Source organism: Amycolatopsis azurea DSM 43854, assembly GCF_001995215.1.
Classification (GTDB): Bacteria; Actinomycetota; Actinomycetes; order Mycobacteriales; family Pseudonocardiaceae; genus Amycolatopsis; species Amycolatopsis azurea.
The window spans coordinates 288,358-346,028 of record NZ_MUXN01000025.1 but is presented as its reverse complement, the minus strand read 5'-3'; the positions used below and the strand labels follow the sequence as shown (position 1 = coordinate 346,028).

Genomic DNA, 57,671 nt, shown 5'->3' with positions numbered 1-57,671 from the left:
GCTGATCGACGTCCTGATGCCGATCGAAGGCCGGGAACCGGCGTCGCGCCGGGACGAAGAGTGGCATGAGGACGAAGCCGTCCCCGGACCCGGCGAAAACGGCGAGCAAGCGGAGCTCCTGATCGAGGACAAGACTCCGCCGACGTTCTACAACATGCGACCGGATCGGTTGCGGCTCACCGAGGTCGAACGCGATTTCGTCCACGTGCTGCGGAAAAGGCTGAACACACCGCGCGAGATCCGGAAGCTGGTCAATCTGTACCGGCTTGTGCGCATCGGCATTCCCGACGCGGATCTGGCGCGCTTCGTCGGCGGCCCGTACCGGGCGGTGCTCGTCCTGCTGACACTCCTGGTCGCCGATCCGGACTCCGCGCGGTCCACCTTCATCGCGCTTTCCGGCGGCGAGCCGGTGCGGGAGGCCTTTCCACCTGAATGGCGGCTAGACGCCGAATCCTTCGATGATCTATCGGTCTATCGGAATTGGGTGGGTACCTTGGCCCGCTTCAGTTTCGAAACCTACGATCTGGTGGCGGAGGAAACAGAACCGGGAACCACGTCGTAGCTACACTTGCCCCTTACGACGTCGAGGGGGCGCGCATGCGGAGATCAGGCTGGCTTTCGCTCGTCTTCGGCGCGCTCGTCGGGACGCTCGTGATCGTGCTGCTCTCGACCACGGTCACCGCGCCTTCGAACGCCGCGAGGACCGACTGCGTCCGGCTGATCACCAGTTCCTCCACGGAGAAGGGCGACCTGATCGCCGAACTGGCCGCGCGATACAACGACACCGGCCGGACGTTCGACGGCGGCCGGTGCGCGAAGGTCGAGGCGTTCAAGAAGACCTCGGGCGCCGCGCTCGACCTCATCGCCGACGGCTGGAACGACCTCGACGGGCACCAGCTCGAACCGCAGGTCTGGCTGCCGAGTTCGTCGCTCTGGCTGGATCTGCTGAGCCAGCGCGGGAAGGGCGACCGGATCAGGACCGGGCCGAAGACCTCGCTCGCGACCAGCCCGATGGTGATGGCGATGCCGGAACCGATGGCCGCCGCGATGGGCTGGCCTGGCAAGGACATCGGCTGGGGTGACGTGCTGGAGGTGAACCAGAACGGCGGCTGGGCCTCGAAAGGCGCGGCGAACGCCCAGTGGGGGAACTTCACGCTGGGCAAGGACAACCCGCGGCGGTCGACGTCCGGGCTCGCCGCCACCATCGCGACCTACTTCGCCGCGACGGGCGGGGACTACGCCAAGATCGGGACGCCGGACGCCGTCCGGTTCGTCCGCGGCATCGAGGCGTCGGTCGCCTACTACAGCGACGATTCGGTGGCCTTCCTGAAGACACTGTACGAAGAGGACCGCAAGAAGCCCACGCCCTACATCAGCGCGATGGCGATGCAGGAGCAGATGGTCTACCTGTACAACCGCGGCGTGCCGACCGGGGATCCCGCGCAGCTGAACGGGAACCCCGTCGCGCCGGTCCGCCCGCTGGTCGCCGTGCACCCGAAGGAAGGGACGATGCTGATCGACCATCCCTTCCTGATCACCGCGAAAGCGTCGCCGGAGCAGCAGGCGGCGGCGAAGGATTTCTACGACTTCCTGCGGGAACCGGACCAGCAGAACCGCTTCCGGGACCTGGGGTTCCGTGACCCCGATGGGAACGGGAACCCGGACCTGGCCAAGGTCGTGCGCACCCAGCAGACCCGGGAGACCCCGAAGATCGGTGTCCCGACCGGAGAGCAGATCCAGCAGATGCTGGACGGCTGGGAGTACACGCAACGGCGTGGCCGGATCCTGCTGGTACTGGATCTTTCCGGCTCGATGAACGAACCGTTCGACAAGAACCGCAAGGACAAGCCGTACTCCGAGCGCCGGATCGACCTGCTGAAACCCGCGATCAAGAAACAACTCGAGTACCTGCATCCCGAGGACGAGGTCGGGCTGTGGACGTTCTCGACGGACGGACCGGTGGAGAAGATGCCGATCGGCAAGGTGAAGAACGTGCGCGGCCCGATGATCGACCTGGTCGACAACCTGACCCCGAAAGGGGATACCGCGCTGTACAAGACCGTCGTGGACGCCAACGACAAGATGCGGCGCGAGTTCGACCCGAACCTCATCAACGCCGTCGTCTTCCTGACCGACGGTGAGAACACCGAGGCCGGGGTCAGCAAGGAGCAGATGCTCCAGGCCGTCGACGCCGAGCGGCTCGACAACTCCGTCCGGATCTTCACCATGGCCTACGGCGCGCAGGCGGACGGCCGCGTCCTCGACGAGATCGCGCGGAAGTCCAAGGCCCGTGGCTACCAGGCCGTCGACCCGCAGGGCATCGACAAGATGTTCGTCAACGTCTTCAGCAACTTCTGACATGGCCGAGTACGACAACCGCCCGTTCCACGTCGTCGCCGTGGTGCTCAGCCTGATCGCCGGGCTGATCGGCCGCGCGGTGACCTACCCGCATCCGCAGGCCTGGCTTTTCGGCGGCGCCGCCGCTCTCGCCGTACTGATCCCGGCCCAGACCGCGTTCTTCGTGCTGAACGGCAGGCGGCCGAGGCCGGTCAGGGAAAAGCGTGCGCCGGAACCCGACGGCTACGACCACTACAGCCTGCTCGGGCGTGCGCTGACGGCCATCGAAACGCTGCAGCCGGGCGAAAGTGAGCTTTCGGGGGTGCTCCGGAACGCGGTGACGAGACTCGAAAATCTTCGGGGCCGGACCGCGCCCGAGGTCGTCGAACTGCAGGTGACGGTGAAGCAGACCACCGAGAAGCTGGAACGACACGCGCGGGACGCGAATCCGGATCAGGTGATGCTCGTCCAGCGAATGAGGGTGTACAGGGAAACGCTCGAAGACGCCATCGGGGCGGTCGAACCGGGGTGAGTGTTCGGTGCCGAACAGACTACGGCCGTGCGTCATGCTGATCTGACAGTATGCCGTTGATCGGGCGCCGGGTTGTCGAGGGCGTGGAACATGTGGTCGTGCCGGTGGAGCACCGGTTCAGCCTGGAGGAAGCCGTGCTGGCGGTGATGGCCGCCAAAAGCACCGTGCGGCCTGCTCCAGGAATCAAGGTCGCTCCGCTGAAGGTGTCGGAGGTACGGTCAGCGCTGCTCTATGCGGCGAAGCACGCCGATAGGCGACACCAGATCGTGGACAGCTATTTCGTCGAGGCCGAAGACGGACCGTTGCACCGGTTGGCCGAGTGGATCAGATTGGAACTGGTCCGGCTGGGCATCTTCACCACCCACGACGGTTCCGCCGCCGGATCGGGTGGCCGATTCGGTTACTCTCCGCGATAGGTGTTCACGACTGCCTGGGAGGGTGTTTCGTGGGTTTGGGCCCGGAGGGCGCCGAAGAGAGAGAACGTCCGTTCCTGGAGCGGCTGGACGAACCCGTCCGTGCCCGCTTGCTGGAGATGGGTACCCCGCAGACCTACGACAGCAGACAGGCACTGATGCGGGCGGGCGAACCCGGCGACTTCGTCATGCTGCTGCGGCACGGTTATGTGAAGGTGACCAGCGCCGACCGGATGGGCGCGACGGTCATCCTCGACGTCGGCGTGCCCGGCGATCTGCACGGTGAGATCGCGGTGATCGCGGGCGGTATCCGGATGGCCGACGTCGTCGCCATCGAGGAGGTCCACGTCCGGCGGATCGCGGCGAGCGAGTTCAACCGGTTCCTGCTGGACCATCCGGCGGCGATGCGGGAGGTGCTCGTCAGTGTCGCCCGCCGGTTCGTGCTCGCCCAGCGGCAGCGGACGCAGTCCTGGAAACCGCAGGCGGTGGCCAGGGTCGCGACCCGGCTGGACTACCTCGTCGACGTCTGTGGCATCCGGACACCCGCCGGCTGGCGGATCGGGATCCCGTTGAGCCAGGACGAACTCGCGCAGTTCATCCCGATGGGGCGGACCATGGTCGCCCAGGCGCTGGACAAGCTCCGGAAGGCGGGAGTTGTGGCCAGTTCGCGCCGTGCGATCACCGTTGTCGATCGCGAGGCACTGCGGGTGATCACGGAAAAAGGTGTGACTTAGCTCACTGGCGTTGACCAGCGCGGGGTCAGGTTTTGTTCGGTTCCGAACAGAACTTCCGGTGAGGAGTGGGAACACTGCTTCCTGCCGCCAGTTTTCACCGATCAGGGGAGGGGTCGCAGAGATGCAGGTGCTGACCTCAGGCCAATACAACGCGCACACCCACGCCGTGCTTTCCGTCGACATCGTCGGTTCGTCCAAGGCCAGTGACGACCTGCTGGACCCGATGAAGAGTGAGATGGAAACGCTGGTTTCCCGCTCCTTCAACGCGGTGGGACTCGCTCCGGGGGAAGCGCGTCACTTCCGGGAGACCGGGGACGGGCTGATGGTCGCTTATCCGGACCACGCCGTCGGGCAGCTCTGCGAGGTCGTGTTCCACCTGGACCATCTGCTCCGGACCCGCAACCGCTACGCCCGCGTCCCGATGCGGGCGCGGGTGGCGGTCCACATGGGACCGATGGCGGACAACCACCGGTACCACCGCACGTACATCACGCTGACCCGGTTGCTGTGCGCGTCGACCTTCAACGACGCCGTCGGCTACTGGTGCCGTTCCGATCCGACGGGCGACAAGTTCGGCGCCGGGATGATCGTCTCGCAATCCGTGTGGCGCAACGTGGTCGAGCCGTTCGGGGTCGCGCTGGTCCCGCCCGCGCGCTGCGCCCGGATCAGCGTCACGACCCCGGACTTCGCGGACAGCGCGTGGATCCACTTGCCGGGCCTGGACGCCGAAGCGGTCCTCGCCGAGCTGAACCCCGCCGTCGCGGTGCCGCTCGTGTTCGACCGGGTGAGCCGGTTGTCGACGACGGCCTGACCCCCAAGGACCGGGCGGTCCGGTTTCCAGGGAGGGAAAACCGTATCGCTCGCCGGTCTCTGGCCCGGTACCCCTACGCCGGGCCAGAGATCGGACCCCCGGCGTGGGGGTGGGGGCGCGGGTCATCCCCACCGCGCCCCCACACAACGCTTCCGCCTGCTACCGGCAGCGCTTACCGCTGTTGACGCACTTCACCAGCTGGTTCATCAGCCGCTGCGACATGACGTTCGCGAAGTCGTCATGGTCGGAGCGCGGGTTGTGTTTCTCCTGCGCGAACGCGTCGACCGCGTACTGCCCGGCCGCCTGGACGTCCGGCGGGATGTCGTACACCAGCGTGATCCGCAGCTGTGGCACGTTCTTGAAGCCGCGCGGGCAGTTCCCGTTGCGGTCGGAGAACACGATGTGCGTGCGGTGGTTGGCGCTGTCGGTGTTCTTCCCGTCCCAGCAGTTCGGGAACGAGTGGATCCGGGTGACCTTGCTGCCCTGCGGGCAGATCGGGTACAGCTCGGTGAGCCGGTCCTCGAAGCCGGAGCAGGTCCAGCTGGGCCGGGCGTTGGCCGGACCGTTGGTGCTCTGCTTGGCGTCGCCGTAGAGCACGCGCAGGAACTTCGGCATCGCGACGACGCGCCGGGCACCGCCGCTGGTGAAGGTCAGATCGACCTTCTGGGGGCGCTGGATCTCGCCCTCGTTGTTCCCGATCTCGTTGTTGCCGTCGACGCCGGGCAGGTCGGCCGCCTTGCCGTCGGACTTCTTCTTCTCGGCGTCACCCGCGGCGTTGACGTTGCTGTTGTCGCCGCCGTTGTCGAGGCCGCCCTCGCCGTTCTGCTTCACCGCGCAGGCGGCGAGCTGGTCTTCGTTCTTCGCGACCTGTTTGCCCGCCTGCCGCATGGTGTCGCTGATCTTCTTGATCGACGGCTTCCGCTTGTTCTTCAGCTCGTCGAGCACTTGAGCGGCTTGTTTTCCTTGCGCCAGCTGGTTGTTCGCGTTGTCGGAATCCTGGTCGAGTTTGTCGAGGCTCTCGTCGACCGCGGGCGCGGCCTGGTCGGGGACCTCGCTGAGTTCACTGAGTTCGCTGGCGACGTCGGGGCAGTCGACCTGGGCGCCTGCCTCGTCCTTGGCCGCGTCCACGCGGTCGGCGGCGAGCTTCTCCTCGTTCGCCGCCTCGTTCTCTTCCTCTTCCTCGGTGTTGATCCGGATGACCGGCCAGAAGTAGGCCGACTTGTCGCCGTTCTTGCAGGTGGTGCCCGCGCGCAGCAGGCTCTTGTTGTTCGAATCCGCGTTGGTCGAGAGGTTCCCGACGTAGTCGTGGAGGTGCTCGGCTCCATTGCGGACGCCGGGCTGGGCGATGAAGTTGTCGCCGTTGAAGTGGCCGTTCTCGTTGCGGCCGCAGTCCACGGTGAACGTCCCTCGGGCGCCTCGTTTCGCGAGGTCGAGGTTGACGTTGTTGCCGCGGGGAACCTTCTTGATGTCGATGAAGAACGACTTGTCCGCGCCGTCGGCCCTGGCCGCGTCGGGGGTTCCCGTCGTGTTGACCACGACGATCCCGCCGACGGCGAGGGAGAGCGCGATGGCTCCCGTCGCGACCTTGGTCCGGCGTGCCATGCGGTGGCGTCCGGCGGTTCTTTGGTTACGGGGCATGAACTTGTTCACCTCGTTCGGTGTCGTTGCCCGGAGTCCGGGGGAGGCGGCGCCGGCAGCGCCGGTGTCACTGACTCCGTGTTGGCTGAAACGGCTCCGAACGAAGGTCGGTTCAAAAAGCGATCTCGCCGTTATCTTTTCGTTATCTTCGGTGGAGGTGTGTTCTCCTTCCGAAGAGAGAAAAGGCCCGGCCTCGGGGCAGTCGAGGCCGGGCCGGATTCCCACTGGTCAGGCGTCCACCTTGTCCTTGGGCTCCGCCTCGGAGGCGGTGGGACGGGCAGGCAGGAAGCGCTTGATCAACGGGAAGAACAGGATCACCAGGATGATCACGTAGACCACGATCGCGAACGGGGTGTTGAACAATCCGGTCAGGCTGCCGTCGCTCAGTTGCAGCGCGCGCCGCATCTGCTGTTCGGCGGCCGGGCCGAGGATCACGCCGATGATCGCCGGCAGCACCGGCAGTCCGTAGCGGCGCATCGCGAACCCGATCAGGCCGATCACGAACATCACCAGCAGGTCGAAGATGTCCGCGTTGACCGCGTACGCGCCGACGCTGGCGAAGAACAGGATGCCCGCGTAGAGGTACGGCCGCGGGATCCGCAGCAGCTTCGCCCACAGCGGCGCCAGCGGCAGGTTCAGCACCAGCAGCAGCGTCAGGCCGACGAACAGCGAGGCGATCAGGCCCCACACCAGCGACGACTCCCGCTCGAACAGCAGCGGTCCCGGCTGGATGCCGTACTGCTGGAACGCCGCGAGCATCACGGCCGCGACCGCGGTGGTCGGCAGGCCGAGCGTCAGCATCGAGACCAGCGTCCCGGCGGCGGAGGCCGACGCCGTCGCTTCCGGACCGGCGACGCCTTCGATGGCACCCTTGCCGAACTCGTCCTTGTGCTTCGAGAGCCGCTTTTCCGTGACGTACGAGAGGAATGTCGGGATCTCGGCGCCACCGGCGGGCACCGCGCCGAACGGGAACCCGATGAGCGGCCCGCGCAGCCACGGCTTCCAGGTCCGCTTCAGATCGGCGCGGGAGAGCCACGGCCTGCCGACCGGGATCGGCTTGAACGCGTTGCGCCGCAGGTGTGCGGCGACCCACAGCGACTCGCCGACCGCGAACAGCGCGACCGCCACGATGACCACGTCGATGCCGTCGGCCAGGTGCAGTGAGCCGAAGGTCAGCCGCTGCTGGCCGGTCATCTCGTCGAGGCCGACCAGGCCGATGGTGAGGCCGATCAGCAGTGACGCCACGCCGCGGATCCGGGAACTGCCGAGCACCGAGGTGACCGCGATGAACGCCAGCACCATGATCGCGAACAGGTCCGGCGCGCCGATGTCGACGGCGTGCTTCGCGATCACCGGGGCCAGCACGACCAGCGCGATCGTGCCGAGGATGCCGCCGACGAAATGCCCGATCGCGGCCGCCGCAAGCGCTTGCGCGCCACGACCCTTGCGGGCCATCGGGTTTCCGTCGATGGCCGCGACCACCGCCGCGCTCTCCCCCGGCGTGTTCAGCAGGATCGACGTCGTCGAGCCGCCGAACATCCCGCCGTAGTAGATGCCGGCGAACATGATGAACGCGCCGGTGGGCTCCAGCCCGTAGGTCACCGGGAGCAGCAGCGCCACCGCCATGGCCGGGCCGATGCCCGGCAGCACGCCGATCGCGGTGCCGAGCAGGACCCCGATCGCCGCCATCGCGATATGGGTCGGGGTCAGCGCGGTACCGAAGCCGTCGATGAGTTGCTGGAACATCAGAACACCTCCATCAACGGGCCACCGGGGAGCGGGACACCGAGCAGGTTGTTGAAGACCAGGAAGGTCACGACGGACATGCCCGCCGCGATCAGCGGGTCACGCACCAGGTTGCGGCTGCCGAGCGCGTACGCCGCGCCCCAGAACAGGATCGCGCCCGAGATCGGGAACCCGACCAGGCCGATCAGCGCCGCGTTGGCGAGGAACGCGCCGCACAGCAACAGGACCGTGCGCAGGTCGGCGGGCTCGCTGAGGTCGACGTCCTCGCCGCCCTCGGCCTCGCCCTTGCCGCCGCGCAGCACGTCGCGCGCCAGCAGCACGGCGACGAGCAGCAGCAGGGAACCGACCAGGATCGGCACCGCCTTCGGTCCCACCGGCCCGCGCTGGGCGAAGTCGGTGGGAATGCTCAGCGCGTCGGTGAGCACCAGCACGCCGAGCGCCAGGAGTCCCACGCTCACCCCGAGTTCGGAGCGCTCCTTCAGCCACGTGGTCGTCATGCCAGACCCAGCTCTTTCAGCACCGTTGCCACTCGCGTGTTCTCCTCTTTGAGAAACGAACCGAACTGCTCCCCGGGAGCGAACGCCCCGGTCCATCCGTTGCGCTGCAAGGCTTCCTGCCACTGCGGCGTCTTCTGCAGCCGATCGAACAGGCTGACCAGCTTCGCCCGGTCCGAGTCGGTGATGCCGGGCGGCGCGACGATGCCGCGCCAGTTGGTGAACTTGACGTCCACCCCGGACTCCGACAGCGTCGGCGCGTCGATCCCGGGGATCCGCTTCTCGCTGGTCACCGCCAGCACCCGGAGCGTGCCGGCCGCGATCTGGTCGCGGTACTCGCCGACGCCCGAGACACCGAAGGCGACCTTGCCGCCGAGGACCGACGCGAGCAGTTCGCCACCGCCGTCGAACTGGACGTAGTTGACCGCCTTGGGGGCGAGCCCGACCGCCTTCGCCATGAGCATCGGCGCCAGATGGTCCGGGCCGCCGGGCGACGAACCGCCGCCGACCTGGACCGCGCCCGGATCGGCCTTCCAGGCCGCGATGAGCTGGCCGATCGTCTTGTACGGCGAGTCCTTGCCGACCACGACGATGTCCGACTCTTCGATCAGCTTCGCCACCGGCGTGGTGTCGAGCAGCGAAGACGGCGACTTGTTCGTGAACACGCTGCCGACGACACCGAGGCCCATCGACATGACGAGTTTGCCGTTGCCGCGTTCGGCCACCGTGCGGCCGAGGCCGACCGTGCCGCCGGCGCCGGGGAGGTTGAACACCTCCGCGTTGCCGAGCAGGTCGGCGTCCTCCATCGCCTTGGTCGCCGTGCGGGCCGTGATGTCGTAACCGCCCCCGGGCGCGTTGGGCACGAGCACCCGCATCGACCGGATCTGCGAGCCCTCGTCGGCCTCGCTGCCCGGTGTGAGCAACGGTGGCACCAGCAAGACGGCGACGAGCGCCGCCGCGATGGCCAACCAGCTACTGGGCTTCACTGTGATCCCCGCCTCTCTGCCGCGTGGTTGGACATGTTGCACTCGTGTAAACAGAGATGTCCCGCTTGCGGGCCCAATGGTTGTTGTGGTCGTTTTGGTCACGCGGAGGTGGCGATGGGTGCTCGGGGTTCCTTGGCCCGTCAGCTGCTCGCGTGGCAACTGGTAGTCGTCACCTGCCTACTGTGCGCGGTGGGCGTCCTGGCCGTCACTCAGGCGGGGAACAACTTCCGCACCACCGAGGGGCGCCGGGTGCTCTCGGTCGCGGAGAGTGTCGCCGCGCAGGACATCGTGGGCGATCTCGAAAAAGGACCGTTCGAGCTCACCGCGCCCGCGGAGACCGCGCGAAGCCTCTCCGGGGTGGACTTCGTCGTCATCGCGGACTCCCAGCGCTATGTGCTCGCTTCGCCGTATCCGGATCAGCTCCGGAGCACGCTCGACATCGGCGACAGCACCGTCCTTTCCGGACGGTCGTGGGTCGGTGAGCTCGACGGTTCGATCGTCGCGCACGTCCCGGTGCTCGACGACAAGGGCGGCACGGTGGTCCGCATGGTCGCGGCCGGCTCGAAGTCGCCCGGGTTCTTCGCCGGTTTCCTCGACTCGCCGGACAACGCCCTGCGGGTGCTGGGGGTCGCGCTGGTGATCGGGGTGAGCGGTTCGCTGCTGCTGGCGCGCCGGGTGAAGAACCAGACGCTCGGCCTGGAGCCGCACGAGATCACCGCACTGGTGGAGAACCGGGAGGCGCTCCTGCACGGCATCAAGGAGGGCGTCGTCGGCCTGGACCCGCAGCACCGGATCACCCTGGTGAACGACCACGCCCGCGAACTGCTGGCCCTGCCCGACGACGCCGTCGGCCGGTCGGTCGAGGACCTCGACCTCAACGAGCGGATCCGCGATCTGCTCACCGGCCGCGCGACCGGCGCCGACCAGATCGTGCTGCGGCAAGGGAAGGTGCTGACGCTGAACCGGATGCCGATCGACCTGCGGGGCGCCGTCGTCACCCTGCGGGACCGCACCGATCTGATGACCCTGCGGGACGAACTCGACGCCAGCAGGCACGCCACCGACACCTTGCGGGCGCAGGCGCACGAGTTCAGCAACCGGCTGCACACCATCTCCGGGCTGCTGGAACTCGGGGAGTACGAAGAGGTCCGCGGTTACGTCAGCCGGATCAGCTCGGCGCAGGGGGAGTGGCGCGCGGAGGTCGGCTCCCGCGTCGGCGACCCGGCGGTGGCGGCACTGCTGATCGCGAAGGCGTCGCTCGCGGCCGAACGCGGGGTCGGCTTGAGGATGGCCCCGGACAGCGAACTGGACCGCGTCGAGGACGGGCTTTCCACGGATTTGGTGACGGTGCTGGGAAATCTCGTCGACAACGCCCTCGACGCGCTGGGGTCGACCAAACAGGGCGGCGAGCAGGGCTGGATCGAGGTCGGCGTGTGGCAGGAGGAGAGCGAAGTGCGGGTGGAGGTCCGTGATTCCGGGCCGGGTGTCGCGCCGGAGATCGCGGAGGAAGTGTTCGAGCACGGCTTCACCACGAAGGCCGCCGCACACGGCCAGCGCGGACTCGGGCTCGCGCTGATCCGGCAGGCGTGCGTCCGGCGGGGCGGTTCGGTCGAGGTGCACAACTCCGGCGGCGCGGTGTTCACGGCGAGGTTGCCGCGATGATCCGGGTACTCGTGGTCGACGACGATTTCATGGTCGCGAAAGTCCACAGTGGATACGTCGCGCGCACGGAGGGCTTCGCCGTCGTCGGCGTCGCGCACACCGGCGCCGAGGCGATCCGCCTGGCGCGGGAGCTGAAGCCGGACCTGGTGCTGCTGGACGTCTATCTCCCGGATGTCGACGGGCTTTCCGTGCTGCGGGAACTGCGCGCCACCGAAGACGTCGACGTCATCCTGATCACCGCCGCGACCGACGTCGAAACCGTGCGGCAGGCGATGCGGGGCGGGGTCCTGCACTATCTGATCAAGCCGTTCGAGTACGCGTCGCTGCGCGATCAGCTCACCCATTTCGCGTCGCTGCACCAGCGGCTGGACCGGCTGGCCGAGGCCGGGCAGGCCGACGTCGACCAGGTCTTCGGCTCGCGGCCGAGCGCGAAACCCGTGCTGCCCAAGGGACTCACCGTCCAGACCGCGCGGCTGGTGGAAACCGCGCTGCGCGGCGCGTCCGGCGGGATGTCCGCGAGCGAATGCGCCGAGGCGACCGGCGTCGCCCGGGTGAGCGCGCGCCGGTACCTGGAACATTTCGTGGCGACCGGGAAGGCCGAGGTGACCCTGAAGTACGGCGGTACGGGGCGGCCCGAACGACGCTACCTCTGGTCCTGACACCCCCCCACCGCAAGGAGGCCTTCACGGACCGGTGTTCGGTGGCGATCAGCGTGGTGAAGGGGACTTTCCCCTCGTCGCACGAGCGGAAAGTCCCCTTCACCCCGGGTCATCCGTCCTCGTGGGCGGCGGAGTCCCCGAAGCGTTGCGAAAGCCACTTTCGCAACCTTCAACGTCGCGGAACTTGCCACTCACGGCCCGCTGGACCGACCGCCCACCACCGCATTCAGAGGACTAAACGCGTGGGGTCAGGAGGGCGTTCAGGGCGCCGTAGTCGAAGGACTCCTCCAAGCGCGAGTACGTGCCGGTCGAGAAGAGTTCCCGCGCGCTTTCCCGCACGAGGGCGTACGCGGACTGGCTGATCCCGGAACCGACGCTCACCCGCGCGACCCCGAGCCCGGCCAGTTCCTTGACGCTCGGCGCGCCCGGATGGGCCATCACGTTCACCGGCGCGTCGATGCCCTCGACGAGCGCGGTGATCACGGAGGGATCGACGGCGCCGGGTACGAAGATGCCGTCGGCGCCCGCGGCCAGGTAGGCGGCCGCGCGCTCCAGCGTCTCCGGCACGCCGCCGAGCCCGCGGAGGAAGGTGTCGATCCGGGCGTTGACGAACACCTCGTCGCTCGCCGCGCGGGCCGCCGCGATCCGCGGGATCACCTCTTCGGGCGGCCGCGGGCCGTCTTCGATGTTGATCCCGACCGCGCCCGCGGCGACCACCGCGGCGACGGTTTCGGTGACGCCGCCGGGCGTGTCCGCGTGGCCGCCTTCGATGTCGGCGGTCACCGGAACCGTTGTCACACGGGCGATCCTGGCGATCAGGTCCACCGCGAGGTCACGGCCGATCAGGTCGCCGTCGGGCGTGCCGAGGCTCCACGCCACCCCGGCGCTGGTGGTCGCGATCGCCGCGGCGCCCGCGTCTTCGACGATCCGGGCGCTCGCGACGTCCCACGCGTTGGCCAGCACCAGCGGGCTCGACGGGACGTGCAGGGAACGGAAAAGCCGGGCTTTCTCGCTTGTCATGGCGTCAGTCCAGCAGGTTTGCGACATTCAGGTCTGGCGGGTTTGCGACATCGACGTCGGCGCGGAGCCCGGCGATCAGGCGGGCGAGGCCGTACTCGAAGGAAGCGGCCGGATCCTCGGCACGATCGCTCTCGACGTGCTGCTGTTCGTCGATCGCGCAGCCGAGGGTGTACCGGCTGATGGCGAGGATCGCGTACGTCGCGTCCTCCTCGTCGAAACCTGCCGCCAGCAACGGTTTGATCAGCGGCGTCATCGCCGCCCGCTCGGTCGGGCGGGTGCCCGCGTGCAGGCGGGCGCCGTCCCGGTAGGACAGCAGCGTGCGGCGGATGGTGCGGGCGCGCCGGGCCAGCCACTCGGCCCAGTCGGCCATCGCGGTGGGATCGTCCAGCGGGGCGAGCTGATCGTCCAGCATCGTTTCGGCCATCTGATCGAGCAACGCCTGCTTGCTCTTGAAGTGCGTGTAGAGCGCGGGACCCCGCACACCGAGCTTTTCCCCGAGCTTGCGCAGGCTCAATCCGTCGAGCCCGACCTCGTCGAGGAGTTCGAGCGCGGCTCGAACATAGCCATCCCGTCTCACGACCATGGGCACACCTTCGCCCGTCCCCATCGGACTTGACAACTCGGGTTGATCTTATCACTGTTAAGTTCTTAACGGTGATAAGATTGGCAGGTAGGATGATCGGAAGTGCCGACGACACACGCATAACCCCGGCTTTGTGGGGGATGGCGTCGATCTTGACGATCGGCGGATTCCTGTCGATGTTCACCTCGACCGTCGTCAACGTCGCGCTCGGCACGATCGCCGCCGGATTCCGGGCATCGCTCGGTACCGCTCAGTGGATCGCGACCGGCTATCTGCTCGCGCTCGCCGCGATGGTGCCGGTGAGCGGGTGGGCGAGCCGCCGCTTCGGGACGACCAGGCTCTGGCTGGTGTGCGTCGGCCTGTTCGCGTCGCTCTCCGCGCTCTGCGCGACGGCGACGTCGATCGAGACGCTGATCGTTTTCCGTGTCCTGCAAGGCGCCGCGGGCGGACTGCTGGTCCCGGCCGGACAGATCCTGTTCGCGACGACGGCGGGACCGAAGCGGCTCGGCCGGATGATGGCCGTGCTGAGCATCCCCATCTACCTCGCGCCGGTGCTCGGGACCCTCTGCGGCAGCGTGCTCACCGAGCGGTTCGGCGTGCCGTGGCTGTTCCTGGTGAACGTGCCGCTGTCGGTGCTCAGCCTGCTGCTGGGCCTGAAGTGGCTGCCGCGAGAAAGTGCCGCCGACCCCCAGCCGCTGGACCGGCGCGGCGTGCTCCTCACCGTGACCGGTCTGCCGTTGCTCGTGTACGGCTTCGCCGAAGCCGCCCCGATCGCGGCGGTCGCCGGCGCGATCCTGCTCGTCGTCTTCGCGGTCGGCGCGCTGCGGTCGCCCGCGCCACTGCTCGATCTCCGGCTGTTCCGCGACCGCGCGTTCTCCTCGGCGGCCGCCGTCATCTTCGGGATGGGGGTCGCGCTGTTCGGCGCGATGATCGTCCTGCCGCTGTACTACCTCGACGTCCGGCACGAAAGCCTCGTCGCCACCGGGTTCCTGACCGCGCCACTGGCACTCGGCACGGTGCTGGCGCTGCCGCTCGCGGGCAGGCTGACCGACCGGATCGGCGGCGCGCGGGTGATCTTCGCCGGGCTGATCGTCACGATCGTCGGGACGGTGCCGCTCGCGCTGCTCACCGGGTCCGACGACTACTGGTGGTTGTCTGCCGTGCAGTTCGTGCGCGGCTGCGGCATCGGGCTGACCACCACTCCGGCGCTCGCCGCCGGACTGAGGTCGGTGGCCAAAGCGAGAATTTCCCACGCGATGCCGCTCTTCGCCATGCTGCAACGGATCGGCGGATCGTTCGGGACGTCGATCCTGACCGTGATCGTCTCCGCGCGGCTCGCCGCCGCTCCGGGGGCCGCGGCGGCCGTCGCGGGCACGCACTGGTGGATCACCGGGATCACCGCGATCGTGCTGATCCCCTCCTGGCTCCTCGTCCGCGCCGAATCGTCCACAGTGGACTGATGGGTCCGGTGGGTTTGTTCCCGCCCGGGGGTTCGGGCAGGTTTCGAATCCCGTTGGCGAGTCTCCGCCGTGGCATTCGGGACACTCGGTGGGCAACGCCGTAGGCTCGGGGGAATGAGCACGGCACCCACCACGGAGCATCCGATGGTCGAAACCCGGCACCAGACCCAGTTGCTCACCCTGCTGCGCGACGAGGGACCGATGTCCCGGGTCGAGCTGGGGGAGCGGCTGGAGTTGCCGCGTGCCCGGGTGGGCGCCGAGGTCGCGCGCCTCGCCGAGGTCGGCCTCGTCGAAACCGCGGGCCCGTCGGCGAGCCGGGGCGGCAGGCGGTCCACGCTGGTGCGGCTGGCGGGAGACCTGCGCGTGCTCTCCGTCGACGTCGGCGCGACGTCGGTCGGGGTCGCCCTCACCGACGCCTCGTGCGAGGTGCTGGTGCACACCGTCGAGGACTGCGACGTCCGGCAGGGGCCGCACGCCGTCCTCAAACGCGTGACCGCCCTCGCGGAGAAGATCCGCGAAGACGCGCCGGGCAAGCTGATCGCCGCCGGGATCGGCCTCCCGGGGCCGGTGAGTTTCGCCGAAGGCATGGCGGTCGCGCCGCCGATAATGCCCGGCTGGGACCGGTTCTCCGTGCGCGACCATCTCGGCGGGCTGCTGCGCTGCCCGATCACCGTCGACAACGACGTGAACTCGATGGCGCTCGGGGAACGGCACGCCGGGGTCGCCCGCTCGATCGACGACCTGGTGTTCGTCAAGATCGGTACCGGTATCGGCTGCGGGATCGTGCTGGGCGGCAAGGTGTACCGCGGCGTCGCGGGCACCGCGGGCGACATCGGGCACATCCGCCTCGACGACTACGGGCCGACCTGCGCCTGCGGTGAGACCGGCTGCCTCGAGGCGTACTTCGGCGGCGCCGCGCTGGCCCGTGACGGTCTGACGCTGGCCCGCAGCGGCCGGTCGACCTACCTCGCCGACGTCGTCGCGGCCCGCGGCGCGATCACCGCCCAGGACGTCGGCCGCGCGGCGGCGTCGGGCGACTTCGGCGCGGTCAACCTGATCCGCGACGGCGGACGGCGGCTCGGGCAGGTGGTCGCCTCGCTGGTGAGTTTCGTGAACCCGGGCATGGTGGTGATCGGCGGCGGTGTCGCGCAGCTCGGGCATCAGCTGCTCGCCGAAATCCGCAGCTCCGTCTACCGGCGGTCGCTGCCGCTCGCGACCGGGAACCTGCCGATCGTGCTCTCCGAGCTGGGCGACACCGCCGGCGTCATCGGGGCCGCCTGGTCCGCCACGGATCGGGCCTTCACGCTGAGCAGCTGACCGCGGGCTCGACCTGCTCGACGACCGCCCGGCGGCACGTTGGGCATCCACGCGATTCCGATTAGTAACGTCAAGATCGTACAGACTTTTGCTTGAAAAGTACGAAAGTCTGTGTCGATCCGGACGGCTATTCGGGTGATGGCGGGCTTTGGTCGACATTTCTGTCCTGTTGTCACCTTGACGGGTGACACGCACCACCCTACTTTCGCTGGCTAAGTAACAAAGTTTGTTACGGCCGATTCGTAAGTGAGGGATGTGTGGTGGTGACGGAACCCGGGCAGCTCGACCCGGTCAGCCCACGCACTGCGAACCTCGCCGCGCTCTTGCGGGCGTTGCGGGCGGGGCCGCTCTCGCGTACCCAGCTCGCGGCGCGCTGCGGGCTCACGAAGGCGGCCGTCTCCGGGTTGATCACCGAGCTGACCGAGCGCGGCCTCGTCCGCTCCGCCGGACTCCAAGGCGGCGGCAACGGCAGGCCCAGCCAGCTGGTCGAGCTGAACGGTGCCAGCGCCCACGGGCTCGCGCTCAGTGTCGAGGCCGACCGTTTCGCCGCCGTCGTCACGAATCTCGACGGCAGCGTGATCGCCGAACGCACCGAGACCGCCGACGTCGCCGCGCTCGGCCTGCACCGGAGCATGGACGAACTCGCCTTCCTCGCCGGGCAGGTGCTGGGCGACGAGCGGCCGGTCGGGGTCACGGTGTCCGTTCCCGGGCTGGTCGATTCGGTCGCCGCCGTGCTGCGGTTCGCGCCGACTCTGCGCTGGCGCGACGCCGAGATCGCCGACCTCCTCGCCGCCCGCCTCGGCCTGTCGGCCGACGCCATCACGGTCGACAACGAGGCCAACCTCGGCGCGGTCGGCGAGGCCGTCGCCGGGGTCGGCCGCGGCGTGCGGGAGCTCTTCTACCTCAGCGGCGGGACGGGCGTCGGCGGCGGACTCGTGTCCGGCGGCGCGATCCTGCGCGGTGCCAGGGGTTTCGCCGGCGAGGTCGGGCACATCGCCGTCGACCCGTCGGGCGAGCAGTGCCACTGCGGCCGGGTCGGCTGCCTGGAGACCAAGGCCGGGCTCAACGCCGTCCTGCGTGGCGCGGCCTCGCCCGGCGACCCGCTGCACGATCCCGCGCTCGGCGTCGACGGCCGGGTCGGGCTGCTCAAGCACCGCGTGCGGCGCGGTGACCAGCGCGCGGTCGGCGCGGTCTCGGAACTCGGGGTCGCGCTCGGCATCGCGGTGTCCACTGTGGTCGACGTCCTCGACCCGGACGTCGTCGTGCTCGGCGGCTACTTCGCCGAACTGGGCGAATGGCTGGTCGAGCCGGTGCGCCGCGAACTGTCCGCGCGTCCGCTCGGGCACGAGCCCGCCTGTCGCGTCGAGCCGTCACCGCTGGGCACCACCGCCCCGTTGCGCGGCGCCGCACACCTCGCCACCGAACGGCTTTTCGCTGATCCGACGCTTGTCCCGTTCGTCACCCAGGAGGCTCCGGCATGACCCTGCTATCCGTCCGGGGGATCGTGAAGACGTTCCCGGGGGTGCGCGCGCTCGACGGAGTCGACTTCGACGTCGAACCCGGCGAGGTGCACTGTCTGCTCGGCCAGAACGGCGCGGGCAAGTCCACGCTGATCAAGACGCTCGCCGGGGCACACCGTCCCGACGGCGGCGAGATCTTCTGGCAGGGCGAGCCGGTCACGCTGCCGTCGCCGGTCGCCGCGCTGAAGATCGGCATCGCGACCATGTACCAGGAACTCGACCTGGTGCCCGGGCTTTCCGTGGCGGACAACATCTTCCTCGGCCGCGAGCGCGCGAGGTTCGGGTTCACGCGGATCAGCGAGTCCCGCGGCAAGGCGGCCAAGCTGATGGCCCGGCTCGGGCATCCGGAGATCACGCCGTCGACCGAGGTCGGCAAGCTGTCCGCGGCCGGACAGCAACTGGTCTCGATGGCGCGGGCGCTCGCGTACGACGCGAAGCTGCTGGTGATGGACGAGCCCACCGCGGCGCTGGCGGGGGAAGAGGTCGACAACCTGTTCCGCATCGTCGGTGAACTCACCGCCGAGGGTGTCGCGATCATCTACATCTCCCACCGGCTCGAAGAACTGCGCCGGATCGGGCACCGCGTCACCGTGCTCAAGGACGGCAAGACCGTCTCCACCGGCCTCGACGCCAAGGAGACGCCTACCTCCGACCTCGTCGCGCTGATGGCGGGCCGCAAGGTCGAGACCGTGTTCGGCCCGCGTCACCAGGAACACGTGGACACCACCACCGAGGTCCTCAAGGTGGAGAACCTGACCACCGTCGGCGAGTTCGAGAACGTGAACTTCACCGTGCACGCCGGTGAGGTCGTCGGGATCGCGGGCCTCGTCGGCTCGGGACGCAGCGAACTGCTGGAGACGATCTTCGGCGCCCGCAAGCAGGACGCGGGTTCGGTGTCGGTCGACGGCGAACCGGTGCGGCCGGGCAGCGTGTCCGCGGCGGTCAAGGCCGGGATCGGCCTGGCGCCGGAGGAACGCAAGAGCCAGGGGCTCCTGCTGGACCTGCCCGTCGTGCACAACGTGACCCTGGCGAGCCTGAGCAAGTACGCGACGTTCGGGTTCACCGAGCGGGGCAAGGAACTCGACGACGCCGGGGAAAGCCTGCGGCGCCTCGATCTCCGGCCCGCCGACCCGCACCGCGTCATCCGCACGCTGTCCGGCGGCAACCAGCAGAAGGCGGTGCTCGCCCGCTGGCTGGTCCGCGGCTGCCGGGTCCTGCTGCTGGACGAGCCGACCCGCGGGGTCGACGTCGGCGCGCGGGCCGAGCTGTACCGGCTGATCGAGGAACTGGCCGCGACCGGGGTCGCGATCGTGCTGGTCAGCAGCGAGATCCCCGAAGTACTCGGACTGTCCGACCGGGTGCTGGTGCTGCGTGAAGGACGTGTCCTGGCTGAAAAGCCGTCTGCGGAGCTGACAGAGGCGGATGTGCTCGACGTGATTCTCGAGGGGAGTGCGGCGTGACCGACCAAGCCGAATCGGTGCGTACGGGGAGCGCCGTGGAACCCTTGCCACCCAAAGAAAAGCGATCCAACTTCGCGCTCGACACCCGGCTGATCGGGCTGCTCGGCGTGCTGGTGATCCTGTGCGTCGTCGGGACGGTGACCCGGCCGGACCAGTTCCTCACCGAGGGGAACATCTCGACCATCCTCCGGCTGGCCGCGGCCATCGGCGTGGTCAGTGTCGGGATGACGTTCGTGATCATCGCCGGCGGCATCGATCTCTCGGTCGGGTCGATCCTGGCGCTGTCCAGTGTCTGGCTGACCACTCTGGCCACCCAGGCCTACGGCCCGGTCGTGATGGTCCTTTGTGGACTCCTGGTCGGCCTCGGCTGCGGCCTGGTCAACGGGATCCTGATCTCCTACGGGAAAGTCGTGCCGTTCATCGCGACCTTGGCGATGCTGGTCGCCGCGCGCGGCCTCGCGGAACGCATCAGCGGCCGCCGCACCCAGGTGGTCTCGAACGCGGGTTTCCTCGAGTTCTTCCGCGGTGACCTGCTCGGCATCCCGGTGCTGATCTGGATGTTCGCCCTGGTGTTCGCCGTCGGCTGGGTGGTGCTGAACCGCACCACGTTCGGCCGCCGCACCTTCGCCGTCGGCGGCAACGCCGAGGCGTCGCGTCTGGCGGGCATCAACGTCAAGCGGCACACCGCACTCGTCTACGGCGTCGCCGGCCTGTGCTGCGGCATCGCCGCGCTGATGGTCGTCGCCCGCACCACCGCGGGCGCCTCGACCAACGGCCTGCTCTACGAACTCGACGCCATCGCGGCGGTCGTCATCGGCGGCACCCTGCTCACCGGTGGCCGCGGCTCGCTGATCGGCACCCTGATCGGCGTGCTGATCTTCACCGTGCTGTCCAACATCTTCACGCTCAACAACCTGGACACCGACATCCAGAACATCGCCAAGGGCGTGATCATCGTGCTGGCCGCGCTGCTCCAGTTCCGCTCCGTGAAGAAAACCAAGTCGAGTACTTAGTGGTCACCCCCGTCACCGTGGATGGAGAGTCCGTCATGACCGAACAATCCCTGCATCGCCGCCGTTTCCTGCTGGGAGGCGCGGCCGTCGGAGCGGGTGCGCTGCTGACCGCGTGCACCTCGAACGAGGCACCGGCACAGGACAACGCGGCCAACGTCGCCAACGCCGGGGCCAACTCGCAGCCCGGAACCCCGGTCACCATCGGGTTCTCGGCCCCGGCCGCGGACCACGGCTGGATGGCGGCCATCACCAAGAACGCCCGCGCGCAGGCGCAGAAGTTCAGTGAGGTCACGCTCAACGCGACCGAGGGCACCAACGACGTCAACCAGCAGATCTCCCAGGTGGAGACGCTGATCAACGCCAAGGTGAACGTCCTGGTGATCCTGCCGTTCGACGGCAAGGCGCTCACCGCGGTCGGGCAGCAGGCGATGGACGCCGGCATCCAGGTGATCAACCTGGACCGCGTCTTCGACACCCCGCTCGCGTACCGCACCTGGATCGGCGGCGACAACTACCGCATGGGTGTCAACGCGGGCAACTACATCGCCCAGCAGATGAAGGCGAAGAACGTCGCCAGCCCGGTGATCGGCGAGGTCGCCGGTATCGACTCGCTGCCGCTGACCCAGGAACGCAGCAAGGGCTTCAAGGACGCCTTGGCCCGTCAGGGTTTCCAGGTCGGACCGCGGGTCTCGGCGGAGTTCACCCCGGAGTCGGGCGAGAAGCAGACGTCGAACCTGCTGCAGTCCGCGGCCAAATTGGACGCGCTGTGGAACCACGACGACGACCAGGGGGTCGGCGTCATCGCGGCGATCAACAACGCCAACCGCAAGAACTTCCTGATGGTCGGCGGCGCCGGTTCGAAGAACGCGATGAACCTGATCAAGTCCGACGCCGAACCGCTGAAGGCGACGGTGCTCTACAGCCCGTCGATGGCTTCTTCGGCGATCTCGCTCGCGCGGCTCCTCGGTCAGGGCAAGGGGGCAGGCGACTTCGCCGAGCACGAGATCCCCGCCGAGATCACCACCTACTCCGCGGTGGTCACCAAGGAGAACGTCGACAAGTACATGGACGTCGGCTTCGACTCGTAAGACCCGCAATCCCGACATCCCGACACACGCAGGTGGACCTAGGAGGGGCATGAGCACGGCAAAGGAAACGATCGGGATCGGCATGGTGGGCCACGCGTTCATGGGTGCGGTGCATTCGCACGCGTGGCGCAGTGTGCACCGGTTCTTCACGCCACCGCTGATCCCGAGACTCGCCGTGCTCGGCGGCCGTGACGAGGTGCGGGCGAAGGCCGCGGCGGAACGGTTCGGCTGGGAAGACGTCGAGACGGACTGGCGTGCGCTGATCGCCCGCGACGACGTCGACCTGGTCGACATCTGCACGCCGGGCGACAGCCACGCCGAGATCGCGATCGCCGCGCTCGAAGCCGGGAAACACGTGCTGTGCGAAAAGCCGTTGGCCAACACCCTCGCCGAGGCCGAAGCGATGGCCGAGGCGGCGGCGAAGGCGCGGGCGAACGGCGTCCGGTCCATGGTGGCGTTCAACTACCGCCGGGTGCCCGCGCTCGCGCACGCCAGGAAACTGGTCGCGAGCGGGGCGCTCGGCGAGATCCGCCACGTGCGGTCGGTGTACCTGCAGGACTGGCTGTCCGACCCGGAATCGCCGATGACCTGGCGGCTGCACAAGGACAAGGCGGGTTCGGGCGCACTGGGCGATCTCGGCGCGCACATCGTCGACGCCGCCCAGTTCGTCACCGGCGAGAAGATCACCGGCGTTTCCGCGCTGACCAACACCTTCGTCAAGGAACGGCCGGACGGCGACGGCGGCACCGGGCAGGTCACCGTCGACGACACCGCGCTGTTTCTCGGCCGGTTCACCGGCGGGGCGGTGGCGAGCTTCGAGGCGACCCGGTTCGCGCTGGGCCGCAAGAACGCGATGCGGCTGGAGATCAACGGATCGAAGGCGAGCCTCGCGTTCGACTTCGAGTCGATGAACGAACTGTCCTTCTTCGACGGCGGCCAGCCCGCCACCGAGGCCGGGTTCCGCCGGATCCTGGTCACCGAACCCGAGCACCCGTACGTCGGGGTGTGGTGGCCGCCGGGGCACCTCCTCGGCTACGAGCACACCTTCACCAACGAGGTCGCCGATCTGCTCACCGCGATCGGCGACGGCACGGATCCCGAACCCTCCTTCGAGGACGGGCTGAGGGTTCAGCAGGTCCTGGACGCGGTCGAGCGCAGCGCGGCCGAAGAAGCCCGATGGACCGCTGTGTTCGGCGTCACACGAACAGGAGTGGCTGAGGAGTAGATCCAACCGAAAGTCGCATGGACGTACGTCACTGCGACTTGGTTCGATCCGAAACGTCCGACCATCCGAACACAAACGCCGTTGGACTTTTCGGGTTGGGAAAGGTGGAGAAATGCCTGCTCAGGAACGCACGGGCATCTGGTTGATCGGGGCGAGGGGGTCTGTCGCCACCACCGCGGCGGTGGGGCTGCTCGCCCTCCGCGCGGGGGTGGCCGGCGGTGGCGGCTGTGTCACCGAACTGCCCGCGTTCGCCGGGGTTCCGTTGCCTGGCTGGGATGATCTGGTCCTCGGTGGGCACGACATCGTGCACACCCCGCTGGAGAAGCGCGCCGAACAGCTGGCTCACGCCGGCGTGTTCGGGCACTCGGTGTTCTCGGCGGTCCGGTCCGGGCTTGCCGAAGTGGACGCCGAGATCCGCGACGGCTACCACCCGGCGACGCATACGGGTGCCCAGGCCGACGCGGCCGCCCGGCTCACTGCGGACATCCGAGCTTTCGCCGAGCGGCACGACCTCGCGCGGGTCGTGGTCGTGAACGTGTCCTCCACCGAGGCTCCGTGCCCCCACCTGCCCGAACACGACGATCTCGACGCGCTGGAGGTGGCACTGGCCGATCCTGCCCGGGCGGTGCTGCCCTCCAGTTCCCTCTCGGCCTACGCGGCGCTGAAGGCGGGAAGCCCGTACGTCGAGTTCACACCGTCGGCCGGGATCACCCTGCCCGCGCTGCGGAAACTCGCCGAGCGGGAAGGCCTGCCGTACGCGGGTTGCGACGGCAAGACCGGCGAGACCCTGCTCCGCACCGTCCTCGCGCCGATGTTCAGCGCGCGGGCGCTGAAGGTCCGCTCCTGGGCGGGCACCAACCTGCTGGGCGGTGGCGACGGCGAGACCCTCGCCGACCCGGTGACCGCGAACAGCAAGCTGGAATCCAAGGCCCGCGGGCTCGCCGCGCTGCTCGGTGACGACGTCACCGCGCCGCTGCACATCGACAACGTGCCCGACCTCGGCGAGGTCAAGACCGCGTGGGACCACGTGTCGTTCGAGGGTTTCCTCGGCGCCCGCATGAGCTTGCAGTTCACCTGGACCGGCTACGACTCCGCGCTCGCGGCGCCGCTGATCCTCGACCTCGCCCGCTTCGTCACCGCCGCGCACGCCGCGGGGCAGAGCGGCGCGCTGACCGAACTCGGGTTCTTCTTCAAGGACCCGCTGGGCAGCGACGAACACCGCTTCGCCGAGCAGACCGCTCGCCTGGTCGCTTGGGCGGGAGCCCTGTGAAGGCCTACGTAGAACTCGTGCGGGCGCCCGCCGCGCTGACGGTGCTCGGTGACACGGTCGCCGGATCCGCCGCGGCAGGGCTCAAGATGACCGGGCGACGGCTGCTGCTGCCGTTGTCCTCGGTCGCCTTCTACTGGGCCGGGATGGCCCTCAACGACTGGGCGGACCGGAAGCTCGACGCCGTGGAGCGCCCCGAGCGGCCGATCCCGTCCGGGCGGGTGAGCGCGGGCGCGGCGCTCACCACCGGTGCCGCGCTGACCGCGGCGGGCCTGGGCCTGGCCGCTCTCGGCGGCGGACGCCGGGCGATGCGGGTCGCGGTCCCCCTGGCCGCTTCGGTCTGGGCCTACGACACCGTGCTCAAACCGACCCCGGCCGGACCGGTGGCGATGGCGGCCTGCCGCACGCTCGACGTCCTGCTCGGTGCGGGGATTGAAACCCGCCGTGCTCTCACCGCGGCGGCCGCGGTGGGCGTCCACACGCTGGGCGTCACGGCCCTGTCCACCGGTGAGGTCCACGGCGCGAACCCGGCGACGGCCCGTGCCGCACTCGCCACCAGCTGTGCGGCGACAACGTTGGCATTGACCGGGCCGGCGCGGGGCGGCTGGCATCGCGCGGCCTCGATGGCCGCCGGCTCGGGCTACGCGGGCCTGGTCGGCAGGGCTCAGGCGGACGCCGTCCGCGATCCGTCGGCGAAGTCCGTCCGTTCGGCGACGAAGTCCGGCATCCACGGCATGGTCCCGCTCCAGGCGGCGGTCACGGCCAAGGGCTCGGTCCTGGGGGCGGCGCTGGTCGCGGCCGCGCTGCCGATCGCCCGCAAGCTGTCGAGGAAGGTGAGCCCCACATGACGTTCTCCTTGGGATACGGCACCAACGGCTTCTCGAACCACCGCCTCGACGACGCGCTCGCGGTGATCGCCGACCTCGGGTACACCGGGGTGGCGCTGACGCTGGACCACGACCACCTCGACCCGTTCGCCGACGATCTGGCGCGGCAGGTCGACCACGTGGCCTCCCGGCTTTCGGCGCTCGGCCTGAACCGGGTCGTCATCGAGACGGGCGCGCGGTACCTGCTCGACCCGTGGCGCAAGCACTCGCCGACGTTGCTCTCGGACGACCCCGCACTGCGGATCGACTTCCTGGCGCGGGCCTTGCGGATCGCCGGGGACCTCGGCGCGGACTGCGTCTCCTTCTGGTCAGGTGTGTCCACTATGGACAACGACATCGCGTGGTCCCGGCTGCGTGGGGGAGTCGCGGCGGTCCTGGAGCACGCCGCGCGGCTGAACGTGCGGCTGGCGATGGAACCCGAGCCCGGGCACCTGGTGCAGCACCTGAGCCAGGTCCTGGACCTGCGCAAGGAACTCGGCGAGCCGGAGCTGTTCGGCGTCACGCTCGACGTGGGGCACTGTGTCGCCGTCGAACCGGTCAACGCGGCCGAATGCGTCCGCCTCGCCGGCCCGCTGCTGTGGAACGTGCAGCTGGACGACATGCTGCCGCGGGTCCACAAGCATCTGGAGTTCGGCGACGGGCATCTGGATCTGCCCGGGACGCTCTCCGCGCTGGCGGAGATCGGCTACACCGGGCTGGCCGCGGTCGAGCTGCCCCGGCACAGCCACGCCGCGCCGGACACCGCGCGCCGGGCCTTCGAGGCGCTCACCGCCGCGATGCCGCAGACGTGGTCGGCCAAGGCGGAACGCCGGATCCGGGAGAAGCCGTCGGTGATCGGCGTGCTCTTCCCGGCCGTCGGCCGCGAGGTCGGCCGGGAAGCGCTGCGGCCGGACACGGATCCGCGAGGCCTGGTCCACGGCACCGTCGACGACCGGGCGCGGGTCCGGCTGGTGACGGTCCTGTCCGACGTCCTCGACGACGCCGCGCTGGCCGCGGAACTGCGCGATCTCTACCGCTTCGGCGACGACGCCGAGCGGCGCGGGGTCCTGCGGGCGCTCGGCGCGCTGGAGTCCCCGGGCGCCGAGGTCACCGATGCCGGGATCAAACTGGTCGAAGACGCCCTGCGCGCCAACGACATCAGGTTGGTCGCCGCCGCCATGGGTGACTTCGCCCGGTTCCTGGACGACCACACCTGGCGTCACGGCGTCCTCAAATGCGTCTTCGTCGGCGTGCCGCTGGCCGCCGTCGCGGACCTCGAAACCCGCGCGGACGACGAGCTGAAGCGGATGCTCGCCGATTTCGCCGACGAACGCAGGGCGGCCGGACGTGACGTTCCCGCCGACGCCCTCGCCTTGCTCAAGGAAGGCCGCTGACCGTGCGCATCTTCGATCCCCACATCCACATGTCCTCCCGGACCACCGACGACTACGAAGCCATGTACGCGGCCGGTGTCCGCGCGCTGGTCGAACCCGCGTTCTGGCTGGGGCAGCCGCGTACCAGTGTCGGCTCGTACACCGACTACTTCGACGCGCTCATCGGCTGGGAACGGTTCCGCGCCGCGCAGTTCGGCATCCGGCACCACTGCACGATCGCGCTGAACCCCAAGGAGGCCAACGACCCTCGCTGCCGCGAGGTGCTCGACGTGCTCCCGAGGTACCTGGCCAAGGACGGCGTGGTCGCGGTCGGCGAGGTCGGCTACGACTCGATGACCAAGGAAGAGGATGAGGTCTTTTCCCAGCAGCTGGCGATGGCGCTGGAGCACGACCTCCCGGTGATGGTGCACACCCCGCACCGCGACAAGCTCGAAGGCACCAAGCGCACTCTCGACGTCGTCCGGGAAGCCGGTATCGCACCGGAGCTCGTCATCGTCGATCACCTCAACGAGGTCACCGTCAAGCTGGTCAAGGATTCCGGCGCCTGGATGGGCTTCTCCATCTACCCGGACACCAAGATGGACGAACACCGGATGGTCGAGATCCTGCGCCAGTACGGGCTTGATCAGATGATCGTCAACTCGGCCGCGGACTGGGGCCGCTCGGATCCCTTGAAGACCGCCAAAACCGGCCAGGCGATGCTCGACGGCGGCTTCACCGACGCCGACGTCGACAAGGTGCTGTGGCAGAACCCTGTCGCGTTCTACGACCAAAGTGGACGGCTCACGCTCGACCCGCTGCCCGGGTTCACCGGCGAGGCAGTGACGTTCGAGGGCAACTCGGTGTTGCGAGGTGCCCGCAAATGATCTCCTACTGCACGAACGTCCATCCCGCCGAAGACGTCGACGGCATCGTCGCACAGCTGGAGCGATACGCGCTCCCGGTGCGCGAGCGGCTGGGCGACGACAAACTCGGCGTCGGGCTGTGGCTCTCCGCACCGGTCGCGCGCGGGCTCGCCGGCGATCCTCAGGCGCGCAAAGCCTTCCGGTCCGAACTCGACGCACGCGGGCTCAGTGTGTACACGCTGAACGCGTTCCCGTACGGCGGGTTCCACGACGAGGTCGTCAAGCACGCCGTCTACCGTCCTGAATGGACTCATTCGGACCGGGCCGCGTACACGATCGACTGCGTCACGGTGCTGTCGGATCTGCTCGCCGAGGATGCCGCATACGGCAGTATCTCGACGTTGCCGTTGGCTTGGCGTGAACCGTGGACCGACCACGACGACCACAGCGCGGCCGTGGCCTTCGAACAGGTCGTCCGCGCGATCCGGGCCACCGGCGACCGGCCGATCCGGCTGGCCGTCGAGCCCGAACCCGGGTGCGTGCTCGACACCGTCGCCGACGCGCTGGGCTGGCTGTCCGGCCGCGTCGACCCGGAGTACGTCGGGCTGTGCCTGGACACCTGTCACCTCGCGGTGTCGTTCGCCGACCCGGCGGAGACGCTCAAGGCGATCGCCGAGTCCGATGTGGACGTCGTCAAGGTGCAGGCTTCCGCCGCGTTGCACGTCGAAAAGCCGGCCGAGGCCCGCGAAGCGCTCGCCGCCTTCGCCGAACCTCGCTATCTGCACCAGGTCCGCGAGCTTTCGGGCGGTGCAGTGCACAAGGCCGACGACCTGCCCGAAGCCTGGACGGAACTGCCGGGGGAGGGCCCGTGGCGCGTGCACTTCCACATGCCGCTGCACCAGGCCCCGGCGGCGCCGCTGGCCACCACGACGGACGTCCTGCGCGCCGTCGCCGCCGGGCTGCCCGGCGAGCCGCACATCGAGGTCGAGACCTACACCTGGAGCGTGCTCCCGGACGCGGGTGACCTCGTCGGCGGGATCGCCGCCGAACTCGAGTGGGCGAAGGCGAACCTGGTCAAGGAAGGGGTTTCCGCATGAAGCCGCTGGTCGTCATCGACGTCGTCGGGCTGACCCCGAAGGCGTTGCGGGACATGCCGAAACTGTCCGCCGTCGCCAAGGACGGCTGGCAGGCCGAGCTGGGCACGGTGCTGCCCGCTGTCACGTGCAGCGCGCAATCCACGTTCCTCACCGGGCTCATGCCCGCGCAGCACGGGATCGTCGGCAACGGCTGGTATTTCCGCGAGCTCGGCGAGATCTTCCTGTGGCGTCAGCACAACCGGCTCGTCGGCGGCGAGAAGCTGTGGGAGACCGCGCGGGCGGCGCATCCCGGGTACACCTCGGCGAACGTCTGCTGGTGGTACGCGATGGGGATGAGCACCGACGTCACGGTGACCCCGCGGCCGATCTACCACGCCGACGGCCGCAAGTCGCCGGACGCCTACGTGCGGCCGCCCGAGCTGCACGATCAGCTGACCGGCGCGCTGGGGGAGTTCCCGCTCTTCCAGTACTGGGGCCCGACGGCGTCGCTCAAGTCGAGCAAGTGGGTCATCGGCGCGTCGCGGCAGATCCTGCGGGAGAAGCGGCCCGACCTGCTGCTGACCTACGTCCCGCACCTGGACTACGACTTGCAGCGGTTCGGTCCCGACGCGCCGCAAGCCGCTTTGGCGGCGCGGGAACTGGACAACGCGCTCGCGCCGCTGCTCGACGACGCCCGCAACGCCGGGGCGACCGTGGTCGCGCTCAGCGAATACGGGATCACCAACGTGCACCGGCCGGTCGACATCAACCGGGCACTGCGGCGCGAGGGCCTGCTGGAGGTCTACACCCAAGCGGGCATGGAGTACCTCGACCCGTGGGCGTCGCGCGCGTTCGCCGTCGCCGACCATCAGGTCGCGCACGTCTACGTCCGCGACTCCGCCGATGTCGAACGGGTGCGCTCGATCGTCGGCGAGCTGACCGGTGTCGACGAAGTCCTCGACCGTGAGGCGCAAGCTCGTTACGGGATCGACCATGAGCGCGCGGGCGAACTCGTCGCGGTCGCCGAGCCGGACTCGTGGTTCACCTACTACTACTGGCTCGACGACGAGCGGAAGCCCGACTTCGCGCGCGGCGTCGAGATCCACCGCAAGCCGGGCTACGACCCCGCCGAGCTGTTCTTCGACCCGGAGGACAAGTTCGCCAAGGCGCGGGCCGGGCTGAACCTGGCCAAGAAGTTCGCCGGGCTCCGGTACGCGATGGACGTCGTCCCGACCGATCCGCGCTGGGTGCGTGGCTCGCACGGGCGGCTGCCGGATTCCGCAGAGGACGGTCCGGTGCTGCTGTGCTCTGACCCGGCCTTCCAGCCGTCCGGTCGTGTGGGGGCGACCGACGTGCATCCGTTGTTGCTGTCGTTGCAAGGCCTGAAATAGGAGGTGGCGTAGTGGTGTGGTCGGCCCGTGTCGCGAAAGTGGCTTTCGCAACATCCCAGGGCAGCTCGGGTACGACGGGCTGACCACTCCAGTGGGTCGTGAGTGGTAAGTGACGTTAGAACGTCACTTACCACTCACGACCACCCCGACTCCCTCCCGACCGCCACCCTCCGTCCCCACCTACCGGAAAGGCGCTCTCCACCCGCATCCCCTTCCTTGATCGCCGCCGCTCATCGAAAGGATCGCTACTGCTATGTCTTTGAAACGACGACTGGGTGTGCTCGTCACAGCCACGGTCACGGCTCTGACAGGCGTCGCGCTACCGGTGCACTCCGCATCGGCGCACGAAGCGGCGACGGTGCTCGTGTTCTCCAAGACCGCGGGCTTCCGGCACGATTCGATCCCCGACGGGATCAAGGCGATCAAGGAACTGGGGGCGCAGAACCACTTCGGTGTGGAAGCGACCGAGGACGCGGTGGCCTTCACCGACGCGAACCTCAAGCGTTTCACCGCGGTGGTCTGGCTTTCCACCACCGGTGACGTGCTGAACGCGGACCAGCAGGCCGCGTTCGAGCGGTACGTGAAGGGAGGCGGCGGGTACGTGGGCGTGCACGCCGCCTCCGACACCGAATACGACTGGCCCTGGTACGGCGACCTGGTCGGGGCGTACTTCAAGTCCCACCCGCAGATCCAGCGGGCGAACGTCAAGGTCGAGGACCGCGACCACGTGTCCACTGTGGATCTTCCGGAGACCTGGCCGCGCACCGACGAGTGGTACAACTACCGCGCGAACCCGCGGAGCAAGGTCAACGTCCTCGCCAGCCTCGACGAGAAGAGCTACCAGCCCGGTGACGGCGCGATGGGCGATCACCCGATCGCCTGGTGCCACGAGAACTCCGGCGGCCGCTCCTGGTACACCGGCGGCGGGCACACCAAGGAGTCCTACGCCGAGCCGGCCTTCCTCAAGCATCTGGCCGGTGGCATCAAGTACGCCACCAAGCTGAGCGAGGCGGGCTGCGCCAAACAGACCCAGGAAGACCCGGTCGACGCGGACTTCGACCAGATCACCCTGGCCAAGGGCGAGGAGAAGACCGGCGAGCCGATCGCGCTTTCCGTGCTGCCCAACCGCGACGTCCTGCACACCTCGCGCGACGGCCGCGTCTGGTACACCAGCTCGTCGGCGACGACTTCGCTGGCCGGGCAGATCCCCGTCTACAACCACGACGAGGACGGCCTCCAGGGTGTCGCCATCGATCCGGACTTCGCCAAGAATCGCTGGGTCTACCTGTACTACGCGCCCAAGCTGAACACCCCGGCCGGTGACGCGCCGGAGAACGGCACCCCGGCGGACTTCGAGCCGTTCAAGGGGTACAACCAGCTCTCACGGTTCAAGCTGGGCACCGACAACAAGCTCGACATCGCCAGCGAGCAGAAGATCCTCCAGGTCCCGGCCGAACGCGGCATCTGTTGCCACGCCGGCGGCGAGATCGACTTCGACGCGCAGGGCAACCTCTATCTGTCCACAGGGGACGATTCCAACCCGTTCTCCTCGGACGGCTTCACCCCGATCGACGAGCGCGCCGACCGCAACCCGGTGTACGACGCGCAGCGCAGCTCCGGCAACACCAACGACCTGCGCGGCAAGGTGCTGCGGATCAAGGTCGGCACAGGAGGGAAGTACACCGTCCCCAAAGGCAACCTCTTCCCGAAGGGCAAGGCCAAGACCAAGCCCGAGATCTACGCGATGGGCTTCCGGAACCCGTTCCGGTTCGCCGTCGACCGCAAGACCGGCTGGCTCCACCTCGCCGACTACGGTCCCGACGCCGGTGCGGCCGACCCCAAGCGCGGACCTGGTGGCACCGTCGAGTTCAACCTGATCAAGAAGCCCGGCAACTTCGGCTGGCCGTACTGCATCGGTGACAACCAGCCGTTCATCGACTACGACTTCGCCACCAAGCAGTCCGGCGCCGCCTTCGACTGCGCCAAGCCGAAGAACACCAGCCCGCGCAACACCGGGCTGACCGATCTGCCGCCGGTCGAGAAGGCGTGGATCCCCTACGACGGCGGTTCGCTGCCCGAGTTCGGCACCGGCCCCGAGTCGCCGATGGGTGGCCCGGTCTATCAGTACGACGCGAAGAACCCGTCGCAGACGAAGTTCCCGGAGTACTTCAACGGCAAGACCTTCGCCTACGAATGGGAACGCGGCTGGATCAAGGAGATCACCGTCGGCAAGAACGGTGAACGTGGCGCCATCAAGCCGTTCTTCGACTCGATGGACCTCGTCCGCCCGATGAACATCGAGTTCGGCCCGGACGGCGCGCTCTACGTCCTCGACTACGGCACCGGTTATTTCGGCGGCTCCAAGGAATCCGCCGTCTACCGCATCGACTACACCAAGGGACGCAAGACCCCGATCGCCCAGGTGGCCGCGGACAAGACGTCCGGCCAAGCACCGCTCACCGTCAAGTTCGACCCGGCCGGGACCAACGACCCCGACGGCGGCGCGCTCACCTACGCCTGGGACTTCGACGGGAACGGCACGACCGATTCCACCGAAGCCGCCCCGGTTTCCCACACCTACGGCGCGAACGGCCAGTACACGGCGAAGCTGTCCGTCACCGACTCCACCGGGCTGACCGGCTCGGCGAGCGTGGTGGTCACCGTCGGCAACACCGCGCCGGTGGTCACGCTGAAGACCCCGGTCAACGGCAGCGTGTTCAGCTTCGGCGACATGGTCCCGTTCAAGGTCGAGGTGACCGACGCGGAGGACAACCCGATCGACTGCTCGAAGGTGACCGTCGAATACATCCTCGGCCACGAGGGGCACGGCCATCCGCTGAGCCGCGCGACCGGCTGTGAGGGCACCATCGCCACGCCCGCCGACGAAGGACACGGCGCGGACGCCAACGTCTTCGGCGTCATCAACGCCAGCTACACCGACAACGGCGGCAACGGCGTGCCCGCGCTCACCGGTGACGCGGAGTCCATCCTGCAGCCGAAGCTGAAGCAGGCGGAGTTCTACACCCAGTCCAGCGGGATCGAGGTCGTCGGGCACGCCGGCGCCAGCGGCGGCAAACGCGTCGGCCACATCGAATCCGGTGACTGGATCAAATTCGACCCGGTGAACCTCGTCGGCGTCCGCGGCATCGGCTACCGGGTCTCCTCCGGTGGCGAGGGCGGCACGATCGAGGTCCGCTCGGGCGCGGTGGACGGGCCGCTGGTCCAGACGGTCACCGTCGCCAACACCGGCGGCTGGGACACCTACGCCGACCTTCCCGCCTCCGCCATCACCGACCCCGGCGGCACCGGCTCCTTGTTCCTCGTGTTCAAGGGCGGTTCCGGCGGCTTGTTCGACGTCGACGCGATCACCTTCGAGGAGAACTGATGAGCCGTCCGATCACCCTGTTCACCGGTCAGTGGGCGGATCTCCCGTTCACCGAGGTGTGCAGGCTGGCCAGTGAATGGGGCTACGACGGCCTCGAAATCGCGTGTTCCGGCGACCACTTCGAGGTCGACCGCGCACTGTCCGAAGAGGACTACGTGCCCGGCCGCCTGAAGCTGCTCGCCGAGCACGGCCTCAAGGTGTGGGCGATCTCCAACCACCTCGTCGGACAGGCCATCTGTGACGACCCGATCGACGAACGCCACCAGGCCATCATCCCGTCCAGGGTGTGGGGCGACGGTGAACCGGAAGGCGTCCGGCAGCGGGCCGCGAAGGAAATGGCCGACACCGCCCGCGCGGCGGCGAAACTCGGTGTGGACACGGTGATCGGCTTCACCGGTTCGAAGACCTGGAAGTACGTGGCGATGTTCCCGCCGGTCTCGCAAGCGGTCATCGACGAGGGCTACACCGATTTCGCCGACCGCTGGAACCCGATCCTCGACGTCTTCGACGAGGTCGGCGTGCGGTTCGCGCACGAGGTGCATCCCTCGGAGATCGCGTATGACTACTGGACGACCAAACGTGCGCTCGAAGCTGTCGGCGACCGTCCGGCATTCGGGCTGAATTGGGATCCTTCGCATTTCATCTGGCAGGACCTCGACCCGGTCGGTTTCATCCTCGATTTCGCCGACCGGATCTACCACGTGGACTGCAAGGACACCAGGAAGCGGTTCGACGGACGGAACGGAAGGCTCGGCTCGCATCTCCCCTGGGGAGATCCCCGACGCGGCTGGGACTTCGTTTCGACCGGGCACGGCGACGTGCCCTGGGAGGACTGTTTCCGCGCACTGAATTCGATCGGCTACGCCGGTCCGATCTCGGTGGAGTGGGAGGACGCCGGCATGGACCGGCTCCGGGGCGCGGCGGAAGCCGTGACCTATCTGCGGGGGCTCCTGTTCGACAAGCCGTCGGCGGCCTTCGACGCGGCTTTCAGCAACCAGAAGTGAGGGCGGTTTCATGTGCGGTGAAGAAGCTGAGCGGTTCCACTCTCGACGGTCGCTACTCCGGGGCGCCGCGACGGCGGCCGTCGCGGTCGGCGCCGCGGTAGCCGTTCCGGGGCTCGCGAACGCGGCTCCCCAGGCGGAGACCCAGGGACACGGCCACGGCCGCGGCCGGGTCCCGGTGGACAAGATCAGCATCCAGCTCTACTCCCTGCGCACCGCGTTGCAGGCCGATCTGCCGGGAACCCTGTCCGCGCTGGCGGACATCGGCTACCGGAAGGTCGAACTCGCGGGCACCTACGGCCGTACGGCGCAGGAGTTCCGCGGTCTGCTGGACAAGAACCACATCAGGGCGACGTCCACGCACGTCGGCATCGACGGTGACCTCGACAAGACCATCGCCGACGCGAAGGTCCTCGGGAACATCCGGGCCAACGTGCCGTTCGCGGCCTTCGACACCATCGACGGCTGGAAGCAGTTCGCCGGACGCCTCGACACGGCGGCGCGGAAGTTCCGCCAGGCGGGGATCCCGCTCGGTTACCACAACCACGCCCACGAGTTCGCGGCCATCGACGGCGTGCGTCCGTACGACGTGCTCACCAGGGGCACCAACCCGCGTTACGTGCACCTGGAGATCGACCTGTTCTGGGCGGTGGAAGGCGGGGTCGACCCGGTTTCCCTGTACCGCCAGCACTTCCCGCGCGTGGTGCAGTACCACGTCAAGGACCGGACCGCGGACGGCAAGATGGTCGACCCCGGCAAGGGCGTCATCGACTTCCCCCGCATCTTCGGCTGCACCAGGCCGAACCTGCACGAGTACATCGTCGAGCACGACAACCCCACGGATCCCCTGAGCACCGCCCAGACCGGATTCACCTATCTCCGTAACGTCCGCTTCTAGCTCGGGAATCCACAATGGACAAGAACAAACGCGGGCTGTCCCGCAGATCGATGCTCGCGGGCACCGCGGCCGGGGTCATTGCCCCGGTCGTGGTGTCGGCCAGCGCCGGTTCGGCACCGGCCGCCGCGGCGGGGATGACCCGCAACATCACCGTCTACGCCGACTACGTTCCCGGCACGACCCGGGTCGGTTACGGGCTCGAGCCCGGCAAGCCGACGATCCCCGGACCGCTCCTGGAGTGCTACGAGGGCGACACGCTGGTCATCGAACTGGTCAACAACACCGACCAGCGCCTTTCGATCCACCCGCACGGCGTCAACTACGACACGAAGTCCGACGGTTCGCCGTTCAACGATTCCTTCAACAAGCCGTACGAGACCAAGACCTACACCTGGAAGACGCGGACGGCTTACCAGGCGGCCAACGGTTTCTGGATGCCCGGCAGCGCGGGGTACTGGCACTACCACGACCACGCGTTCGGCGGCGACCACGGCACCGTCGGCCTGATGAAGGGCCTCTACGGCGGCTTGATCGTGCGCAAGCGCGGGGATCTGCTGCCCAGCAAGCAGTTCACCGTGGTGTTCACCGAAATGTGGATCAACCACCAGGTCGCCCCGAACACCCCGATCTTCGAGGCGAACCTCGGCGAACGCGTCGAGTTCATCTGCATCGGGCACGGCAACCTGATGCACACCTTCCACCTGCACGCGCACCGCTGGGCGGACACCCGCACCGGCATGCTCACCAGCGCGACCGACAACGCCCCGATCCTCGACAACAAGACCCTGGACCCCGGCAACTCCTTCGGGTTCCAGGTGATCGCCGGTGACGGCGTCGGGCCGGGCGCGTGGATGTACCACTGCCACGTCCAGCAGCACTCGGACGACGGCATGTCCGGGGTGTTCCTGGTCCGCAACGCCGACGGCGGGATGCCCGCGGGCGCCCAGGAGGCGATCGACCGCTTCAAGGGACATCAGCACGGCACCACCTCGTCCACCCCGAACGCCACCGGCGCCTCGGCCCACTCACACCACTAGCCTCTAAAGGAGCGAGAACTTGAGACGAGTCTTTTCACAACGCAGGCTCCGCAGACGGTCACTGGCCGCGCTGGCGGTCGGCGCCGTCGTCACCTCCGGGCTTCCCCTGGCCATCGCACCGGTGACCGCCGAAGCCGCGACGAACGTCCCGGTCAACGTCCTGGTCTTCCACGGCACCGCCGCGGACCAGAAGGACCCCGTCTTGCGCGCCACGGACGCGATCGCAAGCCTGGGTCAGGCGAACGGGATCACCGTGTCGTCCTCTTCGGACCCCGCGGTGTTCACCGGCGCCAACCTCGCGAAGTACCGCGGCGTCGTCTTCCTTTCCGCGCAGGGCATCACGCTCAACCGCGACCAGGAAACCTCGCTGCAGAACTACATGAAGGCGGGCGGCGGTTTCCTCGGACTGTCGGACGCCGCACGCGCCCAGGACGGTTCGCAGTGGTTCTCCGGCCTGATCGGCGCACGTCCGGTGGGGGCGCGTCCCACCCCGGAAGCGGTCGCCTCGATCACCGCGAGCGCGGAGAACGCGCCCAACGAGGGCAAGGACAAGCTGGCCGACAACAACGAGAACACCAAGTGGCTGGCCTTCACGAACACCGCCTGGATCGCCTACAAGCTGGCCGCGCCGGTCGCGGTCAGCAGCTACGCGCTCGTCTCGGCGAACGACTTCGCCGGGCGTGACCCCAAGAGCTGGACCCTGCAGGGTTCCAACGACGGGACCACGTGGACCGATCTGGACACCCGCACCAACGAGGTGTTCGCGGACCGGTTCCAGAGCCGGACCTTCACCTTCACCAACACCACGGCCTACGCGAACTACCGGCTGAACATCACCGCCAACGCCGGTGAGTCCGCCACCCAGCTGGCCGACTTCAAGCTGTTCAAGGACCAGTCGAACACCCCGCCGCCGCCGGAGAACGCTCCGGCCGAGGCCACGGTCGACGTCCTCGACAAGGCGAACCCCACCACCGCGGGGCTGCCGCAGAAGTGGGTCCGCACCGACCGGTGGCTCAACTGGGAGGTCAACCCGGTCGGCACGGTCCACACCGTCGCGCAGGTCGAGGAATCGACCTACAAGCCGGGAGTCGGCGCGAACGGCGCGTTCCACCCGATCTCGTGGTGCCGCGACTACGACGGCGGCCGTTCCTTCTACTCCGGGATGGGCCGGACCGAGGCGAGCTACGGCGAAGCCCAGTTCCGTGGCCACATCCTCGGTGCGCTGAAGTGGACCACCGGCATGGTGCGCGGTGACTGCAAGGCGGGCATCGCGGCCAACTACAAGGTCGAACGCCTGTCCGGGATCAACCAGGCGGGCCAGCTGGACCAGATGGGCGAGCCGCACGGGCTCACCATCGCGCCGAACGGCCGGGTCTTCTACATCGGCCGCGCGGCCTGCGCCGGCAACGTGGTGCCCTCGCCGAACGACTGGAGCAACCCCGAGATCGGCGCCGGCTGCGGCACGATCCACCAGTGGGACCCGGTCACCAAGAAGCCGAAGCTGCTCACCACGCTGAAGGTGATGGGCAACCGCGGCAGCGGCGACGAACTGGTCAAGAACGAGGAAGGCCTCCTCGGGCTCGTGCTGGACCCGAAGTTCAGCGAGAACGGCTACATGTACGCCTACTGGATGCCGCACGCGTCGGTCGACCGCGACAAGCAGACCGGCAAGCGCACGGTCTCGCGGTTCACCTACGACCTGACCAAGCAGACGCTGGACCAGGCGACCCGCAAGGACCTGCTGTCGTGGGACGTCCAGGTCCACAGCTGCTGCCACGCCGGCGGCGGGATGGACTTCGACAAGGACGGGAACCTCTACATCGGTTCCGGCGACAGCAACTCGTCGCAGGGCTCCAACGGGTACTCCGGCAACAACTGGACCCAGGACTACAAGGGCGTCTCGTTCCAGGACGCGCGCCGCACCGCCGGTAACACCAACGACCTCAACGGCAAGATCCTGCGGATCCACCCCGAGGCCGACGGTACCTACACCAACCCGGCGGGCAACCTGTTCCCCGAGGCCAACGACCCCGGTGACAAGACCAGGCCCGAGATCTACGTGATGGGCGTGCGGAACATCTCGCGTCTGCAAGTCGACAAGAAGACCAACTGGCTGACCGCCGCGTGGGTCGGCCCGGACGCGTCCTCGCCGAGCCCGGAGCTCGGCCCGGCCAAGTACGAGACCGCCACGATCATCACCGAGGCGGGCAACCAGGGCTGGCCGTACTGCATGGGCAACAAGCAGCCGTACCGCGACCGCAGCAGCACCGACGCCGCTGTGCTCACCGGCTGGTACGACTGCGACAACCCGGTCAACACCTCGCCGCGCAACACCGGCCTGGTGAACCTGCCGCCGATCAAGAAGAACATGATCTGGTACTCGCCGGACGGCGGCGGGCCGGTGTTCCCCAACCGTCCCAACAGCTCCGTCCCGTCGTACAACGCGGCCGAGGCCACCTACACGCAGCCCTACCTCAAGGGTGGCGGCCAGGCGGTCATGACCGGGCCGACGTACCACCGCGAACTGGTCAACGCCAACAGCGGGGTGGCGTGGCCTTCGTACTGGAACGACAAGTGGTTCATCGGTGACCAGAGCAACGGGCAGAACCGGATCGCGGTCACCGTCGACCCGGCGGGCGTCGCGAAGCAGGATCCGCCGGTGTTCGCCGAGACCGTGCGGCAGATCATCCCGACCGGTGGTGGCGACACCAAGCTGAACCAGTGGATGGACGCCAAGTTCGGGCCGGACGGCGCGCTGTACGTGCTCGACTACGGCGGCGGCTTCTTCACCGTGAACAACAACCAGAAGCTGCTGAAGATCAGCTACACCGGCGGCGAGGCCACCCCGGCCGCGGCGGCGGTGTCGACGATGGTGCAGAACAAGCCGCTCACCGCGGCCTTCACCGGGTCGAAGTCCGGCGGCGTCTCCTACAAGTGGGAGTTCGGCGACGGCACGATCTCGACCCAGGCCGATCCGAAGCACACCTACCCGCGCACCGGGCTGTACACCGCCAAGCTGACCGTGACCTACGCGGACGGCGAGACGGTGACCACGCGGAACTCGATCAGTGTCGGGTGTCTCGTGGCGGATTCCGGTGCCACGGTGACCATCGGCGACACGGACACCGGGGTGACCAACCGGAACGCGGGTGGCGGCTGCACGGTCGACGACATGATCGACGACGAGAGCACGTGGACCTCCCACGCCGGTTTCGTCAACCACGTCACCCAGGCCGTGGACCGGCTGGGCGACCTCGGCGTGCTGAACGCGTCCGAGTCGGACAAGATCAACGCCGCGGCCGCCGCGTCGCCCATCGGCACCAAGGGCGTCACCGGCTACGACGCGATCTACGACGGCACGGCGGAGTCGTTCCGCAACTGGTCGCAGGCGCCGTCCGGGCAGTTCGCCATCCAGCCGGACGGGTCACTGCGACCGTCGGGCGGGCTCGGCATGCTGTGGTACTCGGCGCGGCAGTTCGGCAACTTCTCGGTGAAGCTGCAGTTCAAGGACATCGCGCCGACGGGCAGCGCCAACAGCGGTGTGTTCGTCCGCTTCCCGGATCCGCGCACTCCGCTGGAGCAGCGTCCGCCGGGCAGCTGCGGCACTGTCGGGTCGGCGAAGACGTCGCAGGCCTGGGTCGCGATCTACTGCGGGCACGAGGTCCAGCTGTACGACGGGGCCACCGGTGAACCGCAGAAGACCGGGTCGATCTACAACTTCGACCCGCGGCCGCTGGACCAGGCGGGCGTGAAGCCGAAGGGGACCTGGAACGAGTACGAGGTCAAGGTCGTCGGGCAGAAGTACACGATCAGCCGCAACGGCGTCGTGATCAACGAGTTCGAGAACGCGCCGGGCATCCAGTCCTCGCGCGCGGGCGACCCGTCGACCGACTTCCGGCAGTTCGTCAGCGGGTTCATCGGTCTGCAGAACCACGGTGACAACGACCTGATGGAGTTCCGCAACATCCGGGTGCGGCAGCTGTAGCGCGAAAGCCGGCCGGGCGCGTGGATTCCGCGCGCCCGGCCGGTCTCCCTGTACGGAAGGTTTCCCTGCGATGTCCCCAAGAACCCTCGTCGTGGCCTTGCTGGCCGCGGCGCTCGCGCTGGCAGGCCTGGTGCTACCGGCCTCGTCCGCACCCGCCTCCGCCGCCCCTGTCCAGACCTTGGAATGGACCGCCGGCGACAGCACCGACCACTACCTCAGCGCGCCGACCACCGCGGTGGCGGGCGAGACCAAGATCCTGTTCAAGAACACCGAAGCCCTCGGCTCGACGATGTCGCACACGCTGACGTTCGACACCGAGACCCCGGGCTACAACCACGACGTAACCCTCAACATCGTCGCCAACCCCTACGACGAGCAGAACGGCGAGCACGAAGCGACCGTGACGCTGACCCCGGGCAAGTACCGGTTCCACTGCACAATCCAGGGGCACACCAAAATGGTCGGCGAGTTCGTCGTCACCGACGGCGGCGGCTCCGACACCACCCCGCCGACCGTGACCGCGAACGTGACGGGAACCAAGGACACCGCCGGGAACTACGTCGGTTCCGCGACGGTGAACCTGGCGGCCACCGACAGCCAATCCGGGGTGGACAAGGTTGAGTACCAGCTCGACGGCGGCGCCTGGACCGCGTACACGGCGCCCGTGGCGGTCAACGCCGTCGGCTCGCACATGGTGCACTACAAGGCGACGGACAAGGCCGGAAACGTTTCGCCGGAAGGGATGTCGTCGTTCAGCGTCGTCACCGGCCAGCCCGGTGACACCACGCCGCCGACGGTGACCGCCGAAGTGACGGGCACCAAGGACGGTTCGGGTAACTACCTCGACACCGCCACCGTGAAGCTCACCGCCACCGACGCCGGCTCCGGGGTCGACAAGGTCGAGTACAAAGTGGACGAAGGCGCGTGGACCACGTACACCGCTCCGGTCGCGGTCACCGCGCCGGGGATGCACATGGTCTCCTACCGTGCCTCCGACAAGGCGGGCAACGTCTCGCCCGAAGGCATGGCGCACTTCACGATCGTCAGCGGTGACACCACCGCGCCGACCGTGACGTCCGAGGTGACCGGCACCAAGGACACCGCCGGGAACTACGTCGGCAAGGCGACCGTGACCCTGACCGCCACCGACGCCGGTTCGGGTGTCGGCAAGGTCGAGTACAAATTGGACGGTGGCCCGTGGCTGACGTACTCGGCGCCGCTCGCGCTGACCGTCGTCGGCGCGCACACGGTGAACTACAAGGCGACCGACAAGGCGGGCAACGTCTCGGCGGAAGGCACGGCGACCTTCACCATCGTCGAGGGCGACGACAGCACCGCGCCGGTCGTCTCCGTGGTGGTGAGCGGTGATCTGGACGGAAGCTGGTCGTACATCGAGGACGCGACCATCAACCTGACCGCGACGGACACCGGGTCCGGCGTGGACAAGATCGAGTACAAACTGGACGGTGGTGCCTGGACGGTGTACACCGCGCCGGTCAAGGTGACCGCGCTCGGCACGCACACGCTGACCTACCGCGCGTCGGACAAGGCGGGCAACGTCTCGGCGGAACAGAGCGGCGCGTTCACCATCGTCGCCGCGCCGCCCGGCCCGGACGCCTGCCCGGACTCCGACGTCCGGGACACCGTGTTCGTCGGCTCGGCGGACAGCCAGGTCGAGAACCGCGACACCGGCAACGGCTGCACGATCAACGACGTGATCGACGACGAGTCGGACTACTCGTCGAACGACCAGTTCGTGACCTACGTGCGGGCCGTGACCCAGGAACTGCTCGACAACGAGGTCATCTCGTCCGATGAGCGGAACCTGATCGTCACGGCGGCGATCGACTCGGGCATCGGCGGCCCGGCGGTCGAGCCGGAGCCGCAGAAGAAGCCGGAGACGAAGAACCCCGGCATGAAGAAGACCGTGAAGACGCCCATCCGGGACGTCTGAGCGAGGTCCCTACGCGCGTGAAGGCCCCCTTCCCTCGGCTCAGCCGAGGGAAGGGGGCCTTCACGCGCATACGGCCTTGGGCTACGCCAGGGAAACGCGACACCGCACTCGCGTGCTGGAGAACGGGACTCGCGTGCTTGGGGACGTGACTCGCGTGCTCAAAGACGGAACACGCGAGTGCGGCATCCAGGCACGTGAGTTCCGTCTCCAAGCACGCGAATCGCGTTCTTGAGCACGCGAGTCACGTCTTCGGTTACCTTTCTCGCGCCGCACTCGTCATGTCCATGACGGATCGGCGCGAGAAAGGTACCGACATGACCGGCGAAGCCCTGGCCAGCGCTTTCGAGGAACAGCGCGGGCGTCTGGTGGCGGTGGCCCACCGGATGCTCGGTTCGCGAGCGGACGCCGAGGACGCCGTCCAGGAGGCCTGGCTGCGGCTGGCCCGCCAGGACGCCGACTCGATCGACAACCTGTCCGGCTGGCTGACCACCGTCGTCGGCCGGGTCTGCATCGACGTCCTGCGCTCCCGCAAGACCCGGCCCGAAGAGTCCTACGACGAGCCGCCCGAGCTGCTGATCCTCGAGGACTCGCCGGAAGAGGACGCGGTACTCGCCGAATCGGTCGGGCTCGCGCTGCTCGTGGTGCTCGACGCCCTCGGCCCGGCCGAACGGCTCGCCTTCGTGCTGCACGACCTGTTCGCGGTCCCGTTCGCCGAAGTCGGCGAGATCCTCGGCAAATCCGCCGACGCGGCCAAGATGCTCGCCAGCCGCGCCCGCCGGAAGGTGCAGGGACGGCGTCCGGTCGAGGAACCCCGGCAGCGCGCCGTGGTCGACGCTTTCCTCACCGCCGCGCGCGGAGGCGACTTCGACGGGTTGATCGAACTGCTCGACCCGGACGTGACCTGGCGTTCCCAGACCCGGCACGGCGAGATCGTGCGGCTGGGCGCGGCCGAAGTGGCCACTCGGGTCCAGCGTGGCGCCCGTGCCGTGGCGGCCGTGCGCCCCGCCCTGGTCGGCGACAAGCCCGGCGTGGTGACCTGGGACAAGCGCGGCAGGCTGGGTGGCGTGATGGCGTGCACCGTCGTCGACGGCCGCATCGTCGCGATCGACTCCGTGAGTGACCCGCGTCTCCTCGCGGCCATGGGTGTTACCTCTCTCGAGGCCCCCTCGTCCAAGTAAGTGAACACAGACGAGAAGGAGAGAATCCCATGCAGGCACGACTCGAAATCTTCAAGACCGCTCTCGCGCCGAAGCTGGTGAAGCACCTCGTCTCGGCGGGCAGGGTTCTCGAAAGCACCGAACTTCCCGCCACGACAAGGGAATTGGTGAACATCCGGGCCAGCCAGATCAACGGCTGCTCGGGCTGCCTCGACATGCACACGAAAGACGCCGCGGCGGCGGGGGAGACCTCGACCCGGTTGAATCTGGTCGCGGCATGGCGTGAGGCGACGGTCTTCACCGAGGCCGAGCGCGCCGCGCTGGAACTCACCGAACAGGGCTGCCGTATCGCCGACAGCGCCGGTGTCACCGACGAGGCCTGGGAAGCGGCCGCCAAGCACTACGACGACGAGCAGCTTTTGGCGCTGGTGACCCAGATCGCGCTCATCAACGCCTTCAACCGGCTGAACGTCATCACCCGGCAGCCCGCCGGCGACTACAAGGCCGGCCAGTTCGCTGCGCTCTGAAAGCCTGGAAGCGCGTGAAGGCCCCCTTCCCTCGGCTCAGCAGAGGGAAGGGGGCCTTCACGCGGGATAAACTCAGGTGCGGTGTTTTGAGCGTCCGAGGATGGTGCGACGACGGGAGTGGCCGTTGGTGCGTTCCTCGTGCAGTTCCTTCAGCGACAGCATCATCGCGTCTTCCTGCTTCATCAGCGGGTCGTTGCGCAGGTCCTTCCAGACCGATACGCACAACCCGACCATCACGAACACGAACGGCACCGCGATCAGGATCGTGAGATTCTGCAAGCCTGTCAGCGCCTTGTCCCCGCCGACGAGCAGCATCACCGCCGCGACGGCGCCCATCAGGACGCCCCAGAAGATGACCACGCTCTTGCCGGGATGCACGCTTCCGCGCTGCGACAGGGTGCCCATCACCACCGACGCCGCGTCCGCACCGGAGACGAAGAAGATGGACACCAGGAGCATCACCAGGATCGCGATCGGGACGAACCACGGCAGGGTTTCCAGGAGTTTGAACGTCGCCGATTCCGCGCTGCCCGCGCCCGCGATGTCCGTCCCGGCCCGTTGCCTGCTGATCGCCGCGCCGCCGAAGATCGCGAACCAGATCAGGCTCACGACACTCGGGATCGCGATGACACCGAAGATGAACTGACGGATGGTGCGGCCGCGCGAGATCCGCGCGATGAACATGCCGACGAAGGGCGTCCACGAGATCCACCACGCCCAGTAGAAGACCGTCCAGCCGCCGAGCCAGGTCTGCATCTCGTCGCCGCCGGTCATCCCGGTGCGGCCGGACATCTCCGCCAGTTCGCGGAAGTAGTCGCCGATCGCGCCCGGCACGATGTTGAGGATCAGCACGGTCGGCCCGACCACCAGCACGAACACCGCGAGCACCGCGGCGAGCACCATGTTGATGTTGGAGAGCCACTGGATCCCCTTGGCCACACCGGACACCGCCGACGCGATGAACGCGATGGTGAGGATCGCGATGATCGCGACCAGCAGGCCGCGGCCGGGGCTGTCGATCCAGCCGACGGCGCCCATGCCGCCACCGACCTGGAGCGCGCCGAGGCCGAGAGAAGCGGCCGAACCGAACAGCGTGGCGAAGATGGCCATGATGTCGATCGCCTTGCCCAGCGGGCCTTCGGTGCGCCGCTTGCCGATCAGCGGCGCGAACACCGAACTGATCAGCTGGCTGCGGCCCTTCCGGAAGGTGCTGTAGGCGATCGCGAGGCCGACGACGGCGTAGATCGCCCACGGGTGCACGGTCCAGTGGAACAACGTCGTCGCCATCGCGGTGTGGACGGCTTCGTCGGAATTCGGTGCCGCGGTGCCCGGGGGCGGGCTCGCGAGGTGGGAGACCGGTTCGTACACGCCGAAGAACATCAGGCCGATGCCCATGCCGGCGCTGAACATCATCGCGATCCACGACGACGTCCGGAATTCGGGCAGTTCCTTGTCCCCGCCCAGCGGGATCCGGCCGTAGCGGCTGATCGCGAGGCAGACCGCGAACAGTACGAAACCGCTCGCGGTGAGCACGAAAGCCCAACCGCCGTAAGGGATCACGGCGTCGTTCAGCAGAGTCGACGCGACATTCGCGAGACTGTCCGGGGAAATCACGCCCCAGACGATGATCGCGAGCGCGAGCCCCGCGGCGACGCCGAAAACGGTCCGGTCGGTCTCGGCGGGTCGGTCGGCGGCGAGGTCGAGGGGGACGTGCTCATCGGGCGGGTGGCCCGGACCTGTCGTGTCCGGTGCGTTGGCGAGGTCTGTCGCGGTCCCCGCGACCACTTCTTCTTCCGCTGGCTTGCCATCCTGCGAACTCATGTTTCAGCCGCGCCGATGAACGGCGCGATCTCCTTCCGCCCGAGTTAACCCGTTTGCACCACTGCACCCTAACCAGAAAACTGGTAACCGGCAGAAAATGCGGGTGGAAAGGTTTAAACCGGTGATTCCGGGTTTGACCTGGGCGGACGTGGACCTCGTCGCCGGTCCCGGCGGCGAACGTGTCGCTCGTGACACCGGTGGGTTCAGACGGCGGCGCCACCCCTCCAGAACGGACGGCCGAGCGGGTCGCCGCCGGACGAGGTCGGGCGGCCTTGCCGCACGTGGTTGCGCTCCAGAAGGTAGGTGACGAGGGCGATCAGGGCGAGGGTGACGATGATTGCGGTCATGGCAGTAAGTTTGCGCCGCTCGACATCCTGCCAGAAGTGGCAGTTCTGTCGTTGTGCATCAAAATCCTGCCAGCTATGCTTCGGGCATGCTGAAAAGCGTCGCTGTAGTGCTGTTGGACGACTTCGCCCCCTTCGAGTTCGGCGTCGTCTGCGAGGTGTTCGGCTACGACCGGACCGATGACGGAGTTCCGCTGCTCGACTTCCGCGTGTGCGGGGAGCGGGCGGGAGCGCCGCTCAGCCTCGGGCACGGCGTCAAGGTGACCCCGGAACACGGCCTCGAAGCCACTGAGGACGCGGACCTCGTCGTCGTCCCCGCCTGCGACGTGCGCGACGAATATCCGCCGGCGGTGCTCGAAGCCCTCCGTGCCGCTTCGGCGCGAGGCGCCACTCTGCTTTCGGTCTGCACCGGCGGGTTCGTGCTGGGTGCCGCGGGCCTGCTCGACGGGCGGCGGTGCACGAACCACTGGCGGCAAAGCGACCGGTTCCGGAAGCGGTTCCCGGATGCCCTGCTGGACCCGGACGTCCTGTTCGTCGACGACGGCGACATCATCACCAGCGCCGGAACGGCCGCCGGCATCGACGCCTGCCTGCACCTCATCCGGCGCGAACTCGGGTCCGCCGCGGCCACCGCCATCGCCCGGCGCATGGTGGTGCCGCCGCAACGGGAGGGCGGGCAGCGTCAGTTCGTCGAGGTGCCGATCCCGGAGTGCACCGGGGACAGCCTCCAGCCGGTGCTCACCTGGATGCTCGACACCATCGCGGACGAGCATCCCGTCGCCGACCTCGCCCGCCGTGCGCGGATGTCCGAGCGCACGTTCGCCCGCAAGTTCGTCGCCGAGACCGGCACCACGCCGCATCGCTGGCTGTCCACGCAGCGCGTACTGCACGCGAGGTCCCTGCTGGAGGAGACGACGATGGGCATCGACGAGGTCGCGCGCCGCTGCGGCTTCGGCTCGGGAGCCTTGCTGCGTCACCACTTCCACAAGGTGGTCGGAGTCGCCCCGCAGGACTACCGCCGGACCTTCGCTCCTTCGCGGGTCTAGTCCACAAAGGATCGTTTGTCAGAGGCTGAACACAGTGACGTATTCCGCGTCCCGCACGACGTAACCGAACCGGGCGCGGAGTTCCCGGACGACCGCGCGCATGTGCTCGGCGCCGTAGACCACGGCGACCGTCCCCGGCTCGTGCCGCCGCTGTTCGTGGAGCCCGGCCAGGGCGTCCACGAGAAGCTTGTCGCGGCTGCCGCCGATCAGGTCGTCGAATTCGGGCATCACTTCGGTCGATTCGGCGCGGAAGTCGTCCTCGTCGTCGACGGTCAGGAACCGCGCCAGCATCCCGCGTGTCCCGAAGCCGCGCAGGAACACGCCCAGCGTCGGCGCCAGGAGCGACATCATCAGCCTGTCCCCGAGCGGGACACGGCGCCAGCCCTCGGAGAACCCCGGGCCGTCGAGATCCGGGCGGATGGTCGGCGCGGTGAACGAGTCGGCCTTGAGGTCCTGCACCACCAGCCCGAGGCGTTTGTTCCGCGCCGCGAGCCGGTAGCTCGACGTCAGCCGGGACACCGATTTCGCGTCGCCGACGCCCTCGGCCACGATCACGTCGCATGCGTCGGCCTGCCGCCGCACGGTGTCGAAGTAGGCCTGCGTACCGATGTGCACCATGGGAAACAGCCGGAAGCTGAGCGCCGATCCCTTGGCGCGCAAGGTCAACACCACGGCGCGGACGCCCAGTTCGTTCGAGACGATGATTTCCATGGCGCTCTCCTCCCCGTTCTGGGGAGAACGCGCGGCGGGGCCGGAAGGTTGCCGCGGCTCAGGCGGGACGTCGTCCGACGGCCTCGAAGATGTCGTGGGTGAGCACGGCGGCACCCTCGGTGAACCCGTTGATGAGGATCTTCCGGCCGTCGGTGAGCTTGACGAGGCAGCCGACGTCGCCGCCGAGCGCCTTGGCGAGGATGTTCTTCCTGGTGTGGTCGATGGCGACCTCGACCGCGGTCCACGGCACGACGGTGGTGGACTTCCGCCAGGTGTGCACGAATCCTTGCTCGTACAGGGTGAAGGCCTCGCCGCGTCTGCCGACGGCCTGCCAGCATCCCCAGGCGCCCACCAGCGCCAGCCCCAGCCCGCAGCCGATGACGAGGCCGATGAACGTCTCCCCGCCGGAGACCCCGGCCTTGTCGTTCAGCACGAACAGGAAGGCCCCGGCGATACTGATCGGCGCGCCGATCAGTATCGCGACCACGCCCCGGAGCGCGCGGCTGCGCGTGTTCGTCTCGAAGCGTTCGACGTAGGCGCCCAGTTCGGTCACGGGCGGGACGCTAGCCGTGCGCGAAGGGGACCGGTCCCTAGTCCTTCGACTTCTTGTTGAACAGGCCGAGGGACTGGGCGAAGGTCGCCGCGCCGACCAGGAAGACGAGCGGCAGTGTCTTGGCCCAGAAGGCGCCCACGTCGAGCGAGATGAGCAACGCGAGAAGCCCGCCCGTCAGTGCGACCAAGATGAGCATTCCCAGCGCGACGCGGGGTTTCGAGACCATGTGTCCTCCAAAGTGACTTCGGAAGAGCAAGCATGGCGACGGCCGCGCCGTCGAAAGAGGTCATTTTTGCCCAGTTTGCGCTCCTGGAGGAACAGGGCATACGATCAGGGCAGTCGTACAGGACGAACGCCCTAGGAGGCGACGGTGGCAGGTTCTCCGGCCGCGGAACGTGGTCAGGTCGCGCGGCGGCGGTTGCTCGAAGCCGCGGTCGCGTTGGTGCCCGAACTCGGCTGGTCCGCGGTCAGTACCCGGATCCTGGCCGAACGCGCGGGGGTCACGCCGAGCGTCGTGCACTATCACTTTCCTTCGTTGCAGGCCTTGATGATCGAGGCCGTGCTGGGGGCGATGCGCGAGGTCGCCGGTGCTTTCGAGCCGGCGCTGGAAACCGTCGAGACACCGGCGGAGGCGGTGGACGCGCTGCTGGCGTCGGTCGGCGAGTACTCCGGCACCGATCCGATGTCGTTGCTGTTCGCCGAGGCCTACCTGGCCGCGACCCGCGACGACACCTTGCGCCAGGGCATCCGCGAGTTGCTCGCCGATCTGCGTGCCAGGTTCGGCGCTTGGCTGTCGCGGCGCGGAGTGGCCGACGCCGAAGGTACGGCCGCGGTCCTTTTCGCCACGGTGGACGGGCTTCTGCTGCATCGCGCGCTCGAACCGGAGTCCGGTCGCGAGGTGCCCTCGGCGGTCCTGCGCAGGCTGGTCGGCTGAACCGAAGGGAGGAACCTCATGAAGGTGGCGATCTGCGGTGCCGGGATCACCGGCTTGGCGCTGGCGCACCGGCTGGCGGCGCTGGACGTCGAGGTCGTGGTGCTGGAACGGGCGGCGGGGCCGCGGGACCAGGGATACATGATCGATTTCTTCGGCCCCGGGTTCGACGCGATCGAGGAGATGGGCCTGCTGCCGCGGGTCGAAGACGTCGCGTACCAGGTGGACGAGGCGAGCTTGCTGGACGACCGCGGTCGACGACGGGCGGCGATCGACTACGTCCAGTTCGGGAAGTCGTTGCGGGGCAGGCTGTGCAGCATCATGCGGCCCGACCTGGAACGGGTGCTGCGCACGGATCTACCGTCCACAGTGGACGTCCGGTTCGGCGCCGGGGTCACCGGCGTCGAAGATCTCGGCGACCGGGTGCGGATCACCTTGGTGGACGGTGCGGTGGTCGAGGCCGATCTGCTGGTCGGAGCCGACGGGATCCATTCGACCGTGCGGCGGCTGGTTTTCGGTGAAGAGGAAAGGTTCCTGCGTTACCTCGGGTTCCATACGGCGGCGTTCGTCTTCGAGGACGAGGAGATCCGCACGCGGGTGGGGGAGCGGTTCTGCCTGACCGACACCGTCCGGATGCAGATGGGTTTCTACGGTCTCCGCGACGGCAAGCTCGCCGCGTTCGCCGTGCACCGCGCGACGGACCCGGCCCTGCCGGACGACGCACGCGCGGCCCTGCGCGCGACTTACGGTTCGCTCGGCTGGGCGGTGCCCGAAGCGCTCGATCTCTGCCCGCCACCCGGCGAGGTCTACTACGACCAGGTCGCGCAGATCGAGATGCCTTCCTGGAGCCATGGCCGGGTCGTCCTGGTCGGCGACTCCTGCTACGCCGTCTCACTGCTCGCCGGCCAGGGCGCCTCACTCGGGATCGCGGGCGCTTTCGTGCTCGCCGAACAACTCACCCGAGCGCCCTCGATCGAAGCCGCGTTCGCCGAGTACGAAAAGCTGGTTCGCCCGGTGGTGACCGAGAAGCAGCAGGTCGCCCGCCGGGGTGCGCGATGGTTCCTGCCCGCGAACCGGCTCCTGCTCCAGGCACGCCGGGTCTTCCTCCGCGTGGCGCGGCTTCCTGGACTTGAACGTACGCTCGCGGCCGCCGTCACGGGCAAGTCGACGGCGCTGGTGACGAATCTGCGGCACGGGGCCTCGTGGGGGTCGTGAGTGTTTTGGGTCGTTCTAACGACACTTTTCACTCACGACCCACCTGGCCGACAGTCACCTAAACCTTGAAACACAAAGTGCCCCACTGGAAACCGGCCCCGATCGCCGAAGCGACGAACACGTCGCCCGGTCGCACCAAGCCTTCCGAGAAACCCTTGTGCAGCACCGTGAAAACCCCCGCCGAACCGGTGTTCCCGAGCCTGTCGACGGTGATCGGCGCACGGTCACGCGGCACGCCGAGTTTGTCCATCGCCGCCCGCACGATGTTCAGATTCGCTTGGTGGAGAAAGAAATGACTCACCTCGTCCACGGTCAGCCCGGCCTGGGCGGTGGCGTTCAGGACGCTGTCCGGCAGGCATCGGGTCGCGGTGTCCCAGACGGTCCGGCCGTTCATCTTGAGGTAGTGCCGCCGGTCCGCGAACGTCGTCGCCCCGGTGGGCCGGCGTGAGCCGCCGGCCGGGATCTCGACGTCGTAGGACAACTCGGCGCCGAAGTCCCAGCCGAGAAGGCCTGCGCCCGGTGCCGTCGCCCGGGTGAGGACGACGGCACCCGCGGCGTCGCCGAAGAAGACCCGGGTGGTGCGGTCCTCCGGGTCGGTCACGCGGGACGCGCAGTCGGCCGCGATCACCAGGACCCGTTCCGCCGCACCGGTTTCCACCAGTAAGGAACCGAGGAACAACGCCTGGACGCCGTTCGCGCAGGCGGCCTGCGTGATGTCGAAGGTGAGCGCCCGGAAGGCGCCGAGCGCCTCCTTGACGATCAGCGCCGTCGACGGCAAAGGCTGGTCGTAGGTGTAGGTCGCGACGATGATCGCGTCGACGTCTCTGGCGGTGCAACCCGCCGACGTGAGTGCGGGCAGGGCGGCGGCCACGCACATGTCCGAAGTGGCGAGATCCGGTGCCAGCCAACGACGTTCCCGGATCCCGGTGCGGTGGACGATCCACTCGTCGGAGGTGTCGAGCGTTTCGGCGAGCCGCCGGTTGGTGACGACGTCCGGGGGCAGGTGGACGCCGGTGCCGGCGATCCGGACGGGCAGCGGGGTCACGTGACCGTGCTCCGCTCCGGGCCGAGCTGCCGGTCGAGGTCGGTGTAGAACCGGCCGGACGAGCACGACAGGCCGAGCAGGACGCGTCGCGCGGCCTCGCCGCACAGCGCGCCACCGAGCGCGACCCCGGAGGCCAGTTGCGGCCAGCTGCTCAGGGTGCGGCCGAGTTCGCCGAAGGAGGCGGCCAGTTCCGGGCTGATCCGGTCGGCGTCGACCATGGCCAGGATCAGGTCGACCTTCTCCTGATGGTCTAGGTCGACGACGTCCACGGACTTGATGTCGCCGAGCAGGCCGTGCAGCAGCGGCCGGTCCGGCTCGAGGTCGAAGCGTTCGACGTCGAGCATGCCGCGGTCGTTGCAGTCCATGACGACCGGGACACGCAGGTCACGCGCGTATTCGCGGGCCGCGACCTTGACCCACGGGGTGTCGCACTCCTCGATCAGGAGGTCGATCGCGCCCTGCCCGCCGGTGAAGAACTCCTCGATGTTGTCCTCGGTCAGACCGCCGCGGTGGATCTCGATGTCGAGGTACGGGTCGATCTCGAACATCTGCCGTGCGGACAGGACCGCTTTGTTGACCCCGAGTTCGTGCACGCCGGCGCGCAGCCGATTGAGGTTCGACAGGCTGAAGTCGTCGAAGTCCGCCAGCTTGAAGGCACCGCCGATGCCTTCGAGTGCGAGGGTGAGCGCCGCGCTGTTGCCGACCGAAAGACCGACGATCCCGATCCGCTTGCCGAGCAGGCGGCGTTGTTCCGGCCGGTCGATCTTGCCGCGGTTGCGATCCGTGCGCACGAGCCGGAACTCGTCGCGCGGCAGGACGTGCACGAGCCGCCGCGACCACGGGTACCAGACCCAGGTGCCGTACTCCCAGTGCGCCAGCCCGGCGAGCTGTTCCTGTTTCCCGGCCTCGATTTCGGCCTCGTCCCGGCATGACGGGTCGCGGCTGCGGACCAGTTCGGTCAGCTGCTCGTCGATGGTGTCGTGCACCTCGCGGACATCGCCGTAGGCCAGCAACGCCGTCAGGGCTTGGAAGTCCGTCGCGTCACGGGCCGCGAGCAGGGTCGGCCGCCACAGGTCGCGGTCGGGACCGGGGACAGTGGTGAGCGCGGAAGGCGCGGCCCTTCCCGACGACATCCCGAGGGTGCGCGAAGCCGGTGTGGCAGCGGCGATCCGGGGGAACTCGTCTCGCATCCGGGTGACGAGATCGTGGTGCCGCCCGGCGCCGTCGGCGACGCGGTGGAACATGATCACGACGTCTTCGGTGTATTGCTCGACATAGCGACGGGTGCCTGGCACGGCGCTGAAACCGAACTGCTCGTGGAACCGGTCCTGACCGTCCTTCGTCCCCGAGGTGCCGATCATGGCGTGCGCGCCGAGATGGTGCGCGGCGCCGATCGCGAGCGCGTTGAGGTACTGCCCGAGCCCGAGTTTCCGGGACCGGTGCTCGACGACGAGCCTGCTGTGCTCGAAGACCCGGCCGGGCTCGACGCCTTGTGCGGCAAGCAATTCCTCGTACCGTCCGGTGCCGAGATAGGTCCGCGACTGGAAGTTGTCGCCGGTCGCCGGGGTGGAGAGCCGGATGTAGCCCAGCGGCGGGCCGTCCGGATGCTGCCGCGCGATGAAATGCCAGGCCCCGAAGTCGAGGTCCTGGTCGTCGGCGTGCGAACCGTCCGCCCGGCGGAAGGCCGGACGGCGGCCGCGGTCGAACAGGATCCGTGCGCGGAGTTCGCGGACGGAGTCGAGCAGGCAGGTGTCCGCTCCGTGGAACGCGGTCACGTTCCACGGATGGTTGAGATCCGTCAAGTGATGCCTTTTCTGGGGAATGTGCCGGAATTCGGCGCGATAATCGTGGGGAGAGTCCGGAAACTCGACGGAAATCGAACTGCACCGGACGGAACGGACTGTAGCAGTGTGACAACCGAGCGTCAGCGGATGTGCGCGGTGGCAAGGGGTCCGCACGGGCGGGTGCGGCAATCGTTTACCGCCACGGTGATCGACAATCCGTCACGGTGCGGGCAATCAGATCTGATGAAGACAGCCGGAATTCCTACCCGATGGTGTAAGGGGCTGTTTCGCAGTGAGCACGGACCGTTCCAAGATCTGTGGCGGAGGTCACAGCCACATGATCACCAGGTGGGATGCGCGGAGACGCCGCCGTCCACGGTCAGGTTGTGTCCCGTGATCCACGACGCGAGCGGCGAGGCGAGGAATAGGCAGGCGTTCGCGATGTCTTCCGGGGTGCCGAGCCTGCCCAGCGGCGCGGCCTGTTCCCAGCGGCGGACGCCGTCCGGCCAGGCGTCGCCGAGTCCGGCACGGTCGATGAGACCGGGAGAGACAGCGTTCACGCGCAGGCCTCGTGGGCCGTATTCGAGCGCGGCGGCGCGGGCGTGCATGACCAGGGCGGCCTTCGCGCTGCTGTAGTGCGCGTGCCCCGGCGCGGGCCGGTCCGCCTCGATCGAGGCGATGTGGACGACGCTGCCGCCGTCCATCACCTCGGCCGCGGCCTGAGTGCACGAGAACGCGGTGGTGAGGTTCGCGTCGAGGACGGCGCGCCAGCTTTCCGCCGACATCCCGGGCAGCGGCTCGACCGGCTGCACGCCCGCGTTGTTGACCAGGGTGTCCAGCCGTCCGGTCCAGGCCGCGGCGGCGGCCACGAGCCGACGGCATTCGCCGTCGTCGGTGAGGTCGGCGGCGAACGAGGCGGCCGTGCCCCCGGCCGCCTCGACACGTTCGACGACGGCGAGCGCGGAGGCCTCGTCACGGTGGTAGTGCACGGCGACGGCGCTGCCCGCTTCGGCGAAGCGCAGGGCGATGCCCCTGCCGATGCCGCCGCTGGCCCCGGTGACGAGGGTGGTCGTGCCGGTCAGGTCGAGCATCACGGTCCTCTCAGGCGAGACGGCGGCGGATCCACCAGAAGCAGAATCCCGCGAGACCGAGGGCGAGCACCAGATACAACGCGCTTTCGAGCCATTGGAACGGCCAGAATCGCGTCGGCGGATGGTAGACTAGATGCTGCCGGTAGCCGAGCCGGGTGATTTCGGCCAGGCACAGATCCATCGGATCGGCCTCGGCGGTCCGGCCGCCGGGCGGCACCGACGGCGAGCACGGACCGGTGGACGTCGGCATGGTGACGTCCTCGACGACCTTGCCGGAAGCGTCGACGGTCTCGCCCGACAGCAGCCAGCCGCCCGGATCCGGTGCCTTGGCTTCGAAATGCATCACGCCGGTGTTCGGGTTCCGGCCGATTCCGTCCACAGTGGACGGAGAAAGCGCGACGGTCGCGTCGATCGCGGGCAGCAGATGCGGCCGGACCACGATCGGCACGGCGACCTGGAGCACCGCGAACGCGGCCAGCGTGACGGCCATCGCGGGCAGGCTCCGGCGTACCAGCATCCCGATGGTCACGCCGAGCGCGAAGGCGAACGCCGAGTACGCGACGGGGACGACGCCGCGAGCGTCGAACACCATCGCCGAAAGCCGCGGGAAGTCCTTGACGGCCGCCTGTTCGAAGGTCCTCGCCCACCAGGTCACCGCCAGGCTGCCCAAGCCGCCGGCGAGCATCGCGGCCACCCCGGTGATCCCGAGCTTGACCGCGAGCCACTTCGTCCTGGTGACGCTCTGGTTCCAGATCAGCCGGTGGGTCCCGGTCTCGAGTTCGCGGGTGAACAGCGGCGCGCCCCAGAAGAGGCCGATGAGCGCGGGCAGCAGGAGTACGAGCGCGGTGACGGCCAGGAAGGTGTTCTGGTGATCGTTGAGGAACCGCTCGACGAAGGCGTCGCAGGCGGAGACGTCGCCCGCGCAGGTGGCGATCCCGGTGGTGTACTCGCCGGAGATGGCGGGGCCGGTGACGGCCAGGACGAGCGCGAGCACGGCCAGCGCGCCGAACACGGTCGCGGCCGGAAGCCGGAATTGCCGCCAGGTCAGCCAGATCATCTCCGCACCTCCAGGATCCGCCGGTGGTTCGTGGCGGTTTTGGTCAGATAGGCCAGGACGAGGTCTTCGAGGCTCAGCTTGCTCACCGTCCAGACCGGATCGTGGATCGGTTCCCCGGTGCGGACGACGAAGGTGCTTTGGACGTCCGTATGGCTTTCCGAGACGACTTGCTGGTTCGCCGGGAGCCTGGCGGCGTCGCGGCGCGGGCCGGTCAGCCGGTGGTGTTCGGCGAGCAGGGTCTCCACCTCGCCGGACACCCGCACCCGGGAGTCGATGAGCACGATCAGGAAGTCGCAGGCGCGTTCCAGATCCGAGACCAGATGGGACGACAGGACCACGTTCAGTTCCTGTTCGACGGTGGCTTCGAGCAGGCCCTGCAGGAATTCCCGGCGTGCCAGGGGATCGAGCGCGGCGACGGGTTCGTCGAGGATCAGCAGTTCCGGTCGTTTCGCCACGCCGAGGGTGAGGGCGAGCTGGGCGCGCTGGCCGCCGGAGAGCTTGCCCGCCTTGCGCGCGGGATCGAGGCCGAGGCGGGCGACGCGGTCCCTGGCCAGCGCGTCGTCCCAGCCGGGGTTGAGATGGGCGCCGAGGCGCAGATGGTCCGCGACGGAAAGTCCGGCGTAGGTCGGGGTGTCCTGTGCGACGAAGCCGACCTTGGCGAGCTGCCCCGGACTGCCCCCGGGACGGCCGCCCAGCACGGTGATCCGGCCGGTGGTCGGCGGCAGCTGCCCGGCGGCCATGTTCAGCAGCGTGGTCTTGCCCGCTCCGTTGGGGCCCACCAGCCCCACCACGTGCCCGGCCGGGATGTCCAGCGTGCACTCGGAAAGCGCCCAGGTCTTGCCGTATCTCTTGCCGAGACCCTCGGTCTGCAGGACGGCGGTCATGCTATTTCCTCTCCAGCGGCGGTCCGAAAGGTCGTCATGAACAGCGCCTCGATGCTCTCGTCGTCGAGCCCGGCCTTGCGGGCCTTGCCCAGCCAGCGCCGCAGTTCCATCCGCAGGGGACCGTGCGCGGCGAGGGATTCGTCGGTGAGCGTCGCCGTCACGAAAGTGCCGACGCCGGGCCTCGCGCCGACGAGGCCTTCGTGTTCGAGCTCGCGATAGGCCTTGAGCACGGTGTTGGGGTTGATCGCCAGCCGGGCCACCACTTCCTTGACCGTCGGCAGCTGGTCGCCCTCGTTGAGCAGGCCCAGCCGCAGCGCCTGCCGCACCTGGCGGACGAGCTGCAGGTACGGCGACAGGCCGGAGTGGTCCTCCAGGTGGAACTCGATCATGGTAACTCCATTTATCTAGTTACCTAGTACTATAGGTACATGGATGAGCGGCCTGTCAAGACGGCGGGATCGCGTTTAGCGGGCTAAACGCGCTTTCGCAGCGCGAAGACGCCCGCGACGACCAGGAAGACCAGGCCCGCTAGGACGTAGCAGTTCCCCAGCCACTGCTGGGCGGTCGTCCACGTCTGACCTGGCCGGTCGAAGGCGGGGAAGTACCGGAACGGCGCCGCGACGAAGACCGTGGCGACGACGCCGGTGACGGCCAGCCAGGCCACCGCCCGGGGGCGATCCCGGCGATGGAGCACCACGCAGGCGGCGGTGGTGAACAGCGCCGGGGCGATCCACACCCAGTGATGCGACCACGACGTCGGCGAGATGAGCAGGGCGAACGTCGCGTTCAGCAGCAGCGCGGGGACCGCGGCCGAGCGGTACATGGTCAGCGCGACCAGCACCAGCAACACGCCGGTGAGGACGAGCCACCACGGCTTGGCGGACTCGGCGCCGAGGCGCGCGAGCACCGCCTGCAAGGTCTGGTTGGTGTGGAACGAGGTGCCGCTGATCCCCGACGCGCCGGCGAGCCCGCCGAACCAGTAGCGGGCGGAGGCCTCCGGGGCGACCGCGAACGCGACGGCCGAGGCGGCCACGAACGTGCCCATCGCGGTCAGCGCGCCGCGAAAGTCCTTGCGCACGAGGAAGAACAGCAGGAACGCCATCGGCGTCAGCTTGACGGCCGCGGCGAGTCCGACGCCGATCCCCCGGTAGCGGCCCCGGGCGAGCAGGCAGTCGGCCGCGACGAGGCCCATCAGCAGCAGGTTGATCTGGCCGAAGCCGAGCGTCTGGCGGACCGGTTCGAGGAAGAGCGCCGGGGTGATCGCCAGCGACGCGACGAGCAGCGCCTTCCGCCGATCTTCGGACGGCCACAGCGTGCGGGTGATCGCGTAGAACGTGACCCCCAGCGCCGCCAGGCTGAGGGCGAACAGCAGGAGCACGGAGCCGGTCCACGGCACCAGTGCCAGCGGGGTGAGCACCAGGGCGGCGAACGGCGGGTAGATGAACAGCAGCGGGATGCCCGCGTCGGAAAGGGGCAAGGCGCCGTAGAGGTCGCCGCCGTTCCACAGGGTGTCGACGCCGAAGCGGTAGATCTCCAGGTCGCTGTGGGAATCGCCCGTCGTGACCCAGGCCACGACGCACGCCAGCACCAGGGCGGCGAACGCGCCGGCCGGCCACCAGGTCCGACCGCGCGACGTGACTGGAGACATCGCTCGGTGACCCTTCGGACGTGCGTCGATGATCACGACTGTACCGGGCGGGCGAGTCAC

Annotated in this window: 50 protein-coding genes (1 of these 50 running past the window's edge); 32 read left to right on the top strand and 18 right to left on the bottom strand. The window is 68.5% G+C overall.

Annotation, left to right across the window (positions count from 1 at the left end; all coding sequences use genetic code 11):
- The 6 genes from B0293_RS33945 to B0293_RS33920 all read left to right on the top strand — a co-directional run.
- Positions 1-562, top strand: partial view of a P-loop NTPase fold protein gene (locus tag B0293_RS33945; protein ID WP_005157724.1) — the final stretch only. Its footprint begins 2,069 nt before the window's first position; 562 of the gene's 2,631 nt are visible here — the last part of the coding sequence; its start codon lies beyond the left edge, outside the window; its stop codon occupies positions 560-562.
- A gap of 35 nt (positions 563-597) precedes the next feature.
- On the top strand, positions 598-2,358 hold the full coding sequence (locus B0293_RS33940; protein ID WP_005157726.1) for a vWA domain-containing protein: 1,761 nt from the start codon (positions 598-600) through the stop codon (positions 2,356-2,358).
- Between the two features lies 1 nt (position 2,359).
- On the top strand, positions 2,360-2,869 hold the full coding sequence (locus B0293_RS33935; RefSeq protein ID WP_005157729.1) for a hypothetical protein: 510 nt from the start codon (positions 2,360-2,362) through the stop codon (positions 2,867-2,869).
- A 50-nt stretch (positions 2,870-2,919) separates the two neighbouring features.
- The gene (locus tag B0293_RS33930; RefSeq protein WP_029715552.1) at positions 2,920-3,285 is read left to right on the top strand and encodes a hypothetical protein; all 366 of its coding nucleotides are present in this window, start codon (positions 2,920-2,922) and stop codon (positions 3,283-3,285) included.
- 29 nt (positions 3,286-3,314) lie between these two features.
- Positions 3,315-4,016, top strand: coding sequence for a Crp/Fnr family transcriptional regulator (locus B0293_RS33925; RefSeq protein ID WP_005157733.1), 702 nt, complete (start codon positions 3,315-3,317; stop codon positions 4,014-4,016).
- A gap of 121 nt (positions 4,017-4,137) precedes the next feature.
- A complete protein-coding gene (locus B0293_RS33920; RefSeq protein WP_005157735.1) occupies positions 4,138-4,827 on the top strand; it encodes a hypothetical protein in 690 nt (229 codons plus the stop codon).
- Positions 4,828-4,986: 159 nt separating this feature from the next.
- On the opposite strand, the gene B0293_RS33915 is transcribed toward B0293_RS33920, so the two are convergent.
- From B0293_RS33915 to B0293_RS33900, 4 genes are all read right to left on the bottom strand, one after another.
- Positions 4,987-6,429, bottom strand: coding sequence for a DUF1996 domain-containing protein (locus tag B0293_RS33915; protein WP_005157736.1), 1,443 nt, complete (start codon positions 6,427-6,429; stop codon positions 4,987-4,989).
- A 264-nt stretch (positions 6,430-6,693) separates the two neighbouring features.
- Positions 6,694-8,211 carry a tripartite tricarboxylate transporter permease gene (locus B0293_RS33910; protein WP_005157738.1) on the bottom strand — a complete coding sequence of 506 codons (1,518 nt, stop codon included), beginning with the start codon at positions 8,209-8,211 and terminating at the stop codon, positions 6,694-6,696.
- On the bottom strand, positions 8,211-8,708 hold the full coding sequence (locus B0293_RS33905; protein ID WP_005157742.1) for a tripartite tricarboxylate transporter TctB family protein: 498 nt from the start codon (positions 8,706-8,708) through the stop codon (positions 8,211-8,213). The genes B0293_RS33910 and B0293_RS33905 overlap by 1 nt, the downstream gene beginning before the upstream one ends.
- Positions 8,705-9,673 carry a Bug family tripartite tricarboxylate transporter substrate binding protein gene (locus B0293_RS33900; protein WP_077241457.1) on the bottom strand — a complete coding sequence of 323 codons (969 nt, stop codon included), beginning with the start codon at positions 9,671-9,673 and terminating at the stop codon, positions 8,705-8,707. The genes B0293_RS33905 and B0293_RS33900 overlap by 4 nt, the downstream gene beginning before the upstream one ends.
- A gap of 132 nt (positions 9,674-9,805) precedes the next feature.
- Here B0293_RS33900 and B0293_RS33895 point away from each other — a divergent pair, with 132 nt between their 5' ends.
- Positions 9,806-11,353 carry a sensor histidine kinase gene (locus tag B0293_RS33895; RefSeq protein ID WP_039918075.1) on the top strand — a complete coding sequence of 516 codons (1,548 nt, stop codon included), beginning with the start codon at positions 9,806-9,808 and terminating at the stop codon, positions 11,351-11,353.
- Complete coding sequence (locus B0293_RS33890; protein ID WP_005157753.1) at positions 11,350-12,012, top strand: response regulator; 663 nt, start codon at positions 11,350-11,352, stop codon at positions 12,010-12,012. Before B0293_RS33895 ends, B0293_RS33890 begins: the two co-directional genes overlap by 4 nt.
- A gap of 234 nt (positions 12,013-12,246) precedes the next feature.
- Here the strand turns inward: B0293_RS33890 and B0293_RS33885 are convergent, their stop codons facing one another.
- Together B0293_RS33885 and B0293_RS33880 are read right to left on the bottom strand one after the other, a co-directional pair.
- Positions 12,247-13,032, bottom strand: coding sequence for an isocitrate lyase/PEP mutase family protein (locus B0293_RS33885; protein ID WP_005157755.1), 786 nt, complete (start codon positions 13,030-13,032; stop codon positions 12,247-12,249).
- Between the two features lie 4 nt (positions 13,033-13,036).
- Positions 13,037-13,615: a TetR/AcrR family transcriptional regulator C-terminal domain-containing protein gene (locus B0293_RS33880; protein ID WP_005157759.1), complete on the bottom strand. Its 579-nt coding sequence runs from the start codon at positions 13,613-13,615 to the stop codon at positions 13,037-13,039.
- Between the two features lie 140 nt (positions 13,616-13,755).
- Here B0293_RS33880 and B0293_RS33875 point away from each other — a divergent pair, with 140 nt between their 5' ends.
- The 21 genes from B0293_RS33875 (at position 13,756) to B0293_RS33775 (ending at position 43,481) form a co-directional block, all read left to right on the top strand.
- Positions 13,756-15,075, top strand: a complete 1,320-nt coding sequence (locus B0293_RS33875; protein WP_005157761.1) for a DHA2 family efflux MFS transporter permease subunit — start codon at positions 13,756-13,758, stop codon at positions 15,073-15,075.
- A 114-nt stretch (positions 15,076-15,189) separates the two neighbouring features.
- The gene (locus B0293_RS33870; RefSeq protein WP_039918080.1) at positions 15,190-16,392 is read left to right on the top strand and encodes an ROK family transcriptional regulator; all 1,203 of its coding nucleotides are present in this window, start codon (positions 15,190-15,192) and stop codon (positions 16,390-16,392) included.
- 260 nt (positions 16,393-16,652) lie between these two features.
- The gene (locus B0293_RS33865) at positions 16,653-17,873 is read left to right on the top strand and encodes an ROK family protein (RefSeq protein WP_005157777.1); all 1,221 of its coding nucleotides are present in this window, start codon (positions 16,653-16,655) and stop codon (positions 17,871-17,873) included.
- A complete protein-coding gene (locus B0293_RS33860) occupies positions 17,870-19,372 on the top strand; it encodes a sugar ABC transporter ATP-binding protein (RefSeq protein WP_005157778.1) in 1,503 nt (500 codons plus the stop codon). Before B0293_RS33865 ends, B0293_RS33860 begins: the two co-directional genes overlap by 4 nt.
- A complete protein-coding gene (locus tag B0293_RS33855) occupies positions 19,369-20,385 on the top strand; it encodes an ABC transporter permease (protein WP_052014463.1) in 1,017 nt (338 codons plus the stop codon). The genes B0293_RS33860 and B0293_RS33855 overlap by 4 nt, the downstream gene beginning before the upstream one ends.
- A 35-nt stretch (positions 20,386-20,420) precedes the next feature.
- On the top strand, positions 20,421-21,473 hold the full coding sequence (locus tag B0293_RS33850; protein ID WP_005157780.1) for a substrate-binding domain-containing protein: 1,053 nt from the start codon (positions 20,421-20,423) through the stop codon (positions 21,471-21,473).
- A 49-nt stretch (positions 21,474-21,522) separates the two neighbouring features.
- The gene (locus tag B0293_RS33845; RefSeq protein ID WP_005157781.1) at positions 21,523-22,698 is read left to right on the top strand and encodes a Gfo/Idh/MocA family protein; all 1,176 of its coding nucleotides are present in this window, start codon (positions 21,523-21,525) and stop codon (positions 22,696-22,698) included.
- Between the two features lie 112 nt (positions 22,699-22,810).
- Positions 22,811-23,968 carry an inositol-3-phosphate synthase gene (locus B0293_RS33840; RefSeq protein ID WP_005157783.1) on the top strand — a complete coding sequence of 386 codons (1,158 nt, stop codon included), beginning with the start codon at positions 22,811-22,813 and terminating at the stop codon, positions 23,966-23,968.
- A complete protein-coding gene (locus B0293_RS33835; RefSeq protein ID WP_005157784.1) occupies positions 23,965-24,813 on the top strand; it encodes an SCO3242 family prenyltransferase in 849 nt (282 codons plus the stop codon). Before B0293_RS33840 ends, B0293_RS33835 begins: the two co-directional genes overlap by 4 nt.
- A complete protein-coding gene (locus B0293_RS33830; protein ID WP_005157785.1) occupies positions 24,810-26,225 on the top strand; it encodes an EboA domain-containing protein in 1,416 nt (471 codons plus the stop codon). Before B0293_RS33835 ends, B0293_RS33830 begins: the two co-directional genes overlap by 4 nt.
- A gap of 2 nt (positions 26,226-26,227) precedes the next feature.
- Entirely contained in the window at positions 26,228-27,091 is an 864-nt protein-coding gene (locus B0293_RS33825) for a TatD family hydrolase (protein ID WP_005157786.1), read from the top strand.
- On the top strand, positions 27,088-28,167 hold the full coding sequence (gene eboE, locus B0293_RS33820; RefSeq protein ID WP_005157787.1) for a metabolite traffic protein EboE: 1,080 nt from the start codon (positions 27,088-27,090) through the stop codon (positions 28,165-28,167). The genes B0293_RS33825 and eboE overlap by 4 nt, the downstream gene beginning before the upstream one ends.
- Complete coding sequence (locus B0293_RS33815) at positions 28,164-29,537, top strand: alkaline phosphatase family protein (protein ID WP_005157788.1); 1,374 nt, start codon at positions 28,164-28,166, stop codon at positions 29,535-29,537. Before eboE ends, B0293_RS33815 begins: the two co-directional genes overlap by 4 nt.
- Before the next feature lie 253 nt (positions 29,538-29,790).
- Positions 29,791-32,922, top strand: coding sequence for a ThuA domain-containing protein (locus tag B0293_RS33810; RefSeq protein WP_005157790.1), 3,132 nt, complete (start codon positions 29,791-29,793; stop codon positions 32,920-32,922).
- Positions 32,922-33,926 carry a sugar phosphate isomerase/epimerase family protein gene (locus B0293_RS33805; protein WP_005157792.1) on the top strand — a complete coding sequence of 335 codons (1,005 nt, stop codon included), beginning with the start codon at positions 32,922-32,924 and terminating at the stop codon, positions 33,924-33,926. The genes B0293_RS33810 and B0293_RS33805 overlap by 1 nt, the downstream gene beginning before the upstream one ends.
- A gap of 10 nt (positions 33,927-33,936) precedes the next feature.
- Complete coding sequence (locus B0293_RS33800) at positions 33,937-34,821, top strand: sugar phosphate isomerase/epimerase family protein (protein ID WP_005157801.1); 885 nt, start codon at positions 33,937-33,939, stop codon at positions 34,819-34,821.
- A gap of 14 nt (positions 34,822-34,835) precedes the next feature.
- Positions 34,836-35,858, top strand: a complete 1,023-nt coding sequence (locus B0293_RS33795) for a multicopper oxidase domain-containing protein (RefSeq protein WP_005157803.1) — start codon at positions 34,836-34,838, stop codon at positions 35,856-35,858.
- 19 nt (positions 35,859-35,877) lie between these two features.
- Positions 35,878-39,843, top strand: a complete 3,966-nt coding sequence (locus tag B0293_RS33790) for a ThuA domain-containing protein (RefSeq protein WP_005157805.1) — start codon at positions 35,878-35,880, stop codon at positions 39,841-39,843.
- 70 nt (positions 39,844-39,913) lie between these two features.
- The gene (locus tag B0293_RS33785; RefSeq protein WP_005157807.1) at positions 39,914-41,797 is read left to right on the top strand and encodes an OmpL47-type beta-barrel domain-containing protein; all 1,884 of its coding nucleotides are present in this window, start codon (positions 39,914-39,916) and stop codon (positions 41,795-41,797) included.
- A 314-nt stretch (positions 41,798-42,111) separates the two neighbouring features.
- A complete protein-coding gene (locus B0293_RS33780; protein ID WP_005157809.1) occupies positions 42,112-42,975 on the top strand; it encodes a sigma-70 family RNA polymerase sigma factor in 864 nt (287 codons plus the stop codon).
- A 29-nt stretch (positions 42,976-43,004) separates the two neighbouring features.
- Positions 43,005-43,481: a carboxymuconolactone decarboxylase family protein gene (locus B0293_RS33775; RefSeq protein ID WP_005157811.1), complete on the top strand. Its 477-nt coding sequence runs from the start codon at positions 43,005-43,007 to the stop codon at positions 43,479-43,481.
- Positions 43,482-43,553: 72 nt separating this feature from the next.
- Here B0293_RS33775 and B0293_RS33770 read toward each other — a convergent pair whose 3' ends face one another.
- Both B0293_RS33770 and B0293_RS43815 read right to left on the bottom strand, forming a co-directional pair.
- A complete protein-coding gene (locus B0293_RS33770; protein WP_039918087.1) occupies positions 43,554-45,302 on the bottom strand; it encodes a BCCT family transporter in 1,749 nt (582 codons plus the stop codon).
- A 203-nt stretch (positions 45,303-45,505) separates the two neighbouring features.
- Positions 45,506-45,649, bottom strand: a complete 144-nt coding sequence (locus tag B0293_RS43815) for a hypothetical protein (protein ID WP_005157814.1) — start codon at positions 45,647-45,649, stop codon at positions 45,506-45,508.
- Positions 45,650-45,735: 86 nt separating this feature from the next.
- On the opposite strand from B0293_RS43815, the gene B0293_RS33765 reads away from it, so the two are divergent.
- The gene (locus B0293_RS33765) at positions 45,736-46,692 is read left to right on the top strand and encodes a GlxA family transcriptional regulator (protein WP_039918089.1); all 957 of its coding nucleotides are present in this window, start codon (positions 45,736-45,738) and stop codon (positions 46,690-46,692) included.
- Between the two features lie 18 nt (positions 46,693-46,710).
- On the opposite strand, the gene B0293_RS33760 is transcribed toward B0293_RS33765, so the two are convergent.
- The 3 genes from B0293_RS33760 to B0293_RS33750 are packed head-to-tail and all read right to left on the bottom strand — an operon-like array spanning position 46,711 to position 48,182.
- Entirely contained in the window at positions 46,711-47,403 is a 693-nt protein-coding gene (locus B0293_RS33760) for a hypothetical protein (protein ID WP_005157818.1), read from the bottom strand.
- 58 nt (positions 47,404-47,461) lie between these two features.
- Positions 47,462-47,956, bottom strand: a complete 495-nt coding sequence (locus B0293_RS33755) for a hypothetical protein (protein WP_005157821.1) — start codon at positions 47,954-47,956, stop codon at positions 47,462-47,464.
- A gap of 37 nt (positions 47,957-47,993) precedes the next feature.
- Complete coding sequence (locus B0293_RS33750) at positions 47,994-48,182, bottom strand: hypothetical protein (RefSeq protein ID WP_005157823.1); 189 nt, start codon at positions 48,180-48,182, stop codon at positions 47,994-47,996.
- A gap of 144 nt (positions 48,183-48,326) precedes the next feature.
- Between B0293_RS33750 and B0293_RS33745 the strand changes: the two genes are divergently transcribed.
- Together B0293_RS33745 and B0293_RS33740 are read left to right on the top strand one after the other, a co-directional pair.
- Entirely contained in the window at positions 48,327-48,890 is a 564-nt protein-coding gene (locus B0293_RS33745; RefSeq protein ID WP_005157825.1) for a TetR/AcrR family transcriptional regulator, read from the top strand.
- 18 nt (positions 48,891-48,908) lie between these two features.
- The gene (locus B0293_RS33740; RefSeq protein ID WP_005157826.1) at positions 48,909-50,102 is read left to right on the top strand and encodes an FAD-dependent monooxygenase; all 1,194 of its coding nucleotides are present in this window, start codon (positions 48,909-48,911) and stop codon (positions 50,100-50,102) included.
- A gap of 58 nt (positions 50,103-50,160) precedes the next feature.
- Here the strand turns inward: B0293_RS33740 and B0293_RS33735 are convergent, their stop codons facing one another.
- From B0293_RS33735 to B0293_RS33705, 7 genes are all read right to left on the bottom strand, one after another.
- Positions 50,161-51,147, bottom strand: a complete 987-nt coding sequence (locus B0293_RS33735; RefSeq protein WP_005157828.1) for a 3-oxoacyl-ACP synthase III family protein — start codon at positions 51,145-51,147, stop codon at positions 50,161-50,163.
- Positions 51,144-52,949: a ThiF family adenylyltransferase gene (locus B0293_RS33730; RefSeq protein ID WP_005157830.1), complete on the bottom strand. Its 1,806-nt coding sequence runs from the start codon at positions 52,947-52,949 to the stop codon at positions 51,144-51,146. The genes B0293_RS33735 and B0293_RS33730 overlap by 4 nt, the downstream gene beginning before the upstream one ends.
- Positions 52,950-53,272: 323 nt before the next feature.
- On the bottom strand, positions 53,273-54,022 hold the full coding sequence (locus B0293_RS33725) for an SDR family NAD(P)-dependent oxidoreductase (RefSeq protein WP_005157831.1): 750 nt from the start codon (positions 54,020-54,022) through the stop codon (positions 53,273-53,275).
- 10 nt (positions 54,023-54,032) lie between these two features.
- Positions 54,033-55,079, bottom strand: a complete 1,047-nt coding sequence (locus tag B0293_RS33720; RefSeq protein ID WP_005157834.1) for an ABC-2 transporter permease — start codon at positions 55,077-55,079, stop codon at positions 54,033-54,035.
- The gene (locus B0293_RS33715; protein WP_005157836.1) at positions 55,076-55,963 is read right to left on the bottom strand and encodes an ABC transporter ATP-binding protein; all 888 of its coding nucleotides are present in this window, start codon (positions 55,961-55,963) and stop codon (positions 55,076-55,078) included. The genes B0293_RS33720 and B0293_RS33715 overlap by 4 nt, the downstream gene beginning before the upstream one ends.
- A complete protein-coding gene (locus B0293_RS33710) occupies positions 55,960-56,352 on the bottom strand; it encodes a GntR family transcriptional regulator (protein WP_005157837.1) in 393 nt (130 codons plus the stop codon). Before B0293_RS33710 ends, B0293_RS33715 begins: the two co-directional genes overlap by 4 nt.
- Before the next feature lie 83 nt (positions 56,353-56,435).
- Positions 56,436-57,611, bottom strand: a complete 1,176-nt coding sequence (locus B0293_RS33705) for a glycosyltransferase 87 family protein (protein WP_245191949.1) — start codon at positions 57,609-57,611, stop codon at positions 56,436-56,438.
- Positions 57,612-57,671 lie beyond the last annotated feature (60 nt).

What these genes read in the sequence shown, in the direction of transcription:
- B0293_RS33940 (WP_005157726.1), top strand. Translation starts at nt 598, where the DNA reads ATGCGGAGATCAGGCTGGCTTTCGCTCGTCTTCGGCGCGCTCGTCGGG.
- B0293_RS33935 (WP_005157729.1), top strand. Translation starts at nt 2,360, where the DNA reads ATGGCCGAGTACGACAACCGCCCGTTCCACGTCGTCGCCGTGGTGCTC.
- B0293_RS33930 (WP_029715552.1), top strand. Translation starts at nt 2,920, where the DNA reads ATGCCGTTGATCGGGCGCCGGGTTGTCGAGGGCGTGGAACATGTGGTC.
- B0293_RS33920 (WP_005157735.1), top strand. Translation starts at nt 4,138, where the DNA reads ATGCAGGTGCTGACCTCAGGCCAATACAACGCGCACACCCACGCCGTG.
- B0293_RS33915 (WP_005157736.1), bottom strand. Translation starts at nt 6,429, where the DNA reads ATGGCACGCCGGACCAAGGTCGCGACGGGAGCCATCGCGCTCTCCCTC.
- B0293_RS33910 (WP_005157738.1), bottom strand. Translation starts at nt 8,211, where the DNA reads ATGTTCCAGCAACTCATCGACGGCTTCGGTACCGCGCTGACCCCGACC.
- B0293_RS33905 (WP_005157742.1), bottom strand. Translation starts at nt 8,708, where the DNA reads ATGACGACCACGTGGCTGAAGGAGCGCTCCGAACTCGGGGTGAGCGTG.
- B0293_RS33895 (WP_039918075.1), top strand. Translation starts at nt 9,806, where the DNA reads ATGGGTGCTCGGGGTTCCTTGGCCCGTCAGCTGCTCGCGTGGCAACTG.
- B0293_RS33890 (WP_005157753.1), top strand. Translation starts at nt 11,350, where the DNA reads ATGATCCGGGTACTCGTGGTCGACGACGATTTCATGGTCGCGAAAGTC.
- B0293_RS33885 (WP_005157755.1), bottom strand. Translation starts at nt 13,032, where the DNA reads ATGACAAGCGAGAAAGCCCGGCTTTTCCGTTCCCTGCACGTCCCGTCG.
- B0293_RS33880 (WP_005157759.1), bottom strand. Translation starts at nt 13,615, where the DNA reads ATGGTCGTGAGACGGGATGGCTATGTTCGAGCCGCGCTCGAACTCCTC.
- B0293_RS33875 (WP_005157761.1), top strand. Translation starts at nt 13,756, where the DNA reads ATGGCGTCGATCTTGACGATCGGCGGATTCCTGTCGATGTTCACCTCG.
- B0293_RS33870 (WP_039918080.1), top strand. Translation starts at nt 15,190, where the DNA reads ATGAGCACGGCACCCACCACGGAGCATCCGATGGTCGAAACCCGGCAC.
- B0293_RS33860 (WP_005157778.1), top strand. Translation starts at nt 17,870, where the DNA reads ATGACCCTGCTATCCGTCCGGGGGATCGTGAAGACGTTCCCGGGGGTG.
- B0293_RS33850 (WP_005157780.1), top strand. Translation starts at nt 20,421, where the DNA reads ATGACCGAACAATCCCTGCATCGCCGCCGTTTCCTGCTGGGAGGCGCG.
- B0293_RS33845 (WP_005157781.1), top strand. Translation starts at nt 21,523, where the DNA reads ATGAGCACGGCAAAGGAAACGATCGGGATCGGCATGGTGGGCCACGCG.
- B0293_RS33840 (WP_005157783.1), top strand. Translation starts at nt 22,811, where the DNA reads ATGCCTGCTCAGGAACGCACGGGCATCTGGTTGATCGGGGCGAGGGGG.
- B0293_RS33830 (WP_005157785.1), top strand. Translation starts at nt 24,810, where the DNA reads ATGACGTTCTCCTTGGGATACGGCACCAACGGCTTCTCGAACCACCGC.
- eboE (WP_005157787.1), top strand. Translation starts at nt 27,088, where the DNA reads ATGATCTCCTACTGCACGAACGTCCATCCCGCCGAAGACGTCGACGGC.
- B0293_RS33815 (WP_005157788.1), top strand. Translation starts at nt 28,164, where the DNA reads ATGAAGCCGCTGGTCGTCATCGACGTCGTCGGGCTGACCCCGAAGGCG.
- B0293_RS33810 (WP_005157790.1), top strand. Translation starts at nt 29,791, where the DNA reads ATGTCTTTGAAACGACGACTGGGTGTGCTCGTCACAGCCACGGTCACG.
- B0293_RS33805 (WP_005157792.1), top strand. Translation starts at nt 32,922, where the DNA reads ATGAGCCGTCCGATCACCCTGTTCACCGGTCAGTGGGCGGATCTCCCG.
- B0293_RS33800 (WP_005157801.1), top strand. Translation starts at nt 33,937, where the DNA reads ATGTGCGGTGAAGAAGCTGAGCGGTTCCACTCTCGACGGTCGCTACTC.
- B0293_RS33795 (WP_005157803.1), top strand. Translation starts at nt 34,836, where the DNA reads ATGGACAAGAACAAACGCGGGCTGTCCCGCAGATCGATGCTCGCGGGC.
- B0293_RS33785 (WP_005157807.1), top strand. Translation starts at nt 39,914, where the DNA reads ATGTCCCCAAGAACCCTCGTCGTGGCCTTGCTGGCCGCGGCGCTCGCG.
- B0293_RS33780 (WP_005157809.1), top strand. Translation starts at nt 42,112, where the DNA reads ATGACCGGCGAAGCCCTGGCCAGCGCTTTCGAGGAACAGCGCGGGCGT.
- B0293_RS33775 (WP_005157811.1), top strand. Translation starts at nt 43,005, where the DNA reads ATGCAGGCACGACTCGAAATCTTCAAGACCGCTCTCGCGCCGAAGCTG.
- B0293_RS33770 (WP_039918087.1), bottom strand. Translation starts at nt 45,302, where the DNA reads ATGAGTTCGCAGGATGGCAAGCCAGCGGAAGAAGAAGTGGTCGCGGGG.
- B0293_RS43815 (WP_005157814.1), bottom strand. Translation starts at nt 45,649, where the DNA reads ATGACCGCAATCATCGTCACCCTCGCCCTGATCGCCCTCGTCACCTAC.
- B0293_RS33765 (WP_039918089.1), top strand. Translation starts at nt 45,736, where the DNA reads ATGCTGAAAAGCGTCGCTGTAGTGCTGTTGGACGACTTCGCCCCCTTC.
- B0293_RS33760 (WP_005157818.1), bottom strand. Translation starts at nt 47,403, where the DNA reads ATGGAAATCATCGTCTCGAACGAACTGGGCGTCCGCGCCGTGGTGTTG.
- B0293_RS33750 (WP_005157823.1), bottom strand. Translation starts at nt 48,182, where the DNA reads ATGGTCTCGAAACCCCGCGTCGCGCTGGGAATGCTCATCTTGGTCGCA.
- B0293_RS33740 (WP_005157826.1), top strand. Translation starts at nt 48,909, where the DNA reads ATGAAGGTGGCGATCTGCGGTGCCGGGATCACCGGCTTGGCGCTGGCG.
- B0293_RS33725 (WP_005157831.1), bottom strand. Translation starts at nt 54,022, where the DNA reads ATGCTCGACCTGACCGGCACGACCACCCTCGTCACCGGGGCCAGCGGC.
- B0293_RS33720 (WP_005157834.1), bottom strand. Translation starts at nt 55,079, where the DNA reads ATGATCTGGCTGACCTGGCGGCAATTCCGGCTTCCGGCCGCGACCGTG.
- B0293_RS33715 (WP_005157836.1), bottom strand. Translation starts at nt 55,963, where the DNA reads ATGACCGCCGTCCTGCAGACCGAGGGTCTCGGCAAGAGATACGGCAAG.
- B0293_RS33710 (WP_005157837.1), bottom strand. Translation starts at nt 56,352, where the DNA reads ATGATCGAGTTCCACCTGGAGGACCACTCCGGCCTGTCGCCGTACCTG.
- B0293_RS33705 (WP_245191949.1), bottom strand. Translation starts at nt 57,611, where the DNA reads ATGTCTCCAGTCACGTCGCGCGGTCGGACCTGGTGGCCGGCCGGCGCG.